Source organism: Haloarcula litorea (genome assembly GCF_029338195.1).
GTDB classification, from domain to species: Archaea; Halobacteriota; Halobacteria; order Halobacteriales; family Haloarculaceae; genus Haloarcula; species Haloarcula litorea.
On the sequence record NZ_CP119779.1, the window covers coordinates 884,883 to 938,164 of the forward strand.

Here is a 53,282-nt window from a genome sequence, read left to right on the forward strand (position 1 = left end):
GTATGGACGACGCCGCCCGCCTCCGACGGACCGTCCGCCGCTGTACCGCCCTCGTCCTGTTCGGGCTCGCGCTCGTGACCGGATCGCTGGACAACCGCACCACCGCCGCGGTCGCCGTGGCGGTGGGGTTCGGTGCCGTCCTCTACCTGGTCGCCAGCTTCGTGTTCGTCCCCACGGCCGAGACCCTCGCGGTCGGGGACGACGACGCCGACGACGGCACGAGGGCCGGCTGAGACCGTGACGCAACGCTTACCCGGCCCGACCGCCAACCCGGGTGTATGACCGACCGAGAGCCCGACGACCACGACTTCTCCGAGGGGCAGGGGTTCGACGAGCCCTACGACGGGTTCGACATCGACCCGCCGGAGTTCGAGGTCGACACCGACCGCGTCGACCCCGTCGACTCCCGCGTCGTCACCGACCTGCTCGACGACCAGCAGCTCCCCGACGACGCCGTCGACGTCGAGGAACTGCTCGACGTGGGCCTGGAGTACATGCACATCCAGCGCCACGAGCAGGCCGCCGACACGTTCCAGCGGGTCGCACAGTACACCGACGACGACCGCATCGAGCAGGAGGCCTGGACGAACAAGGGCGCGGCCCACGCCGAACTGGAGGAGTGGGACGCCGCGATCGGGGCCTACAAGGAGGCGCTGAACATCGACGGCGACTCCGACCACGCCGCCACCGCCGAGACGAACCTCGCGTACGCCCTCTGGGAGTCCGGCCGCTCCGAGCAGGCGCTGGAACACGCCGAGCGGGCCGTCGAGATCGACCCCCGCTTCGGCGAGGCGTGGTACAACCGCGGCTTCTTCCTGCTGGAGCGTGGCCTCTCCGAGGACGCGCTGGAGGCGTTCGACAACGCCATCCGGCTCGGCTTCCGCAACGCCGGCGTCCTAGAGGAGAAGGCCCGCGCGCTCGAAGAGGAGGGGAAACACGAGGAGGCCGAGGAACTGGCCGAGGAGGTCGAGGAGATGCGCGAGGAGAGCGAACAGCAGCTGCTGGAATGATCGTCAACGAACGCGACACCGACGAGGGGCTGCTCGTCTCCGTCTGTGACCCGGAGGTGGTGGGCGAGACGTTCGAGGACGGTCCCGTCTCGCTGACCGTCGACGAGGAGTTCTACGGCGGGGACGCCGCCTCCGAAGACGAGGTCGTAGACTCGCTGGCCCGGTGTAGCGTCGCCAACATCGTCGGTACCGAGAGCGTCGCCCTCGCTATCGAACACGGGTTCGTCGACGAGGAGAACGTCCTCGACGTCGACGGCACCCGCCACGCGCAACTGCTCTGGCTGTAGTCACTCGACCCGAAGCCCGCCGAGTCGCCACCCGCCCGACAGCGCCACCAGCTCCAGCGTCCCCTCGCCCCGCGCGAGGTCGACCTGACACCACAGCTCCGCCCAGCGGTCCCAGCCGCCCGTTGGCTCGACGACGGCGCGGGTCCGCGGCTCGCCGTCGACGGCGACGCCGACCGTGCCGGTGTCCTCGGCCGCGACCCGGAGACACACGAGGTGCGGGCCGGTCTCGCGGGCGTCGACGTCGTAGGCCAGCGACTCCCCGGTCGTCAGGAGGTGCGGACGGTCGCTGCGGGGCGGCGGCGGGTCGTCGGGCTCCAGTCGGCCGCCGTGGTGGTAGACGCGGTACTCCCCGACCGGGATGGCGGTCGGCAGTTCGTGGCGGACCGGCTCCGGACGCGCGTGAGCGGCGCGCCGGCGCTGGGCCGACGAGTCCCGACCCCGTTCCGGCCACTCGACGGGACCGTCGGTCCCGGGTCCCGTCTCCCCCTGCTCGTACGTCGGCATACAGACGTCACACGGTACCAAATCACGTTGTATTGGTCCGACTAACCGGCCCGTAGCGAGTGCCTACGGCCGGGACGTTTAGGCGAACCGAAGGAAAGTTCCCCGTCGAGTCCCTGTAGGGAGGTAATGGCACGGACCGACACAGAACCGCTCGACGTCGACGCCATCCGCGAGGACTTCCCGATCCTCCAGCGGGAGTTCGGCGGCGAGCAGGTCGTCTACCTCGACAACGCGGCGACGACACAGACCCCCGAGCCGGTCGTCGAGACCATCGCGGACTACTACCGGACGACCAACGCCAACGTCCACCGCGGGCTCCACCAACTGAGCCAGGAGGCCTCCGTGGCCTACGAGGAGGCCCACGACCGCGTGGCGGAGTTCATCGGGGCCTCCGGCGGCCGCGAGGAGGTCGTCTTCACCAAGAACACCACCGAGAGCGAGAACCTCGTCGCCTACGCCTGGGGCCTGAACGAGCTCGGCCCCGGGGACGAGGTGGTGCTGACCGAGATGGAGCACCACGCGTCGCTGGTGACGTGGCAACAGATCGCCAAGCGGACCGGCGCGACCTGCCGGTACATCCGGGTCCAGGACGACGGCACGCTCGACATGGACCACGCCCGCGAGCTCGTCGGCCCCGATACCGAGATGGTCTCCGTCGTCCACGTCTCGAACACCCTCGGGACCGTCAACCCCGTCTCGGAGCTGGCCGACATCGCCCACGACAACGACGCGTACGTCTTCGTCGACGGCGCGCAGTCGGTCCCCAACCGCCCGGTCGACGTGGAGGCCATCGACGCCGACTTCCTCGCGTTCTCCGGCCACAAGATGGCCGGCCCGACCGGCATCGGCGTCCTCTACGGGAAGAAGCACCTGCTGGAGGAGATGGAGCCGTACCTGTACGGCGGCGAGATGATCAAGAAGGTCACCTTCGAGGACGCCACCTGGAACGACCTCCCCTGGAAGTTCGAGGCCGGCACGCCCGTCATCTGCCAGGGCATCGCGCTGGCGGAGGCCTGTGACTACCTGGACGACCTGGGGATGGAGAACGTCAAGCGCCACGAGGACCAGCTCGCCCAGTACGCGATGGAGCAGCTGTCGGCGCTGGACGACGTCGAGACGTACGGTCCGCCCGCCGGCGAGGAACGCGGTGGCCTGGTCGCGTTCAACCTCGACTCGGTCCACGCCCACGACCTCTCCTCGATCCTCAACGACTCCGCGGTCGCCATCCGCGCCGGCGACCACTGCACCCAGCCCCTGCACGACAAGCTCGGGACGGCCGCCTCCGCGCGGGCCTCCTTCTACGTCTACAACACCCGCGAGGAGGTCGACAAGCTCGTCGACGCGATGGACGACGCGCGGCAGCTGTTCGCGTAGAGTCGGTCACGAGCGCAGCGAGTGACCGGTTTTCGCCCACGCTCTTCGTCCCTCACCGGGACCACGGGTTCGCGCGAGCGGACGGTGTCCCGCAGCTGGTCAGCCGACGGGGGTTCCGTTTCAATCTCTGAGATTCGGTCAGCATACTTATATTGTTGTCATAGTAACACTCGGTCGCGGATGGCGAACACCGTAGACGTCCCGGCGACCGTGTTCTGTCACGCGCTCGGCGAGGAACCGGTGCGGACGCAGCTGTCGCTGGGCGCGGCGGCGCTGTCGGTCGAGAGCGAAGGGTTCGCCGGCGAGATCGCCCTCGACAACGTCTTCGACGCGACGGTCGGGCCGCCGCCACAGGCGGCCGCCGGCGTCCTCAGCGGGACGGTCCTCACCGTGGGGTTCGAGCGCGACGGCGACCGGGAGGTGCTGTTCGTCAGCACCGACGAGGAGACGCTGACCACCGTCGCCGGGCTGCTGTACCGCCGGCTCCTGGACGGCAAGGAGGTCGCGGTCCGCCACCCGGCCGAGATCGGCGGCCGCGTGACGGAGGCGACCTACGACATCGGCCGGCTCCACGTCGTCCCCGAGCGGGTCGGCTGCAGCAAGATCCAACACCCCTTCGACGTCGAACTCGGCAGCATCGTCGACTTCTATCGCTCCGAGGAGGAACTGCTGGGGGACCGGCAACCCGTCATTCACATCCAGTACGTCCGCGAGGGGGTCGCGGTGTCGCTGGACCTGGCGTTGAACCCCCCGCGCCTACAGCACCTGCTCGGGCGACACCTCCAGCGGCGCTACGTCGAGACCCGGCGGGAGGTCCGCGGGCTGGACGTCCCGCCGGCCGGCGTCCGCGCGCTCGTCCGGCTGTACTCCCTGCAGGGGAGCGCCCACCCGAAGGCGGTCCTCGACGGCGGACAGGAACGGGCCGAGGCCGTCCTCCGCGGACTGCTCCGGCAGGACCTCGTCGAGGCGAGCGACGGCGAGGTGGCGCTGACCTCCCGCGGGTGGATCCTGGTCACGGAGTACGCGAACAAGGGCGGCGACCACGACCGCGAGGTCGGTGCGTCCGCGGACAGGCGGGCGGCCGGCGGGGACTGACCAGGGCGGCCGGCGGGCGGCTCCGGCCAGCACCACCGCCGCCGCTCCATTCAAACCGCGGCCGCCCGAACGCCGCGGTATGGCACTCGACGACATCGACCTCGACTACGTCCGACTCGGCGAGACCGGCCTCTCGGTGAGCGAGCTCGCGCTCGGTACGTGGCGGTTCGGCCGCGAGAGCGAGACCGGGAACCTGGAGATCGGCGAGGACCGCGCTCACGACCTGTTGGACGCCTACGAGACCGCAGGCGGGCGGTTCATCGACACCGCCGACGTCTACGGCGGCGGCGACAGCGAGGAGTGGATCGGCGACTGGCTCGCCCACCGCGACCGCGAGGAGTACGTCCTCGCCTCGAAGATCTACTGGCCGACACGTGAGGACGACCCCAACGGCCGCGGCCTCGGTCGGAAGCACATCCGGCGCAACATCGACCTGATGCTCGATCGCCTCGGCACGGACTACCTCGACGTGCTGTACATCCACCGGTGGGACGACGCCACCCCCGCCCGCGAACTGATGCACACGCTGACCGGGCTGGTCGACGACGGGAAGGTGAACTACCTCGGCGCGTCGACGTTCCAGCCCAACGCCTGGCGGGTCGCGAAGGCCAACGAACTCGCCGAGCGCGAGGGCCTGGAACCGTTCACCGTCTCCCAGCCCCGCTACAACCTCGTCAACCGCGAGGTCGAGGGGGACTACCTGGAGATGTGTGACCACTACGGCCTGGGGGTCTGTCCGTGGAGCCCGCTGGCCCAGGGGATGCTCACCGGGAAGTACAGCCGCGAGGACCGCGACGCTGACGCCTCGGCCGGCCGCGACGAGGACTGGAAGGACGCCTACCTCACCGACGAGAACTTCGCGGTGCTTGACGAGGTGCGCGCGGTCGCCGACGAGGTCGACGCCACGCCCGCGCAGGTGGCCATCGCGTGGCTCCAGCACCACGACAGCGTCACCGCGTCGCTGCTTGGCGCTCGCACGGTCGACCAGCTCGAGGAGAACCTCCGGGCCGCCGCCGTCGACCTCTCGGACGACCAGTTCGAGCGCCTCGCGGAGGCCAAGGGCGGCCCCTACGACGACATCTGAGCGGGGCGGCCGCGGAGTGCCACCGGCTCACGCGGAATGTTTTTCCGCGGGAACGGCCTAGGCGTGAGCAGTAATGGGTATCGGCGGCTCCGACATGTACCGGCAGCAGATCCTCGACCACTACAAGAACCCCCGCAACGCCGGGTCCATCGAGGACCCGACGTTCAGCCACGTCGGCGAGAACCCGATGTGTGGCGACGAGATCCGGATGGACGTCGTCCTCTCCGAGGACGAGGAGACCATCGAGCGGGTCGCCTTCGACGGGGACGGCTGTGCCATCTCGCAGGCCTCGGCGTCGATGCTCACCGAGCGCCTGCAGGGGATGACCGTCGAGGAACTGGAGGCACTGGACCGTGACGACATCACGGAGATGCTCGGCGTCGACATCTCGCCGATGCGGGTGAAGTGCGCCGTGCTGGCCGAGAAGGTCGCGCAGGACGGCGCGGAGATCTACTTCGGCGAGAAGGACCTCGACCGGACGACGACCGAGGAGTAGCTACAGCAGCGTCGAGCGCGGGAGATAGCGCGCCCGGCAGGGCTTGCAGGCGACGATGCCGTGGCGGCTCCGGCACTCGCGGTGTTCGTGACACAGTTCGCAGTCGGCGGGTTCGCCACCCTGTCCGTCCGGCCCGAACGGCGTGGTCCGGCGCTCGGCGTTCCGTCGAAGGGTTGCCAACATCTCGTGGCTCGTGCTACGGTCCAGAGACGGATAAATACAAGACCTTACCAATAATCCTCGGTATATTTTACGAACATTCAGCTACTACGGGTAAAGAGACCATATATGTCATAATCGACCACGAGGGAGTGGCCCCGGTGACCGAGCACCCCCGGCCTCGCTCTCCCCGACGGCGGCGTCCCGGCCACACCAGCCCTCCCGACGGCGGGTCTCTCGCCCGCGTCAGGCCAGGAAGACGTGTCGCGGCCGGTCGGCCAGCACGTCCCGGCCCCAGCTCACCGTGTCCGAGAACTCGTCGGAACGGAAGAAGGCCATCGCGTCCTCCTTGCTGTCCCACTGGCTAGCGATGAACATATCGTTCTCGTCCTCGCGGTTGAACAGCAGCGCCGTCTCGCGGTGGCCGTCCATATCCGCCAGCAGGCCGCCGACGGTGTCGAACTTCTCGACGAACTCCGCGCGGTGGTCGGGCTTGACGGTGTAGAACATCCCCATCGTGCCGAAGCCGTCGCCCTCGCCCTGTCGGCGGACGACCCCCGGAAGGTCCGTGAGGTACTCGCTCGCCGTCCCGGCGGCGTCCTCGGTGTCCCACAGCGATGCGACGGCGGCGGTCCCCGAGTCGGGGTCGGTGTAGACGCTCGTCCGGACGTGCGTGTCGTAGCGCTCGAACGCCGACCGGAGGTCCGCCACCTCCTCGGCCAGTTCGTCGGGGTCGGCCTCCGAGTAGACCACCAGCGCGTAGACGTCTTCGCCGTGGGGCTGGCCGGCGTAGACGCCCGCTGACTCCAGTTGCTCGCGGATCGACTGCGAGGAGGCGGCCGCGGCCGCCTCGTCGCCGTCGGCGGCCCCGTCTCCCGAGACGGCGTCCGCCTCGCCCAGCGGCCCGCCGACCCGCTCCTCGACGCCGTCGAGGTCCGAGAGGAACCCCGCGGCCGTCTCGGCGGCCTCCTTGGCGGTCCAGACGCTGACGGCGAAGGTCTCGCCGCCCTCGGCCCGCACCGTCGTCAGGACGTGGCGGTCGTAGTGGTCGAAGCTCTCGCCCAGTTCCTCGGCCTCCTCGACCAGGTCCTCGGCGTCGGCCGACGAGCGGAACACGAGCGCGTAGTCGCCCGCGTCGTAGTCCTCGCCCTCCGAGAGGCCGAGCCGGCCGACGCGCTGGGCGGCGTCGTCGACCTCCTCGAAGTCGGCGGAGACGTCCGGGCGGCCGCCGCCGTGCCCGTCGTCCGCGTCGCCGTCGTCGTCCCCGTGCTCGGCCGTCTCGCCGTGGCGCTCCGCCGCCGGGTGGTCGGCGTCGGCGGGGTCGTCGCCGTGCGGGTGGTCCCCCTGCCCGGCGCTGCCGGGGTGTGGACCGCCGCGTTCCTCCGCGTCGCCGCCGCTCGTGGGCGCGTGGCCGCCGTCGCCCTCGGCGTGGGCCGCCGCGACCGTCTCGTCGCCGCGGGGGCCGACCGACCCGGCCCCGCCGTCGGTGGGCACCCGCTGGCCGGACAGCACCGCCGGCAGGTCCGCCGGGTCGAACTTCCGCCCGACGTAGAAGGGGCCAAAGTCGGCGAACTGGGAGGTCGAGGGGTCGAACCGCATCTCCGTCAGCAGGTCCTTGATGGCGGTCATGTCCTCGCTCCAGAGGGTGATCCCCCACTCCCAGTCGTCGAAGCCGACGGAGCCACAGATCATCTGGTTCACGTCGCCGCCGTATCCGCGGCCGATGTCGCCGTGCCGTTTGATGTGGGCCGCTCGCTCCTCGAAGGAGGTGTCGTACCAGTTCTGGTCGGGCTGGCGGCGCTTGCTCATCGGGTAGAAGCAGACGAACTCCTCGTCGGGCACGTCCGGGTGGAGCCGCGCTTGGATGTACTGGGCCAGCCCCGAGTCGTCGTCGACCTCGCCCTCGAAGTACTCGCGGGACTTCTCCGTGTAGCCCGAGGCCTCCGTCACCGAGACGTAGGAGAACGACCGCTCGGTGAACCGGGCCAGTTCCGTCTGCTCGAAGTGCCGCTCGGCGGCGTCCAGATCGGCCATCGTCGGCCGCAGGTGGAGGATCAGCAGGTCGGCCTTGTGGCCGAGTACGGTGTAGACGGCCGTCTGCCCCTCCCGTGCGTCCTCGACGGCCTCGTAGGCCGAGAGGAACTCGACGCCCTCGGAGAGCGCCCGCTCCCGGACCCGCTGGGGGGCGTCGCGCCAGGCGTCCCAGTCGACGGTCCGGCAGTCGTGTAGTACGTACCACCCTTCCTCCGTCTGCGGTGGCTTGCGCTGGTCCATGTCCGGGCGTTGCGCTTCGACGGTAAGGAACCTTCCCATATCAGAGGGCGAGGCTCGTGAGCGGCACCGCGCGGGCCGGGACGCGGGTCCCGACGGCAGACCGCGCCGTCACTCCGTCTCGACGCCGAACACGCGGTGGAGCTCCGACTCGATCTCGGCGACGTACGCCTCCAGGACCGTCGAGACCTTCTCGTCGTCGGCGACGACCGCCGTCAGCCGGTCGGTGGGGTCCGCCGGGAGTTCGACGTAGAACCCCTCGCGCTCGTCGTAGAAGGGCTCGGACTCGTCGAGGATCTGCTGGTCGATGGCGTGGACCAGCTCGGAGTCGTAGGTGTCGTTCATCCGCTCGAAGGCGTTCTTGTACGCCTTCTGGAGTTCGGGGAAGTAGTTGGCGTACTTGTCCTCGAACTTCGCGGGGTCGAAGTCGGTCATACGCGGAAGTCAGCGGGCCGACGATAAAGAGTGTCCGGACTCGCGGCCTACGGTCGCGTCGTCCGGGCGTCCCGCTTCGGGAGGTAGACGACGAGGTAGGTGACGAAGGCGACGCCGAAGATGCCGCCCAGCACGAGGTAGACGCGGACGTCCAGCCCCAGCAGGATGGCCACCAGTTCCTCGATCGTGGCCCGCGGGTCGGCGAAGCCGAACGTCTCGGTGTACGCGAGCACGGCGGCGACGACGACCAGTGCGAGGTCGAACCAGCCACGCCTGTCCATTCGTCACCCCCTCGTCGGTGTGGGGGTTTAGCTCTTGTTGCCAGTCGTCAGCTGGCTTACGAGAGCTGGTCGGCCACCACGTCGTCGGCGGCCGCGACGAACGCCTCCGTCTCGCCGGCGGGGATGGTCGCCCCGGCGGCGATGTCGTGGCCGCCGCCGTCGCCGCCGACCGACTGGGCGGCCTCTCGCATCACTACCGAGAGGTCGACGCCGCGGCCGACGAGCGGGCCGGTCGCCCGCGCGGAGACCTTCCGCTCGCCGTCGGCGTCGGCGAAGGCGACGATCGGCTTGTCGGCGTCGACGCCGTCGGTCCCGAGCGCCATCCCCGCGACGATGCCGACGATGGTCTCGCGGACGGCGTCGCCGGCGTCGAAGTACTGGACGTGCTCGGCCTGGGTGACGCCCCGCTCCTTGACGAGGTCCAGCCCCTCCGAGAGGTTCCGGCGGTGGGTCGCGAGCAGTTTCCGGGCCCGTTCGAGCGGGGCCGCGCGCTCGCCGAGACAGACCGCCAGTCCCACGTCGGCGCGCTCGTAGCGGGCGGTGGCGTTCAGCAGCGTCGAGAACTCGCTCGCGTCCCGCAGTTCGGTGCCGCTTGGCTCGTCGGTCAGCGTGTAGGTCGTCCCGACCAGCGACTGGATCTTGTCGGCCGGGACCCCGCGCTGGACCGCGCGCTGGACCAGCGCGCTGGCGACGGTCTGGCGCTCGTCGTCGGTCAGGTCCGCCCACGTCCGCCACTCGCCGTCCCGTCTCAAATCTAGCCCCAGCTCCTCGAGGAATCGAGTCGCGCCGGCCTGGTCGTTCGAGATCCCGGGGATGGGGACCTCGGTGGCGTACTCCAGCAGCTTCGGGAGCGGGCGGGTCTGCTTGCCGTACAGCGTGAGGTCGGTGCCCTCCTCCAGGACGCCGGCGGCCGACCCCTCCTCGACGATGCCGGCGTTCGCGCCCACGAGTTCGCCGCCGACGGCCTGCATGTCGCCGACCGCGCCCACGACGGCCAGCGCGGCCAGGTCGCGGTTGTCGCCGTCGGCGGGTTCGAGCGCCCGCGCCAGGACGTAGGCCGCGCCCGCGCCCGACAGTTCCGACGCGCCGTCGAGGCCGACCAGGAGCGGGTTGCAGTGGTGGTCGAAGTCGGCGTAGCCGTCGGTCTCGCGGACCGCGTCCGGGTGGCAGCCGGCGGGGTCGGCCGGCTGGTGGTGGTCGGCGACGACGGCCTCGAAGTCCCCGCGAGCGACGTGCTCGGAGATGACGTCGAGTTGCCCGGAGCCGAAGTCGGTGAACAGCACCGTGTCGTACTCGCGGGCGGCGATGCTTTCGATCTCGTCGGCGTCCAGTTGCTTCTTGAACACCGTCTCGACGGGGATACCGGCCCGCGCCAGCGCCGTCGTGGCGACGGCGGCGCTGGTCAGCCCGTCGGCGTCGATGTGGGAGGCGAGCAACACGCGGTCGGCCGCCCGGAGCCGGTCGGCACAGGCTGACGCGCGGTCGGCGAGCGCCGGGACGGGGGCGGAGCCACTCATCGTCACCGGGTAGGTGCGCCCCCGGATAAAAACCCTCAGTCGCGGGGGCACCGGCCGCGCCGTTAGTGTTATCTCTCTGTCACTCGTAACGACCGTATGTTCTCCGGCACACCCGCCGCGGTCGCGTCGCCGACAACCGCTCCCGCGGAGGGCCGACGATGAGCCTCCTCGGACGGCTCGCGTACACGATCCGTGCGAAGCTGAACGCGCTGCTGAACCGGGCCTCGGACCCGAGCGCGGAGCTGGACTACTCCTACGAGGAGCTGCGCGACGAACTCCAGAACGTCACGCGCGGGGTCGCCGACGTGACCACTCAGAAGAAGCGCCTGGAGATCCACCGCCGTCGCCTCCGCGAGAACGTCGAGAAGTACGACGGCCAGGCCCGCGAGGCGATGCGGGCCGACCGGGAGGACCTCGCGCGGAAGGCGCTGGCGAAGAAACAGACCCACGTGGGCCAGATCGCAGACCTCTCGGACCAGATCGACGAGCTCCAGGCCACCCAGGACCGGCTGGTCGGCAAGCGCGCCGAGCTGGCCAGCCGCATCGAGCAGTTCCGCACGGAGAAGGAGACGATGAAGGCCCGCTACGAGGCCGCCGAGGCCTCCGCCCGCGTCGCCGAGGCGTTCACCGGCGTCGGCGACGAGATGGCCGACGTGAGCCGCGCCATCGAGCGGGTGAGCGAGCGGACCGAGCGGATGGAGGCCCGCGCCGCCGCCCTCGAGGAGCTGGAGGAGAGCGGGCAGCTGGAGTCGGTGCTCGACGAGGGCGACGACGTCGAGCGGGAGCTGGACCGCCTCTCGAACGAACGGGCCGTCGAGTACGAGCTCGAACGGCTGCGCGGCGAACTCGGGGAGGGAGCCGAGGCGGGCGAGCCGGAGCTCGAACCGACCGCGTAAGTCACGCCGTCCGGCGGGCCACGACGGCGACGAAGGCGACGCCGACGCCCACGCCGGCCGCCAGCAGCAGCCAGCCCGCGCGGTAGGAGACGGTGTCGGCCAGCCAGCCGAAGGCCGGCGGGGCCAGCAGCGCGCCGGCGTTGAGCGCGGTCTGCCCGCCGGCGGTCGCGGCTCCCACCTCGTCGGCCGGGACCAGCGCCGTCAGGCAGGCGTAGTAGAGGCCCGTGAAGCCGAGGACCGTCGCGCCGACGCCGACGACCAGCGCGAGCGCGACCGGCCGCGGGAGCTCCGGCACCGCCAGCGCGGCCAGCAGCGCGGCCCCCAGCGCGGCCTGTCCGAGCAGGACCGTCGCGTTGGCGCGGGCCTCGCCGGCCTCGCGGCGGTCGGCCAGCGCGCCGGCGGCGACGCGGCCCGCGCTGCCGGCGACCTGCATCGCGGCGAACGCGAGGCCCGCGACGGCGACGGAGACGCCGACGGCGTCGGTCAGGTACAGCGTCGCGTAGCCGACCGTCGTGAACAGCGCGGCCCCGAGGAAGAAGCCCGCGGCCGAGAGCGCGACGTACGGGCCGTTCGCACCGAGGCCGCGGACGTCGGGGAGCCGCCAGGCGTCGCCGGGCGCGCCGCGGTAGCCGGCGGCGAAGACGGCGGCCGCGACCAGGGCCGCCCCGCCGGCGACGAGGAACCCGAGGTTCCACGCGCCGACCGACGGCGCGACGCTGACGACGAGGACGGCGGCGACGCCGCTACCGCCGGTGACGCCCACCTGCTTGATCCCCATCGCCCGCCCCCGGAGCGCCGGTCCGACGCTGGTGACGATGGCGCGGTTGGTCGCCGGCATCGCGGTCGCGTAGGCGGCCCCGAGGAAGACGGCCGCGACCAGCAGCGTCGGGAGCCCGTCGGCGAGGCCGACGCCCGCGACGCCCGCGCCCAGCGCGAGGAGGCCCGCGACCATCACCGGCTTCTCGCCGACGCCGTCGACGGCCGCGCCGACGGGGAACAGCGCCACCGTGTACCCGAGCGTCGCCGCCGTGACGACGACGCCGACGAGAAAGCGCGAGAGGTCCAGGCGGGCCTGGAGCAGCGCGGTCCCAGCGAACAGCGCGTAGAAGCAGGTGCTGGCGACGACCTGCCAGGCAGTCACCAGCCCCAGCGGCCGGGCGACGCTCGCGAACCCGCTCTCCGACGGTTCGGCCGCCATCAGTCGCGGTGGGTCGGGGCCGCCGCCTCGACCACTTCGCAGGCCAGCGTCTCGAAGTCAGCGCGGTCGGGGACGACGGTGACCGCGATCCCGTGCTCCTCGGCCGTCTCCCTGGTGGGCTCGCCGATCGCGCCGACGGTCGCGTCGCTGAGGCCCTCGATCGCCGCCTCGCGGACGCCCCGCTCGTCGGCCGCCGCCAGGAAGTGCTCGACGGTCAGCGAGGAGGTGAAAAGCGCCGCGTCCAGCTCGCCGTCGGCCGCCAGCTCGGCCGACTCCCCGCTGTCTGCGGGCCGGACCAGCCGATAGAGGACGGTTTCGTGGACGTACGCGCCGGCCGCGTCGAGCCCGTCGGTCAACACGGCCGAGCCGTGGTCCGAGCGGGCCACCTCGACGCGAGCGCCGTCGACGTCACCGTCGAGCGCGTCGACCAGTCCCGCGGAGGAGAACTCCTCGGGCACCACGTCGACGGCGTAGCCGGCCTCCCGGAGCGCCGCCGCGGTGGCGTCCCCGATGGCACACACCGTCGCCGTCCCGGGGTGCCAGTCGGCCTCGGCCGCGAGTTCGACGCCGGTCTTGCTCGTCAGGACGACGTAGTCGGCGTCGGTCCGGGGGACGGCCTCGGTCGGTTCGACGGCGAGCATCGGATCGGGGACCGGGTCGGCACCGAGCGACTCCAGCAGTTCGACGGCGGCCGCGAGGCGCTCGTCGTCCGGGCGGAACGCCGCGACCCGCAGGCGCGGCTCCTCGCGCATCACGCGCCCTCCAGGAACTCGACGACGCGCTCGCGCTGGCCGGCCACGTCGCCGATGACGGTGATCGCGGGCGGTTCGATCCCCTCGCTGTCCCGCACGTCGACGATCGTCTCCAGGGTGCCGGTCGCGACCCGCTGGTCGGGCCAGGTCGCCCGCTCGACCAGGGCGACGGGCGTGTCGGGGGCCATCCCCGCCGCCCGCAGCGCGGCGGTGTAGTCGGGCAGTTTGCCGACGCCCATCAGGACGACGATGGTGCCGCCGGTGGCCGCCAGCGCCGCCCAGTCGACGGCCGATTCCTCCTTGGTCGGGTCCTCGTGGCCCGTGACGAACGAGACCGAGGAGACGTGGTCGCGGTGGGTCACGGGGATGCCGGCGACCTCCGGGCCGGCGATGGCGCTCGTGATGCCCGGCACCACCTCGAACGGGATCCCGTGCTCGGCGAGGTGGACCATCTCCTCGCCGCCGCGGCCGAAGACGGTCGGGTCCCCGCCTTTCAGCCGGACGACCGTCTCGCCCGCCTCGGCGAGTTCGACCAGCCGGGCGTTGGTGTACTCCTGTGGCGTCCACTCGCCGCCTGCCCGCTTGCCCACGTCCTCGCGTTTGGCCTCGGGGATCAGGTCCAGGATCTCCGGCCCCGGGAGCTTGTCGTGGAGCACCACGTCGGCCTCCTCCAGCAGCCGGCGGGCCTTCACCGTCAGCAGGTCCGGGTCGCCGGGGCCGGAGCCGACGAGGTACACCTTACCGGCCGCGTCCGCCGAACCGGTCGCGCCACCCTCGGCGTCGGGATCGACGGCGTCGTCGCTCACGTCTCGTCCTCCTCGCGGGCGGTCGCGGCGTCGTCGTCGGCCGCGCCCGACTCGCGTTTCGCCTCGGCGATGAGGTCGTCGGCCCCCTCCTCGGCGAGGTCGGCCGCGAGGTCCTGTGCGGCCGAGACGTGGCGTTCGACGGGGAGGTCGCGGGTCGCCTCGACGGCCTCCTCGCCGTCACGGGAGAGGACCCGGACCACCGTCCGGACGGCCCCGCCCTCCAGGGAGGCGAACACGCCGATGGGTGCGACACAGCCCCCGCCCAGCTCCGCGAGGACGGTCCGCTCGACGGTCGTCTCGACGCGGGTCCGGGCGTGGTCGATCCGCTCGTGGATGGTCTCGGCGAGGTCGCCGTCGACGACCGTCACGGCGAGCGCCCCCTGGCCCGGCGCGGGGACGAACCGCTCGGGGTCGAGTTCGACCGTCTCGACGTGGTGCGAGAGGCCCGCGCGGTCCAGGCCGGCCTTCGCGAGGACGATGGCGTCGTACTCGACGTCGGGCTCGCGCTCCAGCGCCCGCCGCTCCAGTTCCGCGAGGCCGTCGAACCACGCCTCGACGTCCCGGTCGTAGGGGAACTCGTACTCGTCGTCGTCGACGTGTTCCTTGCGCTCCTGTTCGGCCTCGTGTCGCTCCTGGTGTTCCCGCTGCATCGTCGGCGCGAGCAGCTTCTCCACGCGGGTGTCGACGTTCCCCCGGAGGGGCTCGACCTGCAGGTCCGACCGTTCGGCCAGCAGCTGGGCCTGTCGGCGGAGGCTGGAGGTGCCGACGACGGCCCCCTCCGGCAGGTCGGCCAGCGCCGTCCCCTCGGGCGTCACCAGCACGTCCGTCGCGGCCGCGCGCTCGGGGACGCCGGCGACGACGAGGTCGTCGGGCCGCTCGGTCGGCATGTCCTTCATCGAGTGGACGGCGGCGTCCAGTTCCCCCGCGAGCACCTTCTCGTCGAGGCTGCGGACGAACGCGCCGGTCTTGCCCAGCCGGTGGATCAGCTCGTCCCGGAGCTGGTCGCCGGTGGTCTCGACCTCCTCGAGTTCGACGGTCCGGCGTCGGCTCGACAGCTGGTCCCTGACCGTCGCCGCCTGCCGCAGTGCGAGGTCCGACCCCCGCGTCGCAAGTCGTAGCGTGTCCCCGCGCGTGGTCATACCCGCTCTTTCGACGGCGGGCTGTGAAAAGGGCATCACTTCCGCCGGCGGACGCTCACCACGGTTCGTCTTTCAGCCCGAGCGCGTACGCGATGGCGTTGGTCCCGACGTGCAACAGCGGGGTCACCACCAGCACCGCGGCGACGACCGGGAGCGTGAACGTCTCCCCCGCCCACCCCGGCGCGAACAGGAACGCACAGGCAAGCGCCCCGACGACGAAGTCCAGCTGGTCCAGTCCCGGGAACGCCGCACCGCGCTCGCGCCCGCTCCGGCGCTTGAGGAAGGAGGCCCCGATGTCGCCCAGCATCGCCCCCAGCGCCAGGCCGACGCCGGCCGGGAGCGGGAACGACGGCAAGGGGAGCCCCAGCAGATCGCTGACGGCCGGCGCGACCGCCGAGAGCGCCAGCGCCAGCGCCGTCCCGGCCAGCGTGCCGGCGAGCGTCCCGCGCCACGTCTTCCCGTCGCCCAGCAGCCGCGCGTCGCCGAGGGTCCGCCCGCCGTCGATGGGCCGACCGCCGCCGGCCAGCACCGCTGCGTTGTTCGGCACGTACGCGGGTAGCATCGCCCACACGCCCGTCGCGACGACCGCGAGTAGGTCCATATCGCCGGCGTCTCCCGCCGGTGGCTTAATCGGTGTGGCTCCGCGGCGTCGCCGTCCCCCGTCCACGGCCGCCGAGCGTCCGCGCGACCGCCCGGAAACACGGGCAACGTTCAAGCCCGGCGGGTGGTAAGCTAGTGGCTATGTTGCCGCCACTCGCGAGCCGGTTCGTCGCCGGAGAGTCCGCGGCCGAGGTCCTCGAACACGCCCGACGGACGAACGAGCGCGGCGTCGGGGTCATCTGCAACCGCCTGGGCGAACACTACCACGAGCGCGGCCCCGCCGACGCCGACACGGCGGCCTACGAGCGGCTCGTGGCCGACATCGGGGCCAGCGACCTCCGGGCCTGCGTGTCGGTCAAACCCTCCCAGCTCGGCCTGCAGGTCGACGAGGGGCTGTTCCGGACGAACCTCGGCCGGGTCGTCGACGCCGCGGCGAGCCACGGCGTCTTCGTCTGGATCGACATGGAGGACCACACGACGACGGACGCGACGCTCGACGCCTTCGAGGCGGAGGCCCGCGACCACGCCGGCGGCGTCGGCGTCTGCGTGCAGTCGAACCTCCGGCGGACCGCCGACGACCTCGAACGCCTGGCCGACGTGCCCGGGAAGGTCCGGCTGGTGAAGGGCGCGTACGACCCGCCGGCCGACGTCGCGTATCGGGACAAGGCCCGCGTCAACGAGGCCTACCGATCGGACCTGGAGTTCATGTTCCGGGAGTTCGACGACGGCGTCGCCGTCGGCAGCCACGACCCGGCGATGCTGACCCACGCCGCCGACCTCCACACCCGCTACGGCACCGACTACGAGGTCCAGATGCTGATGGGCGTCCGGACGGACGCCCAGTACGACCTCGCCGGCGCGGTCGACGTCTGGCAGTACGCTCCCTACGGCTCCGAGTGGCCCGCGTACTTCTGGCGACGGGTGATGGAGCGCAAGGAGAACGCGCTGTTCGCGCTCCGGGCGCTCGCCGGTGCCTGATACCGGTCGCCGGGGAGTCGAAACGAAAGCGCTCATAATCCGGGCGCGGTAGACAGAGATATGGCCTCGTCCTCGTCGTGGAAGCGTGACTTCGCCAGCGGGCTCATCATCCTCCTGCCGGTCATCGTCACGCTGTACGTCATCGTCTACCTCTACGGCATCATCGCCTCCGCGGCGTTTTTCATCCCCGCCATCGACGCCCAGCTGCTCGCCGACCTGCTGGGGATCCCGACCGGCGACGTCACCGCCCGCGCCGTCGAGTTCGCCCGCGTCGCCGTCGCGCTGGTGCTTTTCATCCTCATCGTCTTCTCTGTCGGCTACCTGATGCGGACGGCCTTCGGCGACGTGGTCGAGCGGGCCATCGACGACGTGATGAACTACGTGCCCGGCCTGCGGGTGGTGTACAACGCCTCGAAGATGGCCGTCGAGACGGCCGTCTCCGGCACCGAGGAGCTCCAAAAGCCCGTGAAACTGGAGGTGTGGGACGGGATGCGGATGACCGCGTTCAAGACCGGGCAGACGACCGACGACGGGCGGGACGTGCTCTTCCTGCCGACCGCGCCGAACATCACCACCGGGTTCGTCATCGAGGTCGAGCCCGGCGACTACGAGGAGACCGACGAGCGCGTCGAGGACGCGCTGACGCGCATCCTCAGCGCCGGCTTCGGCGACACCCACGAGGGCGACAGTCCGATCCCGATGGCGAGCAGCGACGAGGACTAGACGTAGCGGAACCACTCCTCGCGGTCGCCCGACTCCACGAGGTCGAAGAAGGCCGTCTGGATCTCGTCGGTGACGGGGCCCTTGGTCCCCTCGCCGATGACGTTGTCGTCGACGCTGCGGATCGGCGTGACCTCCGCGGCGGTGCCGGTGAAGAACAGCTCGTCGGCGGTGTACAGTTCGCCCCGCGAGATGGTCGCCTCGTCGTGGACCTCGTAGCCGCGCTCCTCGGCGAGTTCGATGGCCGTCTGACGGGTGATGCCGTCGAGGATCGACTCCGCCAGCCCCGTGGTGTAGATCTCGCCGTCCCGGACGAGGAAGATGTTCTCGCCCGGTCCCTCGGCGACGTTGCCCTCCTTGTTGAGGACGATCGCCTCCGTGTAGCCGTTGCCCTTCGCCTCCAGCGACGCGAGGACGCTGTTGACGTAGGTCCCGGTCGTCTTGGCGTTCGTGGGGATCTGACTGGAGGAGTACTTGCGCCACGAGGAGACGGCGACGTCGACGCCCTCCTCTAGGGCCTCCTCGCCCAGGTAGGCACCCCACGGCCAGACGCCGATGGCGGTCTTGATCGGTGCCTTGCTGGGGTTCAGCCCCAGCGGGCCGTAGCCGTAGAAGGCGATGGGCCGGATGTAACACGACTGCAGGCCCTCGCGACGGATGAGTTCCTCCGTGGCCGCGGTGAGCTCCGCGGGCTCGAACGGGATGTCGATGTCGTAGACCTTCCCGGAGTCGTAGAAGCGCTCGAGGTGGTCCTCCCAGCGGAAGATGGCCGGCCCCCGCTCGGTCTCGTAGCAGCGGACGCCCTCGAAGACGCCGGTCCCGTAGTGCAGCGCGTGGGTCAGCACGTGGATCCGGGCGTCCTCGAAGTCGACGAACTCCCCGTCGAGCCAGAGTTCGTCGACGCCCTCGAACATCTCGGGGCGGTCGCTCACGCCGTCTCCCCCCGCTGTGTGCGGCGACTCCGCTCGGTACCGGCCGGTGTCTCGGCTGTCATACCTACCCAATTGAATCCCTCGGTTAAGAGTGTTGACGGTCCGTGTCGGCGGCTCACACGCCGGGGCCGCTACCGCAGCGCCGCAAGCAGGCTCGCGCCCTCGACGTAGACTAGGCCCTCCCGGTCGGCGTAGGCCCGCGCGGCCGCCGGCGGGAGCGCGCCGCCGGTCTCGTCGTCGAGCATCTCACAGACCACGGCGGCGGGTGGCCGGTCGGCCGCCGCGGCGAGCGCGATCCCCAGTTCCGTGTGGCCCTCGCGGTCGGCCAGCAGGTCCGGGGCCGCCCGCAGCAGGTGGACGTGGCCGGGCGCGCGGAACCGCTCGGCGAACGCCTCGGGGTCGGGGTCGGCGGCGACCGCGGCGAGTTCGCGGATGGTCAGCGCACGGTCCTCGTCGGTGATGCCGGTGAAGGTGTCGCGGTGGTTGACCGTGATCGAGAACGAGGAGCGCTCGTCGTAGCCCAGGTCGTGATCGGCCGCCGCCGGGTGGTCCAGCGTCTCCCGGACGAACGGGAGGTCGAGCGTCCCCGCGACGCCGTCGGAGAGGGCCACACAGACCAGGCCGCCGGCGTCGTTGCGCAGCCGGGCGACGGCGTCGGGGTCGACCGCACCCGCGGGGTAGACGAGGTCCGTCTCGCCCTCCCGGTCGGCGGCGTCGTGGATCAACACGGGTTCGCCGCGGGCGAACGCCCGCACCGCGTCGGCGGCGGTCTCGGTGTCCACGGCGGGCTCACTCCGAGACATGGACGATCACCTCGTCGCCGTCGGCGAGGCCGAGCACGTCTCGGAGCTTCTCCGGAGCGATGACCTCCAGCTGCTCCTCGCCGTGGTGGGTCCGCTCGGGCGCGATGACGTGGGCGGGCTCGTACTCGCCGTCGCCGCTCTCGACGGAGGCCGGGTAGCAGTACGCCGGCCCGTAGGTCCGCTCGTCGTCCTCCCAGCCCTCGATGGTGACCGGTTCGACCGCGCCCAGACGCGCCCGCCGGCGGACGCTGTCCTCCGTGAGCTCGAGGTTCAGCGTCCCCGCGAACGGCTCGTACCCCAGCTTGTCGATGAACTGCTCCATGTACCCCGGGAGCGTGATGTAGTGGCGGCCCTCGCCCATCCCCGAGGTGACGACGCCGTTCAGGTGGACGCTGGCGTCGGTCTCGAAGATGCGGCGGTAGTCGGCGTACTCCGACTGGAGGCGGCGCTCGCCCGCGTCGGTGACGGTGACGTCCTGCCCGTCGCTGACGATGTCCCGGTCGAGCAGACCCGCGTCCTCCAGCCGCTGGAGCCGCCGTGACGCCGTCTGGTTCGACGCGTCCAGCCGCTCGGCCAGCGCCGCACAGGAGACCCGCGTCGCCCCGTCCAGCGCGCCGTCGAGCGCCAGCAGCTTCAGCGTCGCCAGCTCGTCGTGTCCGACGACCTGTCCCGTTGATTCGGCCATACGCGTCGGTTGGGGTCGCCCCCGGATAAGCGTACCGAATGTGTGATGCGCCTCAGAAATGGAAACGTAGAGAAACGGGGGAGCCGTTGTCGCCCCTCCGGCGACACGTGATCGTCCGGGCGGGAACGACGTGAGAGTTGCGCCGCACACGTTCGGTCAGCGGAGTGCGGCGAGGTGGTCGCCCCACGCGGTGTAGAGCGTCCCGTCGACCAAGACTGGGAGCGGCTCACCCGACCAGCGATCCCCGACCGTCCAGCGTTCGCTGCCGTCCGCCGTCGAGAGCGCGCGGAGGGTCCCGTCCAGCGACCCGGCGTACAGCGTCGCCCCGTCGACGACCGGGCCGTCGTAGAACCCGTCGACGTACTGCCGATCCTCCCGGCCGTGGAACGCCGTCCACCGCCGGTCGCCGCCGACGGAGAACGCCGCGACGTCGCCCCGTCCGCCGACGCCGTACACCGTCTCGCCGTCGGTCGCCAGTCGCCGGACCGAGGCGTCGGCGCGCCAGCCGCGGTCACCGTCGCGCCCCACCGCGTAGAGAGTCCCGTCGACAGTGGCGAAGGCGGCACACGGGGTCGCCAGGACACGGGCCGGAGCCGTGTCCTCGCCGTCCTGCAGGGTCCGGGTCCAGGCGACGGCCCCCGTGTCCGTGGCGACCGCGACCAGCGACCCCGACGGCGTCACGTAGTGTGCCCGGCCGTCCGCCCACGAGAGCCGCGACGCCGCCCGGGCCGGCGTCTCGACCCGCCAGCGCGTCCCGCCCGTCCGGTCCAGCGCCAGGAGCGCGTCGGGCGCGTTCACGCCGTCGACCGCGACGAGAACCCCGTCCGGCGTCGGCCGGACGGCCGAGGGCTCGCCCCGCGGCGACCGCGTCCACCGCTCGCGTCCGTCGGCGGCGTCGAGCGCGCGGACCGTCGTCTCGTCGACGACGAGGACGAGGTCGCCGGCGACCCGCGGGACCGAGGGTTCGCCCGGGACGGCCGTCCGCCACCGCTCGCGGCCGTCGGCGGCGTCGTAGGCGGCGACGTGCTGGCGCTCCGGCGTCGGCTGGCTCGCGCCCGGGCGGGCCACCTCGGCGACGTAGACGACGCCGTCGGCGACGACGGGCCGGGTGAACGCGACGGCCACCTCCCGGTCCGGACTGCGGACGTCCCAGACGGTGTCCGGGGCTTCGGTCGGGCCCGTCTCTCCGGGCGCGTAGTTCGTCCCGCCGACAGACCCGTCGGGGAGCGGCCACCCGCTCTCCGGGAGCGGACCGGGACCACAGGACAGCGCGTCCGGGTCGGCGGCGTCGGTCGGCGTCGCCGTCTCGGTGGCCGTCACCGTGTCGGTGGCCGCCTCGTCGGTCGCCGTCGCCGTGTCGCTCGGGCCGTCGCCGACGGCCCCGCACCCGGCGAGCGCGGGGACGGCGAGGGCTCCGCTGCGGAGGAGCTGGCGTCTGGAGGGCGACATATCCGACGGTGTTCGGTGGCCCCCCGAAAAGGTCTTGTGTCGCCCGTGCCGCTCGGTACGCCACCAGCGCGTCCCGCTCCCGAGACCACCTTTTTCCGCTCGGACCTCTCGCTTCGCTCGACACCACTCGCGCAAAGACGTGGGCGAAAAACCGCGCTCCCGTCGGTCCCGCCGCCCCTCAGTACTCCACCAGCGCGTCCCGCTCCCAGAACTCGCTGTCCTTCTGGAGCTTCGGGACCCACGTCTCCTCGTCCTCGGCCAGCATCGCGACGTGGGACTCCTCGACCTCCTTGCACACGTCGTGTGGCAGGTACTCGCCCACCGCCTCGGTGAACTCGCGGACCTCCTCGTGGCTGGGCATCGAGTCCCGGTCCAGCCGCCCCCGCGAGTGGCCGACGTGCATGTACGCCTTCATCTCGACGAAGTCGGCGTCGGCGCGGTCGCACATCGCCGCGTACCACTCGGGGTGGTGCATGTTGTGCCCCTTCACGAGCGTCGTGCGGATGACGGTCCGGGTGTCGTCTTTCCCCGCCAGCACGTCCAGCGTGTCGATCAGGGAGTCCCAGGCGTCGCCCTCGACGGCCTTGACCGTCTCGTCAAACGTCTTGCGGTCGGCGGCGTCGACGGAGACGTACAGCTGCGTGGGGTCACACTCCGCGAGCACCTCGGGGTTGGTGCCGTTCGAGACGAGGAACGTGGTGATGTCCCGCTCGTGGAACTCCTCGATGAGTTCCGGGAGATAGGGGTAGAGGGTCGGCTCCCCGTCCAGCGAGATGGCGACGTGGCGCGGTTCCATCGCCTGCTCGAAGACGTCGTCGGGCACCTGGTCGTTGCCGCCGAAACCGGACAGCAGGGTCCGCTGGAGGTCGACGGAGGCGTCGGCGACGGCCGCCGGGTCGTCCCACTCGACGTCGCCCAGTTCGTAGGCGTGGCCGGCGTGGTCCCGCCAGCAGAAGACACACCGCTCGTTGCACTTGACGACCGGCGTCATCTGGATGCAGCGGTGGGACTCGATGCCGTAGAAGATGTACTTGTAACACTTCCCCTCCCCGCGCATCGCGTTCTTCGTCCACCCGCAGGTCTGGGCGGCCGTGTGGTTCTCGCTGTGGTAGGCCGGGTCCGAGACCTGCTTGGGTCCGTCCGATTCGCTGTCGCTCATTACCGACCGGTTCGGCGGCGAGTGGGAAAAGCCGTGTGGAGCGGGGCTAGCCGTCGTACTCGCTGTCGGGGACGACAACCACCTTCCCGAAGCCCTCGCGGTCCTCCAGCATCTCGTGGGCGCGGGCGATCTCGCTCATCGGCAGCACCGCGCGGATGCGGGGCTGGAGGGTGCCGTCCCAGACCAGCGGGAACACCTCGTCGATCTCGCCGGGGGCTCCCATCGTCGATCCCATGACGTCCAGTTGCTTCCAGAAGATGGTCGAGATGTTCGTCTCCGGGGTCGGGCCGGCCGTCGCCCCGCAGGTGACGATGCGCCCGCCCTTCGCCGCGGCGTCCATGTTGTCGGTCCAGTTGTCCCCGCCGACGTGGTCGACCACCACGTCGACCCCGCGGCCGTCGGTCAGGTCGTCGACCGCCTCGACGAAGTCCGTCGCCTCGTAGTCGATGGTGTGGTCGGCACCGATCTCGCGGGCGTAGTCGAGTTTCTCCTCGCTGGAGGCCGTGGCGACCACGGTCGCGCCGGCGTTGGCGGCGATCTGGACCGCCGCGTGGCCCACGCCGCCGGAGGCCCCCTGGACGAGGACGGTGTCGGTCTGGCCGACGTCGGCGCGTGTCTCGAGCATCCGCCAGGCGGTCTGGAAGACCAGCGGCGTGGCCGCGGCCGTCTCCCAGTCGACGCCCTCGGGGAGGTGCACGAGGTTCTCCTCGGGGAGCGCGGTCAGTTCCGACTGGACGCCGCGGGTGTGCTCGCCGACGATGGAGAACTCCTCACAGAGGGTCTCCTCGCCCTTCCGGCAGAACTCACACTCCCCGCAGAACACCGAGGGGTAGACCACCACCCGGTCGCCGGGTTCGAAGCGCGTCACGTCCCCGCCGACCGCCTCGACGACGCCGGCCGCGTCGCTGCCGGGGACGTGAGGGAACGACGGCGGTTCGGGCAGGCCCCGGCGGGTCCAGACGTCGAGGTGGTTCAGCCCCGCGGCCTTCACGTCCACGAGCACCTCCCCCGGACCGGCCTCGGGGTCCGGTTGCTCGCCGTACTCCAGCACCTCGGTCGAACCGGTCTCCTCGTAGTAGACGGATTGCATCGCGTGACACTCAGCCACAGAGACGTATAGAAGGTGGGGGACACACCAACGGCTTTGGCGGTCGGCGGCCAAGCCCAGGTGTGACCGAGCTGCGCTACCTCCCCGACGCCGACGACGTCACCGAGTTCGCGGCGACCGCGACGGAAGCGACGCGCGACTACGTCGTCCTCGACGGCACCTACTTCTACCCCGAGGGCGGCGGCCAGCCGGCCGACCGCGGGCGGCTCTCCTGGGACGGCGGCGAGGCGACGGTCCGGGACGTGCGCAAGAACCACGGCGACGTGCGCCACTACGTCGAGGCGCTGTCGGGCGACCCGCCCGAGCCCGGGGCCACGGTCCGGGGCGAGGTCGACGCCGAGCGCCGGGAGCGGTTGCGCCGGATGCACACCGCCCAGCACGTCGTCTCGCGGGTCGTCCTCGACGAGTTCGACGCGGCGACGGCGGGCAACCAGATCCACGTCGACCGCTCCCGCATCGACTTCGAGCCGGCGGAGTTCGACGACGAGGACCTCCGGACCATCGAGGAACTGAGCAACGAGATCGTCGAGCGGGACCTGCCCGTCGAGAAGGCAGAGCGCCCGCGCGAGGTCGTCGAGGACGAGACGCCGGCCGGCCGGACGCAACTGGACCTCATCCCCGACCACGTCGACCCCCTCCGGGTCGTCGAGATCGAGGGGTTCGACCACTGTCCCTGTGGCGGGACCCACGTCGACAGCACCGGCGCGCTCGGCGGGATCCGGATCGTCGAGCGGACCTCGAAGGGGGCCGACGTCGAGCGCGTGACGGTCGAGCTGAGCGAGTGACGGCGGCGGTCAGTCCCCGGTTCGCTCGGGCCACGGCCCGACGGCGGGTGACTCGGGGTCGAGGTCGGCGACGAACCGCATCGTCGCGACGTTGGCCGCGAGGCCGGCGACGGCGGCGGCCCCGAGGCCGACGACCAGGCCGACGATCGGGACGCTGACGACGACGACCGACGCCACCGGCGAGGCGGCGAGGACGACCAGCGCGAACCCGACGACGTACCGGAGGTACGGTCCGCCGTCCGTGGCGAACCCGTAGGAGGCCCGCGCCGCGTCGACGACGCCGACGCCCCGGAGGACCACGAGATACGGCGTGGCGGCGAACAGGTACGCGGCGGCCACGGACACGGGGATCAGGAGGACGACGACGGGCGCTAGCGCCCACGGGCCGGCACCGATGCCGAGGACGGCAAACGGGAGGAACAGCAGCGCCGGCACGACGTTCAACACGAGGAACGGGCGGAAGTGCTCGCGGACGTTCGCCGCGAAGTCGTAGCTGCCGGCGACCAGCGACTGGCCGATGCTGCCGAAGTAGCCGGCCGCGAGCGCGGCGTTGACCGCCAGCGCGACCGGTACCAGCGCCAGCGAGAGCGGGGACTCGCCGACCGGGACGCCGGCGCTGACGGTCGCGCCGCGGGACGGCGGATCGACGAACGTCCAGACGTCGACGACGCCGATCGGCGAGCCGAGCGAGAAGCCGACGTGGACGCCGTCGAACGCGAGGACCGCACGGACCTTGTCGGTCTGCAACAGCGCGGTGACCACCGGGACGAACGCCAGCGCCAGGACGTCACCGACACGCTCGAAGCCGTCGACGAGCCGGGTCGTCAGCGATGGCACGACGGGTCACCACCGCCCGTCTCGGCCGGATCGACGAGGCTGGCGGGCGACGCGGCTACGACCGATGGGGCGAGTGGAGGGCATCGGTCGACACGTCGATCAGCGCTCACAAATCGTTTGTGTCTGGACGCCGGCGCGGCGGCCACGACCGCGGGCGGCGGCGTCAGGGTTTTCACCACCGACGCGTAACCGAGCGGATATGACCAAAGTGAAGGTCTCGCTGCCGGATCAGGTGGAGTCGGACATCGACCGTCTCGTCGAGCAGGGCGAGTTCCTCAACCGCGACCAGGCCGTCGAAGACCTCCTCTCGCGGGGGATCTCCGCGTACAACGCCACGGCCGAGGAGGACGAGACCGCCGTCGAGGAGGACATGTTCGGAACGACCGACGAACAGCAGGACCCCGCGATGCGGGACGACGACCTCGGGTACTGAGCCGACCGACCGTCGGCCGGGGCCCCGCCGCCGACGTGACGAGCACCTAGGGGAGTGACAGCGGGGTACGAGTGCCCCGGTCGTCGGAGAACCGGGGTGGAATAGCTGGGGCCGGAGTGGGGGGCGGGTCGCCTAGAACGAGACCTCGTCGGGACCCTCCTCGCCCATCGCGATGGGGTCGCGGTCGGAGTATCCCTTGCGGCCGATTGCCTTGCTCGACAGCCCGGCACACGTCGTGAGCATCGCGTCCTCGGCCGTCTCGAACGTCTCCGGGGCCGAGCGGCCGAGCGCGTCGCCGACCGTCTCCGTGCCGTTGGGCAGTTCCAGTGTGGTGTCGCCCTCGGCCTCGATGAGCTCCTCCGTCGTCATCGGGTAGTCGTGCGCCTCGAACGCCTCCGTCGCGTCGGTTAGCATCCGCATATCTCCCGAAAGTGGATGGTCGATAATAAACCTTCACTATTTATAATGTTAATACTCCCTAGTGAGTTTAAGGACCACGGGAGACGCCGTGACACGGACGGCGAGGGGAAGATGCTTGCCGCTGGCCCCGAACGCCTCGGTATGGTTGTCGCGGACCTCCACGTCCACACGACGCGCTCCGACGGGTCGCTCGAACTCGCCGACGTTCCGGCCGCCGCCCGGACGGCCGGCGTCGAGGCCGTCGCGATCACCGACCACGACCGGATCAACCCCCACCTCGACGGGCCGCTGACCACTCGGGACGGCGTCGAGGTGGTCCACGGGATCGAACTGCGGGTCGAGACCGACACACAGCGGCTGGATCTGCTGGGCTACGGCGTCGACCCGACGGAGGAGCTGGTCGCCGAGTGCGAGCGCATCCAGCGGGACCGCCGCGAGCGGGGCCGCCGGATCATCGAGTGCGTCGAGGAACGGCTGGACGCCTCGCTCCCGGTCGAACCCCGAGAGGGGCTGGGTCGGCCACACATCGCGCGGGCGATCGCCGAGGTGTCCGACTACTCCTACGAGGGGGCCTTCGAGCACCTCATCGGCGCGGACTGTCCCTGCTACGTCGCCCGGGACGTGCCCTCCTTCGAGCGGGGCCGGGCGCTGCTGGCCGACGCCTGCGGGCTGGTCGGGCTCGCCCACCCCTGTCGGTACGACGACACCGAGGCCGCGCTGGCCCGCTGCGCGCAACTGGACGCCGTCGAACTGTGCTACCCCTACGGGTTCGCGGCCGACACCGACCCCGTCGCGGACGCCGTCGAGGCCCACGACCTCCTCCCGACCGGCGGCAGCGACGCCCACGACGACCGGCTGGGACGGGCGGGCCTGGACGCCGCCGGGTGGCACCGCGTCCGGGACGCCGTCGTCTGACGGCCGGCAGACGCAATCCGAGGGTTCAATGCGCTCGGGCACCAACCGTCGCGTATGCAGTGTCACTACTGCGACCGGGACGCGGACATCGCCGTCGAGAGCGACGGCGTGAAAGTCGGGGTCTGCAAGACGCACTTCCGCGAACAGATGGCGGAGCTCGAGGACGCCGACTGGCTCGAGGACCTCGACGAGGAACTCGACATCGACCGGCGAGAGTAGTCCCGTCGCCCCCGCACGGTCTGCCCTCCCCCGCACAACGTTTTACCGCCGCCACTCCACAGCCCCCGTATGGAGCACGTCAGCCTCGACGACGTCGACTCGCGGATGGGACCGGCCGACGTGAAGCGGTCGCTGTCGAACGCGCTCGACACCACTGACCTGGCGGCCAACTACTACGAGCTCGCGCCGGGCGAGACGTTCGGCCTGGGCTACCACCGCCACCCCGCCCAGGAGGAGGTGTTCTACGTCCAGGCCGGCACCGCCACCTTCGAGACCGAGGACGGCGACGTGACCGTCGACGCGGGCGAGGCCGTCCGGTTCGCCCCCGGCGAGTGGCAGCTGGGGCGCAACGACGGCGACGAGCGCGTGGTCGCGCTGGCGCTGGGCGCGCCCAAGGACGCCCGCGAGACGGAGATGGTCCGCCGCTGCGAGGACTGTGGCGGCCGCACCGAACAGCGCGTCGAACTCACCGACGACCGGGACGCGCTGGTGACGCTGTGTACCGCCTGCGGGGCCGAGACCGGGCGATTCACCTGACACTTTAGGTACCCGGCCGCCGACGGCCCGGTATGCTCTCGCTCGGACAGAAGCTGATCGCGATGGTCACCCTCCTCGTCCTGGTCGCCGTCGTCGCGGTGTTGTCACCCATCTACGGGGTCGTCGTCCTGCTTGTCGCCGCGCCGCTCGCGGTCGCGATCCTCCGCCGGTGACTACCCGTCGGCGGTCGCGTCGACACCACACGTCGTCTGGAAGGCGACGGCACCGTCGGGCGTGATCGTCAGATCGCCCCGGACGGACTCGGTCCCGCGCCGGCAACTGAACTGCGCCCACGCGCGGACGCGGCTGTCGCCGGTCGTCGTCCGTACCACGACCCAGACCGACGCGCCGGGTTCGACGTCGTCGACCGTGGTCCCGATGCCGCTGTCGGCCGGGACGCGGAACGTCTCGGTCGTGACGTTCGCCCCGAGCAGTCGGACGTCCGTGACGTTCGTCAGCGCCGCCGGCGACACGCCAGTCAGGTCCCCGATCGGGCGCTGGCGGGTCGTCCCGTTGGCGTAGGTGAACGCGACGCCGGTGGGCTCGTCCGGGACGACCGAGAGTCCCACGTCGTACGGCCGGTCGTCGCCGTTGGTCACCGAGAACTGGAGCGTCCCCGTGGGGTCGGCCGGTCCACCGCCCAGACCGAGACAGCCGGCGGTCAGACAGCACACCGCGAGGGCGAGGGCGAGGCGCATACCCTCCTTTTCGGCTGCCTGACACGAAAGGGTTGGCGGTCGACGCGTCGGCCCCGCCGGCGACGGGACCGACCCGCCGACGGGCGATCAGTCGTCGTCCGCGGCGGTCGACGCGTCGGCCCCGAGCCCGTCGCCGCCGGCCGTCGCCGACGCGTCCCGGCCCCGCTCGCGCACGTAGTCGGTGAAGTTCTCGAAGAGCTGCTTGGCCTCGCAGGCCGCGGCGTAGTTCTCCTCGGTGATGCCGTCGAGCACCCGTTCGATGCGCGCCTCGGGCAGGTCCTTGCCCGCGGTGACCCGCTCGGCCGTCTCGGGGTCGTACTCGGGGTGGAACTGGACCGCGAACACGTCGCCCTGGCGGAAGCCGTGGACGCCGTAGTCGTTCTGTGCGAACTGCGTCGCGCCCGGCGGCACCTCCGCGACGGTGTCGGAGTGGGTGGTGAACACGGTGAACGACTCGGAGACGCCGTCAAGCAGCGGCGTCGAGCCGTCGTGTTCGACGGTGCGGTAGCCGATCTCGTAGTCGTCCATCGGCGCGACCCGGCCGCCCAGCGCGCGGGCCAGCAGCTGGTGGCCGAAACAGACGCCCAGGAACGGCAGCCCGCGGTCGACGGCCTCGCGGACCCACGACTCCAGCTCGCGGATCCACGGCTCGTCCCAGTACGCGGAGGCGCGAGAGCCCGTGAGCAGACAGGCGTCGAACGCGAAGTCGTCGGGCAGTTCGCGTTCGGTGACGTCGTACTCCACGAGGTCGGCGTCGAGTTCGCGCCGGAAGTTCCGACGGTTGTCCGCGCCGTCGTGGGCCGCGTTCAGCAGGGCGATGCGCAGCGTCATCTGTCGGTACCTATCCGTTCGGCCACAAAAAGACCACGCATCGCCGGAAACGTTGCCGCTCACTCGGACAGCCACAGGCCGGCCGCCGCGAGCGCGCCGTACCAGACCGCGACCGCCAGCAGTGCGGGCGCGAGCGTCGTCAGGAACCACGGGACCGCGACGCCGTATGCCGCCCCCAGCAGGAGTCCGGTGGCCGTCCGGACGGCGTTGTGGCCCCGCCGGTCGGTGAACGTCGTCGCGGTCCAGTCGACCAGCGCCGGCAGCGGGCCGACGGCGACCAGCGGGAACCACGCCCCCCGTCCGACCCCGAGCAGGAACGCCGTCACGCCCAGCGCGATCCCGGGGTAGACGCCCGAACACCGCGCACAGAGCCGGACGGTGCGGCCGGCGACCGAGAGCCGGTGACAGCGGTGGTACTCCGCGGGCGTGTGGTGCGAGAGGAGGTAGGGTGCCGTCGCGGCCAGCCCGCGACGGAGTTCGCGGCGCAGTTCGGTCCGGTCTGTGGGCATCGCTCAGTCGTCGACGTACCGCCGCTGGAACTCCTCGTCGGTCTTGGTCAGGTAGATGATCCCCTCGATGATGCCGGCCAGGCCCGGCAGCCCGGTCCAGAAGAAACAGAGGTAGAGGACGCCGATGCCGGTGTTGCCGAGGTAGAAGTGGTGGGCTCCGAAGCTCCCGAGGATCAGCGCGAAGACCCCCGCCGTCACTCGGTCCTTCTTGCTCCCACCGCCCGACCCGCCGTCGCTCCCGGCCTCGCTCTGGTCGGCCCCGCACTCGGGGCAGAACTTCGTGTCCGGGTCCAGTGCCGTGCCACAGGAGTGACAGTACTTCTCGTCGGCGTCTGTGTCCGCGTCGGACTCGCCGGCGTCTGTGTCCGCGTCGGACTCGTCGGCGTCTGTGTCCGCGTCGAACTCCGCGGCGCTGGGCGTCCACTCGTCGTCGGCATCGTCGCCCCCGGTCGACTCCGTCTCGTCGTCGGCATCGTCGCCTCCGGTCGACCCCGCGTCGTCGTCCTCGTCGGCGTCGTCCGTCGGGTCTGCGTCGCCGTCGTCGGCGGCCTCCGCGTCCGGGTCGGAAGCGGCCCTGCTCGCGTCCGCCTCGTCCGCCGTCGCCGTGTCGGCCGCCTCGTCGGCCTCGTCGGCCGGCGCGTCGTCGGGCTCCGGCTCGCTCTCGGTGTCCTCGGCCGCCTCGGCGTCGGGATCGGAAGCGGCCCTGCTCGCCGCCTCGTCGTCGGCCGCGTCGGCGTTCTCGTCGGGTGGCGACTCGTCCGCCTCGTCGTGATCGTCGTCCTGCGGGGACATACCAGCCGACTCGACGGGCCGGGAATTAAAGCCCGGGGTCGGCGTGCTCGTCGAGGAACGCGGTCAGCCGGTCCGTGACCGCGGGCGCGTGCTCGACGTACGAGCAGTGGCGGCCCTCGACGGCGGTCGCCTCGCCCCGGGGGAGGTCGGCGGCCAGCGACTCGGCGGCGGCCGTCGGCACCACCGGGTCGTCGACGCCGTAGTACACCGCGGTCGGCAGCGTCACCTCGTACAGCGGCGGCGCGTCGAAGGCCAGCGCCGCGGCGACCTGCGCCTCGAAGGCGTCGCCGGTCGCGTCCTCCGCGCGCCGCCACTCGGTGATGCGCTCGACGAGGGCCGTCTCCTCGCGGAACGCCGGTGAGAACGCGCCCGACAGCGACGCCTCGGCCCCGGCGTCCAGCGAGAGGTCCCGCAGCGCCGCCGCGTCCAGCGCCTCGCCGGCAGCGGCGGTGTTGTACAGCGTCAGCGTCCGCGCCCGGTTGTACCGGTGGGCGTACGCAAGCGCGACCATCCCGCCCAACCCGGCACCGACGAGGTGGGCGCTCCCGACCCCGTGAGCCGAGAGGACGGCTTCGAGATCGCTCGCCAGTGTGTTCACGTCGTACGGGCCCGCGGGCGCGTCCGACTCGCCGGTCCCGCGGAGGTCCCACACCAGCGCCTCGTAGGGGCCGGCGACGGCGTCGACGTGCCACCCCCAGAGCCACGCGCCGTAGCCGGCGTCGGTGACGAACACGACGGTCGGCCCGTCCCCGCTGGTCTCGTAGTGCAGCGTCACGCCGTCGGTGGTCGCGGTCGGCATCGATCGCCCGTTCGCCCCGCCTCGGCCTGTCGCTTTCGGTCGCCCGCTCCGCGGCGATCCATCGGCCGTCCCGGCGATCGACCGGGCCGCCGTCGAGCGGTGTCGGCGCGACCGAGACGGACCGTCCCGACGGCTACCGGTGCTCGCCGGCCTCGGCGACCTCCGGGACCGACCGCCGGGAGCCCGCGTCGGCGACCGACGACGCGGGATCGGCCGCGGTCGCCGGGACGACGCCGTCGGCGGCCGCCGCCCGGTACTGGTACCCCCAGAACGCCGCCGAGGCGTAGGCCGCGTACGTCGAGACGAACGGCGACGCCAGGAGCGTCAGCAGCGCCGCCACCCAGAGCGTCGCGGCCGCGAACGCGAAGGCGGCCCAGCCGGCGAACGCCCGGACGTACCGGGGCGAGCCGGCGAACGCGCCGGCGTCCCGCCCCGTGAACGCCCGCGTGACCCGGCCGGTCGCGGCGTAGGTCGTCAGCACCGCGGGCGTGACGTACAGCCCCGCGCCGGCGACCACCACCAGCGCGAGGTTCGACAGGCCCCGCGAGAGGCCGAGCGCAACGGTCAGATCCGCCACTGCCACGCCCACGGCGAGGGTCGCGCCGGCGACGAGCGCGAGCGCGAGGACGACCCGCAGACCGTCGACGAACAGCCGGCCGAAGTCGTCGAAGGAGGGCGGCGTCTCGCCGCGGGCGGCCGTCGCGGTCAGTCGGAACCCGTAGCCGTACGCGAACAGTTTCAGCGGCGGCAGTAGCGTGCCGAGGAGGCTGACGACGGCCCCCAGGAGGAACGGTTCGTACCCGTCGCTGGTCGGATACGCGAACGAGAACGAGAGGCTCCCCCGCTCGAAGAGGGCGTCGCCGTCGGCCGACGCCGTCGTCGCGTTCGTCTCCTGTTCGGTGCCGGGGTCGCCCCGCCGCTGGCCGCACTCGCGGCAGAACGAGTCGCTCGCGCCGACCTCGGCCCCACACGCCGTACAGTACGGCATACGGTGACACGTTCGTCCGGCCGGGGCTTCGGTCTTTCCCCGGTTCCCCCTCGCTCGCCCTGTGGTTCGTCGGCCTGACCACCGTCGGTGGGGTCCACGTCGGGACCGGCCGGGATACGACAGTCGGCCGAATACGTTCGCACAAAGAGTGAGTGTTTGACCTCCGCCGGACAGAACTGGCTGATCGTCCACTTCGACGAGGGTCGACAGTCGGCTGAGGCACCCGGAAAGAAAATGCTTTTCCCGGCAGGTTGGGTACGATGCGGGTATGTCCGACGACCTCAAGAAGGGGCTGGAGGGTGTCCTCGTCGCTGAGTCCGACCTGAGCTATATCGACGGCGACGCGGGCAACCTCGTCTACCGGGGCTACACGATCGAGGACCTCGCCAACGGTGCCAGCTACGAGGAGGTGCTGTACCTCCTCTGGTACGGCCACCTCCCCGACGCCGAGGAACTCGACGAGTTCAAGTCGGAGATGGTCAGCGAGCGGACCGTCGACGACGGGGTGCTGGCGACGGTCCGGGAACTCGCCGAGAGCGACGAGAACCCGATGGCCGCGCTCCGGACGGCGGTCTCGATGCTGTCGGCGTTCGACCCCGCGAAGGGTGGCGACCCCACCGACGAGGACGTCAACCTCGCGGTCGGCCGCCGCATCACCGCGAAGATCCCGACCGTCATCGCGGCGTTCACCCGCATCCGCAACGGCGAGGAGCCGGTCGAGCCCCGCGAGGACCTCGACCACGCCGCGAACTTCCTCTACATGCTCAACGGCGAGGAGCCCGACGAGGTCAGCGCCGACGTCTTCGACCAGGCCCTGGTGCTCCACGCCGACCACGGGATCAACGCCTCGACGTTCTCGGCGATGGTCACCGCCTCCACCCTCTCGGACCTCCACAGCGCCGTCACCTCCGCCATCGGCACCCTGAAGGGCCCGCTCCACGGCGGCGCGAACCAGGACGTGATGGAGATGCTCAAGGAGGTCGACGACGCCGAGATGGACCCCCTGGAGTGGGTCAAGACCGCCCTCGACGAGGGGCGGCGCGTCTCCGGGTTCGGCCACCGCGTCTACAACGTCAAGGACCCCCGCGCGAAGATCCTCGGCGAGCGCTCGAAGGAACTCGGCGAGGCCGCCGGCTCCCTGAAGTGGTACGAGATGTCCACGACGATCGAGGAGTACCTCCAGGAGGAGAAGGGCCTGGCCCCGAACGTCGACTTCTACTCCGCCTCCACCTACTACCAGATGGGCATCCCCATCGACATCTACACCCCCATCTTCGCGATGTCCCGCGTCGGCGGCTGGGTCGCCCACGTCGTCGAGTACATCGACGACAACCGGCTCATCCGGCCCCGCGCCCGCTACACCGGCCCCCAGCCCGAGGACACCGAGTTCGTCCCCCTCGACGAGCGGTAGTCACCGTTTGCTGTCTGTACCGCGCCGGAGGCGCGGTTTCACGCGAATCGCGGAGCGATTCGCGCTTTTTCGCCCACGTTTTTCGAGGAGCGGTGCGCGAACGTAGTGGGCGCACCCGACGACGAAAAAGGTGGTCGGCGACCGGCTCATCCGGCCCCGCGCCCGCTACACCGGTCCCCAGCCCGAGGACACCGAGTTCGTCCCCCTCGACGAGCGGTAGCCGACACCCGTTTTCAGCCGACGAGCAGGCTCACGACGACCGCGACCCCCATCAGTACGAACAGGAGCACCAGCCCGAGGAGCATAAACCGGTCCGCGCCGTCCATACCCGTTCGTAGGGACTGATACCCTATCAGCGAACTGCCGTAGTGTGAGCGTCACCGACACGGGCGGACGTCCCGGCGGTGCGTGGCCGGGAGTCGCCTCCGTGCGACGACCCGGGGAAAGGCAGGCCACAGCGAGCACACGGCGAGTGAAGCGAGCCGTTTCACCGGTCGCGCGGAGCGCGACCGGCCGTTTTTCCCCAAGTTTTTGCGAGGAGCCCTCTCCGCAGCGAGCCTTCGGCTCGCGAGGAAGGGCGACGAAGTAAAAAGTGGGTCTACAGAAAATCGCGGACGTCCGAGTACCACATGTCGTGGTCGTCGACGGCGTCGATGGCCTCGGCGACCCGGACGGCGATGGCGTGCCAGCACAGCTCGTCGGGGTCGTCGGTGTCGAGGTTGTACTCGGCGTCGGCACAGCCGCAGTCGCCGTCCTCGACGATGTACTCGTCCTCGAACCCGACGACGACGGTGAAATCGCGGTAGCGCTTGACGCGGCTCTCGCCGACGGCCTCGATGGCCTTCCGGCCGCGGTCGCCGTGGGCGTCGACGATGGCCGACACTGCCTCGGGGGAGAGCTCCCCGGCCTCAGACAGCGTCGTCGCCCAGTCGTCGACGGCGGTCACGGGCGTGCTACGGCGAGCCGCGACAAAACAGCGTCGCCTCGCGTCGTCGCGCGCGCGCGGCGGGCGACCTCGTGCGGGCCGACCGGCGCTGGCCCGCGTTCGCGGCCGGTAGCGTCGGCTTACCGGCGGCCCCGTCGCGCTCGACCTGTCGGCCGGACAGACGGAAGCGTAAACAGGCTCGCGGTCCACTGACGACTATGACGGTCCCCTGGGTCACCGTCGGGTCGTTCGCCTCGGGGCTGGGGTCGCTGTACCTCCTGTCCCGGCTGCGGCGGCACTGGGGCAAGCCGGGGGCGAAGTGGTTCGTCGCCACCATCGCGACCGTCGGCGTCTGGTGTTTCACCTACGGCGTCGCGCTGCTGGTGTCGACACCGATGCTCCGGCGGGGCCTGGAGGCGGTGACGTGGCTCTGTCTGGTGTGGGTCGGGTTCTTCTTCCTGGCGTTCGCGCTGGGGTACACCGGGCGGACGCACATCGTCGGGAGCCGGGTGTTCGCGGTGCTGGGGTTGTTCCCCGTCGTCGCGTCGGGCCTGGTGCTGACGAACCCCCTGCACGCGCTGCTGTGGGACCGGTTTCGCATCGCCTCCGTCTGGGGCGTGACCGCGGTCGAGTACGCCTTCGAGCCGCTGGGGTACACGGTGATCCTCGTCTCGATGGTGTTCGTCAGCCTGGGGACGGGGCTGGTGCTCGATACGGTGGTGAGCTACGGCTCGCTGTACCGCCGGGAGGCCATCGCCGTCGCCGTGAGCCCGGTCCCGCCCGGCATCGGCGTCCTGGTGTGGGCGCTGGGTGCCGGCCCGGTGGTCAACCTGACGACGCTCCTCTTTCTCCCGCACGTCGCGCTTGACACCTACGCGTTCGTCCGGAGCGACATGTACGAGTTCCACCCCGCGACCCGGCGCGCGGGCGAGCGGGCCGCCATCGACGACATCGCGACGCCGGTGGCCATCGTCGACACCGACGGGCGCATCGTCACGCTCAACGCCGCCGCAGAGCGGATGTTCGACGCCGACAAGCGGGCGCTGCAGACGGAGACGCTGGACGACGCGCTGGTCGGCGACAGCTTCGCCGCCGGGGAGACGGACGGGCGGCTCTCGGTCGAGAACGGCGACCGCCGGCACACGTACAAGGTCAGGCAGACGGACCTGCGGGACGCGCGGGGCGTCCACCTCGGGTACACCGTTCTCTTCCAGGACATCACCGAGGAGATCCGCCGCGAGCGACGGCTGGCGGTCCTCAACCGCTTTCTCAGGCACAACGTCCGCAACGAGGGCGTGGTCATCCGCGGCCGGGCGGAGCTGCTCGCGGCGGAACTGGACGGGGAGCTGGCCGGGTTCGCGGAGACGATCGGGGACGCGATCGACCGACTGGTCGAGTCCGGCGACAAGGCCCGGACCCTCTCCGAGGCCGGCGGTCGGGAGGACCGGCAGACGGTGGCCGTCCGTGACCTCGTCGAGAGCGCGGTCGCGTCCCTGACCGACGAGTACGGCGGGGCCGTCACGGTCGACGTGCCCGCGGACTGTACCGTCGAGACGCGCCCGGTGTTGCTGGACGTGGTCGTGACCAACCTCGTCGAGAACGCGCTGGAACACGTCCCGGACCCGACCGTGACCGTCGCGGCCGCCGTCGACGGAGACGAGGTGGTCCTGACCGTGACCGACGACGGTCCCGGCGTCCCGGACCACGAACTCGCCGTGCTGGAGCGGGGCGAGGAGACGGACCTCGACCACGGCAGCGGCGTCGGCCTCTGGCTGGTCCGGTGGGCGGTGACGACGCTTGAGGGGACGCTCGACTTCGACGCCGGCGACGGGACCCGCGTGACCGTCCGGCTCCCGCGGCGGACGGCCGACGCCGGGGCGGCAGCCGACGAACTCGCCGAGGGTCGAACGACTTAACGGGACCGGCGCGGAGAGGGTGGTATGCGCGTCAGCGAGGGGCAGGTCACGGTCGAGGTGCCCGAGCAGGCCGACGCCGGCAAGGGCGAGAACGTCTTCTTCAACCCCGTCCAGGAGCTGAACCGCGACATCACCGTCGCGGCCCTGCGGGCCTACCGCGAGCGGTCGGGCGGCGAGACGTATCTCGACGCGACCGCCGCAAGCGGAATCAGGGGCGTGCGGGCCGCCGCCGACGGCTGGGAGACGACGCTCTGTGACGTCGATCCGGACGCGGTCGCCCTCTGCGAGCGGAACCTCGAACGGAACGACCTCGCGGGGGCGGTCCGCCACGAGGACGCGAACGTCCTCATGCACGCCGAGGCGTTCGACGTGGTCGACGTCGACCCGTTCGGGACGCCGATCCCCTTCGCCGACGCCGCCGTCCAGGGGACGAAGGGGCTGCTCTGCGTGACGGCGACCGACACCGCGCCGCTGTGTGGCGCACACTTCGAGAGCGGCGTCCGCAGTTACGGCGCGGTCCCGCGCAACACGGAGTTCCACGCCGAGATGGGGATGCGGGTGCTGCTGTCGGCGATGGTCCGGACCGCCGCCCGCTACGACATCGCGGCCCGGCCCGTCCTCAGCCACGCGACGAAACACTACGCCCGCACGTACCTCGACTTCGAGCACGGGGCGACTGTCGCCAACGACTGCATCGACGACCTGGGCCACGTCCACCACTGCCAGCGCTGTCTCTGGCGCGCCCACGAGCGGGGGCTCATCGCCGACCCGCCGGCGGAGTGTCCGAACTGCGGCGAACACCTCCGGACCGCCGGCCCGATCTGGCTCGCCCGGACCTGCGACCCCGCGTTCGCCGACGCCGTCGCCGACCAGGTGACCGACGAACTGGGTACCGCCGAGGAGGCGCGGGAACTGCTGGCCACGCTCGCGGCGGAGCTGGACACCCCCACCCACTACGATCAGCACCGGCTCTGCAAGCGGTGGGGCCGGGGGGCGGAGGCGATGGACGCGTTCCTGGCGAAGCTGCGGGCCGCGGGTCACGCCGCGTCCCGGACCCACTACGGCGGCACGACGTTCAAGACCGACGCCGACGTGGCCGAGATCCGGGACGCGACCGCGGAGTGACTACCGCACCGTCTCGTGTTCGTTCCCGTCGGTCGCCGACCGGACGAGCCCGTAGCCGATGAGGTACAGCGGCCGCAGGAAGTAGTTCGCCATCCCGGTGAGCCCGAGGAGCCCGCCCAGTGCCTGGACCTCCTCGGGGGTCGCACCCAGCTCCAGCACGACCGGTACGGCCGCGACCGCGGGGGCGAGCCACAGCGACGCGAGCAGGCCGTCCAGGTCGACGCCGGCGACGGACCCGAGACGGGACTCGTCCGGGCGCGTGAGGTAGAGCCCGGCCGCCAGCCCGCCAAGCAGTGCGACGAGCGCCAGCGACCCGGCGAGGCCGGCCAGCCCCAGCGCGAGCAGTAGCCCGGCCGAGACGAGCAACAGCAGCGTCACCTGCGTCGACCCGGACCGGATGGCTTGCTCCGTCTCCATACCGCCGACTGGGTCGGGCGGCGCATAAACCCTGCGCGCTGGCGCGGTTCCGAGCCGTATTTGCGTGTCCGCCAAGTAGGGCGGCCGCGTGTCGACCCGCTACAACCCCGTCCGCGCCCTCCTCCTCGGCGTCGGCGGCCTGCTCGCGCGTGCCGGCCTCGTCGAGCGCGAGCGGGTCGCGCGGGCGACGGACCTCTCGTGGCCCCGCATCGTCACCGGCCTCGCGCGGATGTCGAAGTCGACGGCCGACCTGGCGATGGTCGGGGCCGCGCTGGGGGAGTTGGCCATCGCCGGCGTCGGCTTCGCCGCCCCGTTCTGGGGACTGGTCTTCGCCGTCGGCGGCGGGATCGCCGGCGGGACCATCGGGATGGTCTCACAGCGCTACGGGGCCGACGCCCGCGAGGAGCTGTCGGTGACGGTGACGACGAGCGCCGCCGTCGCCGTCGCCGCGACGCTCCCGCTGGCGGCGCTGTTCTGGACGGTCCCGGACCTGCTCGTGGGCCTCGTCGGGTCGGGCGAGCGGTCGGTCGGCTACGGGACCCGCTACCTGCGGACCCTCGCCGTCGGCGCTCCCTTCGCCGCGCTGAACCTCGTCGGCAGCCGCACGCTCGTCGGTGCCGACGACGCCCACGCGCCGATGGTCCTGCGAGCGGGCGGGGCGGCGGTCAACGTCGCGCTCAACGCGGTCCTGATCTTCGGACTGGGGACGGGCGTGGTCGGTGCCGCCGTCGGCACCGTGGTCGCGAACGTCCTCGTCACCGTCGCGTTCGTCGTCGGCTTCGCCCGCGGCGGCCTGCCCGGGGTCGACTTCCCGATCCGGGTTCGGCTCGCCCGGCCCGTACTGGACGCCTCGCTGGCCCGCGACCTCGCCGAGGTCGGGTCCCCGCTGGTCGGAACGAACCTCGCCCGGACCGGCGCGCAGTTCCCGCGGCTGTTCGTCGTCGGCCTGTTCGGGCCGACGGTGGTCTCGGCGTACGTCGTCGCGCTCCGGGTCCGCGCGCTGCTCGACACCCCCAACTGGGGGCTGAGCCTCGCCTCCAGTAGCCTCGTGGGCCAGGCGCTGGGCGAGGACGACGAGCCCGCGGCGACGGCGTGGGCCCGGACGGTCCTCCGGCTCGGCGTCGGCGTCTACCTCGCGGTCGCCGCCGCGCTGCTCCCGTTCTCCCGGCAGGTCGGGCGGCTGTTCGCCGACGGCGAGGTGCTGGGACTGGTGACGGCGTTCGTCGCGGTCGCCTGTGCCAGCGTCGTCTTCCGGGGGATCGACGGCGGCGCGACCGGGCCGCTCCGTGCCAGCGGCGACACCCGCTGGCCGCTGTACTCCCAGCTGGCCGGGATGTACGTGTTCGCGCTGCCCGTCGCCGCCGTCGGCGTCCTCGTCCCCGAGATCGGGGTGCTCGCGCTGTACGCCTCGCTGTTCGCCGAGACGGCCGTCCCGGCCGCGATCACGTACTACCGGTACCACTCCGGCGCGTGGCGGGTCGTAAGCCGTTCCTACCGGCCCGACACCGCGCTCGACGACTGAGGCCGAGCCGTCCGTGGTGCGGACCCACACGGTCACAGCCACACCCTACCGAGACCGGTCGGCGACCCACGCAAAAGGGTTATGTTGCCGCTTGAGAGAGGGTCGTACGAACGGTATCGGCACCCAATCATGGCACCCGACTCTACCCACGACGACCGTATCACGAGCGCGATTCTCTCCGACGACACGTACGAACGCCTCCGCTACGAGCGACACGCCTTCCTCGGCCAGCCCGTTCACAAGACGTTGCTCCTCCAGAGCGCCGTCCTGGGATCGCTGGCCCTGATCCTGCCGATGTACGGGCTGTTCCCGGAGGGGACCGCGTCCTACCTCCCGGCGACGGACCCGACGACGGCGTCGCCGAAGGTCCTCCTGCTCGGCGTCTTCGGCGGCGTGCTGGAGGTGCTGGGCGCTGGCCTGCTCGTGGTCGCCGCGGCGTACCGCGTCCGCCACGCGCCGCTGACGGAGGCACAGGCCCACGCGGCCCTGGACGCGGAGGAGTTCGCCCGCGGTGTCGGCCTGGTCACCGGCGGCCTCGCGATCCTGCTCACCGTCTGCCTGTTCGCCGTCGGCCTCGGCGGCGAGTCGGCGACGGCGTCCTACGTCGCCACGATGGGCGCGAACCCCTTCGCCCCCTCCGGGTTCGGCCTCTCGGTCAGCACCGTCTCGATCTGGGCCTTCGCCGCGAGCGTCCTGGTGTTCTACGCCGGCAGCTACACCCAGGTCCGCGTCCTGTTGGAACGGCTCCGGAACCGCCGATCGTGATCGTTGTACGTCTGTTCCGCATCGACCGCCCGACGACGGGCGGTCGTAGCGGGAAATCGGTACAGCGCTCACTATAACCCACCCGGCCCCATTTCAGGCTGGCCCGCGAACCCGGCGTCGATGGTCGAGAACCAGAGCGACACCTTCGACATCGGCGGCGACCTGACGGTGAACCGGCTCGGCTTCGGCGCGATGCGGATCACCGGCGAGGGGATCATCGGCGAACCGGACGACGTCGGGAACGCCCGTGCCGTGCTGGAGCGGGCGGTCGAGCTCGGCGTCGACTTCGTCGACACCGCCGACTCCTACGGGCCCGGCGTCTCCGAGCGACTGATCGGCGAGACGTTGGACACGGCGTCGGAAGACCTCGTCGTCGCGACCAAGGGCGGACTGCTGCGCAACACCGACGCCGACTGGCTCCCCCACGGCGACCCCGACTACCTCCGGAACGCCCAGCTGTGTTCCCGGGACCGCCTGCGGACCGAGCAGATCGACCTCTACCAGTTCCACCGCCCGGACCCCGACACCGACTTCGAGGACTCCGTCCACGCGCTGGCGGAGCTGAAAGACGAGGGGCTGGTCCGCCACGTCGGCCTCTCGAACGTCAGCGTCGACCAGCTGGACCGGGCACGGGATATCGTCGAGATCGCCACCGTCCAGAACGAGTACAACGTCGCGAACCGCGAGGACGAGGACGTGCTCGCGGCCTGCGAGAACTACGGGATCGGCTTCATCCCGTGGTTCCCGCTGGCGGCGGGGGAGCTCGACGACGTCGACGGCATCGACCGCATCGCCAGCCGCCACGACGCCTCGCGGTACCAGATCGCGCTGGCGTGGCTGCTGGCCCACTCCGACGTGACCCTCCCGATCCCCGGGACGGCCAACGTCGCCCACCTGGAGGAGAACGTGGCCGCGACGGCAATCGACCTCCGGGACGAGGAGATCGACCGGCTCGCCTGACCCGACGGCCGCGGCGACGCAGTCACGCGCGGCGACCGGGCCGTTTTTGTCGTCGTCCGGAGTACGGGCGGGTATGACGACCATCACGCTGGGGCCAGCCGGGACCTACTCCCACCGGGCCGCGCAGGCGGTCGAGGGGGGCGACATCTCCTTCTCGGAGTCCGTCACCGGCATCGTCGAGAGCGTCGCCGACGGGGCGGCCGACCGGGGGGTCGTCCCCGTCGAGAACAGCATCGAGGGGTCGGTCACGGAGTCGCTGGACGCCTTCGCCGAGCACGACGTGGCCGTCGTCAGGGAGATCATCACCCCCATCCGCCACGCCCTGCTGGCACAGGGGGAGAGCTTCGACCTCGTGGCCAGCCACGCGCAGGCGCTGGCCCAGTGCCGGGGCTGGCTGGAGGAACACTACCCGGACGTGGAGCTGGAGGCCGTCGCCTCCACCGCCCGCGGCGTCGAGCGCGCCCGCGAGGACCCGAGCGTGGCCGCCATCGGCCACCCGGAGAACGCCACGAACGGCACCGACCTCGACGTCCTGGCCGAGGACATCCAGGACCAGTCCTCGAACGCCACCCGCTTCGTCGTCGTCGCGCCCGCCAGCGAGCGCTCCGACGCCGGCGGCAAGTCCTCCTTCATCGTCTACCCCAACGCCGACTACCCCGGCCTCCTGCTGGAGCTGCTGGAACCGTTCGCCGACCGGGACATCAACCTCACGCGCGTCGAGTCCCGCCCCAGCGGGGAGCGGCTGGGCGACTACGTCTTCCACATCGACGTCGCCGCCGGCCTCTACGAGGAGCGCACCCAGGCGGCGCTTGCCGACATCGAGGCCATCGCGGAGGACGGCTGGGTCCGGCGGCTGGGGTCCTACGACTCCGAGACGGTGCTGAACTGACGCGCCGCTTAAGTTCTCGCCGAGTGTACCGCCGTCTATGACCGACCGCGATCCCTTCGACGAACTGGAGCGGGCCTTCGACGTGCTCGGCGAGCAGTTCGGCGTCGACGCCGACACGGTCCCGACCGACGTCGTCGACGAGGGCGACGCCTTCGTCGTCCGCGCCGACCTGCCGGGGTTCGACACCGACGACCTGGACGTCCAGCTGGCCGAGGACCGCAAACTGACCGTCAGCGCCGAGCACAGCGAGACGAGCAGTCACGAGGACGGCCGCTACGTCCAGCGCGAGCGCCGCCGCCGGTCGGCCAGCCGCACCGTCGTCCTCCCCGAGCCCGTCGACGAGACGGGGACGGAGGCGACCTACGACAGCGGCGTCCTGACCGTCCGGCTCCCGAAGGTCGGGCCAGCGGACGACGACGAGGGGACGGACATCCCGGTGAACTGACGATGGTGCTCTCGCCCGGGACGGCGGTCCCGACGGTCCGCGCCGACAACCAGGCCGGCGACCGGCTCGAACTCGCCTTCGAGACGCCGACGGTGCTGTACTTCTACCCCGAGGACGGGACCCCGGGGTGTACTTCGGAGGCCGAGGCCTTCGAGGCCCGGTACGACGCGTTCGCCGACGGCGGGGCCGAGATATACGGCGTCTCGCCGGACAGCGTCGACAGCCACGCCGCGTTCGCCGACGAGCACGACCTCTCCTTCGACCTGCTGTCGGACCCCGAGGGCAACGTCGCCGAGGCGTTCGGCGTCGACCTCGTGAACGGCCGCCCCAAGCGGACGACGTTCGTCCTCGCGCGCGGGCAGGTCGTCGGCGTCTACGAGGGCGTCCGGCCCTCGGGCCACGCCACCGACGTGCTGCGTGACCTCGCGGAGTCGGGGCTCGTCGAACCGGTAGAGGCGAGCGAAGGGAGCTGAGAGCGAGCCGCTACGCCTCGATGTCGATGGCGGGCCGGCCGGGTTCGGCCTTCGCCGCCAGGTCGTCGGCCGCCTCCTCTGCCGACTGGACGACCACGTCGGCACCGAACTCCCGCTCGACCAGCCACGCCGCCCGCTCCAGGGCCGCCCGCTCGCGTTCGGGCGGGAGGTGCTCGTCGTAGTTGGCCCGCCCCGCCAGTTCCTTCGCGAAGTCGGCGGCGGCCTCGCCGTACTGCTGGAGGTCCGCGTTGCCCATCACTTCTGGGACGACCCGGTCGGCAGTCCGGGCGATGTCGACCACGCGGTGTTTCCACGCCGGCGCGACCGCGAGCGTGATGGTCTCGGGGTCCTCGATGCCGACGGTGTCGACGATGTCCCGGACGTCCTCGCGGGTGTTCTCGACGAGGCGGCGCTCGACCTCGTAGTCGGCGGGGGCCGCCGCGTCGGGCCAGTCGGCCTCCGCCAGCAGGCCGTCGTTGCCGAACTCGGCCCAGATCTCCTCGGCGACGTGGGGCGCGACTGGGGCCAGCAGTTTCGTCGCGGTCACCAGCCCCCGCTCGAAGGTGTCGGCGTCGGGGTCGGTCGCCTCCTGGTAGCGCCGCAGCAGCGACACCAGTTCCCGGACCGCCTGCAGGGCGTGGTTGAACCGGAAGTCCTCGTACTCCGCGGTCGCCGCCGCGGCGGTGGCCTCGATCTCGCGGGCCACGTAGTCGGCGACGTTCGCGTCGTCGCCGCCGGTCTCGATCTCGCCGTCGGCGTAACTCTCGGCCAGCGTGTAGAGGTTCTGCAGGAACGAGTGGGCCGACTGGACGCCCTCCGGGCTCCAGGCGAACTCCTTCTCGGGCTGGGCGGCCTCCATGATGAACAGCCGGGCGGTGTCGGCACCGTACTCCTCGATGATCCGCTGGGGCGAGACGCCGTTGCCGCGGCTCTTGGACATCTTGTTGCCGTCCTCGCCCAGCACCATCCCCTGATTGGTCAGGTTCGTGAACGGCTCCCGGACCCCGTCGAGCAGGTCGATGTCGTCCAGGACCTTCGTGAAGAACCGCGCGTACAGCAGGTGCATCACGGCGTGTTCGATGCCGCCGACGTACTGGTCGACCGGCATCCAGTCGCTGGCCCGGTCGGCGTCGAACGGGGCGTCGGTCAGGTCCGGCGAGGTGTACCGCAGGAAGTACCACGAGGAGTCGACGAAGGTGTCCATCGTGTCGGTCTCCCGGACGGCGTCGGCCCCGCAGTCGGGACAGTCGACGTGTTTCCACTCCTCGGCCGCATCGAGGGGGTTCCCGGTCGTGTGGACGAACTCCGGCAGCTCGACGGGCAGGTCCTCGTCGGGCACCTCGACGAACCCGCAGTCGTCGCAGCGGATCATCGGGATGGGGGTCCCCCAGTAGCGCTGGCGGGAGATGCCCCAGTCCCGGAGGTTGTACTCCGTGCGGTGTTCGCCGTCGAAGGCCTCGACGAACTCCTCGCGGGCTTCCTCGCTGGTCAGGCCGTCGTACTCGCCGCTGTCGACGAGGACGCCGTCCTCGGTGTACGCTTCCTCCTGGACGTCGATCGCCTCGGGATCGGCGTCGGCCCCGGGGGCCGGCTCGACGACCTGCCTGATCTCGACGCCGTGGTGAGTGGCGAACTCGTGGTCCCGCTCGTCGTGGGCCGGCACCGCGTACAGCGCGCCGGTGCCGACGTCGGTCAGCACGTAGTCGGCGACGTAGACCGGGATCTCCTCGCCGGTGGCGGGGTTGGTCGCGTACTCGCCGGTGAAGACGCCGGAGGTCACGTCCAGCTCGTCCTCGTCGGCGGCCTCGGCCATCTCGACGTACTCCGCCACGTCCTCGTTGTCCGCGGCGATCTCCTGGGCGACGGGGTGGCCCGGGGCCAGCGAGAAGTAGGTCGCCCCGTAGATGGTGTCCAGCCGCGTCGTGAAGATGTCGACGTCGCCGTAGTCGCCGACCTCGAAGGCGACGCTCGCGCCCTCCTGCTTGCCGATCCAGTTGCGCTGCATCTCCCGGACGTTGTTCGGCCAGCCGTCCAGGTCGTCCAGCGCGTCGAGCAGCTCCTCGGCGTAGTCGGTGATGGTGAGGAACCACTGGTCCATCTCGCGGTGCTCGATGGGCGTGTCACACCGCCAGCAGAGCTCGGCCTCGCCCTCGACCTGCTCGTCCGCGAGGACGGTCTCGCAGGAGGGACACCAGTTCAGTTCGGCGGCCTGGCGTTCCACGAGGCCGGCCTCGCGGAACCGCTTGAACAGCCACTGGTTCCAGCGGTAGTAGTCGGGCTCGCAGGTGGTGACCTCACGCTCCCAGTCGTAGCCAAAGCCCATCTCCGTGAGCTGTTCTTTCATCGAGTCGATGCACTGCATCGTCCAGTCGCGGGGGTTGGTGTCGCGCTCCTCGGCGGCGTTCTCGGCGGGCAGACCGAACGAGTCCCACCCCATCGGGTGCAGCACCGCCTCCCCGCGCATCCGCTCGAAGCGGGCGAAGGCGTCGGTGATGGTGTAGTTCCGGACGTGGCCCATGTGCAGCGAGCCGGAGGTGTACGGGAACATCGCCAGCACGTACTCCGGGTCCGCGGCGTCGTCGTCGATGCGGAACACGTCGGCGTCGTCCCACGCCGCCTGCCAGTGTGGCTCGACCTCCCGGTGGTCGAAGCCACGCTCGCGCTCCTCGCCAGTCGTGGTCATGATACCGTGATTTCGGGCACCGACGATGCTATACCTTTCCCTTCGGGTGGCCGTGGCGCGTCGCAGATCAGGGGGTCACTCCCCGCGCATCGACTCGGGGAACCGCACGTCTGCCCACCAGTCCGCGCCGCCGTCCCGGAGCAGCCACTCCCCGCCGAAGTACGGGTCCAGCTCGACGGCGTCGTGGGCGCGGAACCGCTCGACGAGGGCGACGAACGCCTCCGAGGGCGGGTCCTCGGACTCGACCTCATCGCCCTTCGCCTCGTCGAGGAGCGCCCGCTGGTCGGACGGCAGGCCGTCGAAGGAAAACTGGAACCGCTCGCGGGCGACGGCGGCCACCCCGGCCGCGTCCGCGGCCAGCAGGTCGGCGCGGTAGCGGTAGTCGGCGACGGTCACCTCGCGGCTGTCGCGGACGGCGATGCCGAACGTCGCGCCCTCCCGCGTGACGCCGTCGTACTCGGGTTCGGGGACGACGACGGATTCGCCGGCCTCGGCGTCCGTGTAGCGCACGCCGATCCCGAACGCCTCCCCGGAGTCCCGCGCCGTGTCGGGGTCGAGGATCCGATCGAGTTTCGCCCGGTCGACGGCGGGGAGGTCGGCGTAGGCGACCGTCCGCTCGGGCGGGGGGTCCGGGTCGAACGTCGACTCGACGCCGTACTGCGTCTGCGTGCGCTCGTTCGTGACCTCGTAGCCGACGTCGTAGTAGGACCGCTCGTACTCGATCGGGTTCGGCGGCTCGAACGGCGGGTTCGTGTCCGTCACCGTCGCGCGCTCGGCGTCGTCCTCGACGGCACCGACGACGAGGTCGCGATAGGAGTCCGAGAGGGCGTCGATCGGGGTCGCCCACTGCTTCGCGAGGGCGGTGTCGTCGCTCACGTCGGTCAGGCGCACGGACCCGCGCGGGTCCGAACAGCCGGCCAGCGGGAGGGTCGCGGCGACGGCGACGGAGGCGAGGAATCGGCGGCGGCGCATATCCGGACACTGTCACAGAGCAAGTGAGTAGTTTGTGGTCGCTCAGTCCGCGTTGTAGCGTCCGAGCCGGGGACGCCGCGGCCCCGCTACTCCACTCGCGCGTCGACGACGACGTGGGCGACGCCCTCGCTGTACCCCTTGACGCGGCGGGTGTCGAGCACCTCGACGGCGCGGTCCGCGTCCGCCGCAGCCGATTCGAGGCGCTCGATCGGGCGGTCGAACACCAGCGCCTCGGGCGTGGCCTCGTGCAGGTGGACGACGCCGCCCGCGGCGACGGCGTCCAGCGCCGCGTCGAGGTACTCGTGGGCCTCGTAGTAGCCCATCACGACCCGGTCGGCGGGTGCCTCCTCGGCGAATCCCGGGACGACCTCCCGGCAGTCCGCCCGGTAGGGCTGGACCCGCTCGTCGACGCCGTTGCGCATCGCGTTCTCGACGAGGTAGCGGAAGGCGGTGGGGTTGCGCTCGACGGCCGTGACCTGCGCGCCGGCGCGGGCCATCGGCAGCGTGAAGTAGCCGACCCCGGCGAACATATCCAGCACCCGTTCGCCCTCGCTGCTCGCGGCTCCACCGCTCGCACTCTCCGAGGGCTCACTCCGTTCGCCCTCGCTCCCGCGGACCACCTCGCCCATCCGCGCCCGTTCGGCCTTGTTGCCCGGCGAGAACATCACCTCGGCGAGGTCCAGCGCGTACTCCGTGCCGTGTTCCGTGTGGACCGTCTCCGTGTCGCCCTCGCCGGCGATCACCTCGACGTCCGGTTCGCGGTGCGGGCCGTCGATGCCGCCGCGGGCCAGCACCGTGTCGGCCTCGCCGTGGATCGCCAGCAGCGCCTGGCCGACCTCGCCGGGCCGGGGGGCGTCGCCGACGTCCACGAGGACGACGCTGCCGACGACGGCCCACGAGGCGGGCGCGGCGGCGAGTTCCCGGTCGTCCCACCCCATCTCGCGGAGGTGGTCCTCGATCCCCCGCAGTCGGGGCTCGCCGACCTGCCGGACCACCTCGCGGACGTCGCCGGAGGACGGCGGGTCCGTCACCGGCACCGCGACGCTGTCGGCGTCCCACGCCCGGACGCTCCGGTCGGGGTCGTAGACCCCCTCCTCGCGGAAGGCGTCGATGGCGGCCTGCGCGCGCGGTTTCGCGACGACGGCGGCGAGGCGGTCGGGACTCATCGACCGGAGACTGCCCCTCGACGGCCGAAACCGTTTCGGCTCCTCACCCGCGCTCGGCCACCGGGTCGCGTTCGGCCTCGTCGGTCGCGTCTTCGTCCGCCTCGCCGAGGGCGTCCTCCGTCGCCAGCAGGTCGTCGAGGCGCTCCTCGAAGGTCTCGCGGTCGATCTCGCCGCGGGCGTAGCGGTCCCGCAGCGCCGCGACGGGGCCGTCGGCGTCGTCGGACGCCGGCTGGCCGCTGCCGAGCGAGAGGTCGGGGACGGCCGCCGGGGTCGGCCACACGAGCAGCGCCGTCACCGGCGTCGCCAGCAGCAGTCCGACGGCGAGGGTCTCGGCGACGCTCTCGGCCGGCAGGCCGTTGATGACCTGCAACACCGCGACGAACAGCGTCGAGAGGGCGACGAACACCGGGAGGAGCGCGACGGCTTCGCGGAGGCGCGCCCGGACCGGTGACGGGAGCGAGGGGAACCAGTTTTCGGACATCGGGGGCGGGTTCGCCCGAGACGGTGTAAAAGGTTCGCCTACGTCCCCTCGCCGGGCAGGACGTGGAGGCCGGCGCGGCTCTTGAACACGGGCACCTCGTCGGCGTCGGTGTCGAGGTAGTCGGGTCGGGGGACCGTCTCGCTCGCGAACGTCTCGGGGTCTAACACCTGCACGGCGTTGGCGTCCTCGACGGCGACCAGCGTCGTCGGCTGGCCGTCCGCGCGAAAGCCAAGGCGCTCGGCGTCGGGGGCCTGGCCGTCCTCGAAGCGGGCCTCGTAGGCGTCGCCGGTCGCCAGCCGGACCCCCTTGAGGTTCCCCTGGACCGAGCGCACCAGCACCGGCCCGTCGCCGTCCTCGGGGTCGATGATCTCGCCGGGCCGGTAGCGGGGCAGGCGGACGGCGTAGGTCATCCGGTAGAGCTTCTGGCCGTCCTCGTCCTCGCTGACCAGTCGCTTCGAGTCGGAGTACGAGCCGCCCAGCTGGGCGGTGATGCGCTTGGCGATGCCCTGTCCCATCTGGGTCGTCGAGATCTTCATGTTCAGCCCGTCGTCGACCTGCTTGGCCTCGGTGATGAAGGCGTTGCGGTCGCCGGTGGCCTCCCGGTCGGCGACGTACTCGCGGGCGATCTCCTCGGCCCGCTCCAGTTCCTCGTCGGTCGGGACGCGGTCGTCGGCCCGCACCTGGACGATGCTGGCGAAGGAGCCGCCGGCGATCTTCCCGCAGCGCTTGCAGGTCTCCCGGGAGATCTTCACCGGCACGGTCACCTGCTCGGTGACGGGTGTCTCCCGGACGACGCCGGAGAACTCCGCGTGCATCCGGATGGTGTTGGGGTCGACCTGCTCGGGGGCGACCTGCCAGGCGACCGACTGGGCGTCGACGTGGACCCCCAGGGCGTCGCTGACCTGGTCGACGGCCACGTCGGTGTAGTCTTCCGCGCCGACGTCGACCCAGCGGTTCCCCTCGTGGACCGCGCCACACCGCGAGCAGACCCGCACCTGCACGCGGTCGGGGGCGTCCACGAGGTCGAACCGCTCGAAGTAACAGGCGTCACACAGCACCCGCTGGGAGTCCCGCGCGCCGGGCAGGTCCGGCCGGTCCTCGGGTGGCTCGGCGATCTCGTCGCCACACTCGGGGCAGAACGCGCCGGAGCGACTCATTACCGGGGGTAGACGGCTCGCGTGGTTAAACGTCGCGCTCCGCCACGGGCCACCTCACCGCACCGGGGCTCGCTCACTCCGCCAGCAGCGAGGGCGGCTCCACGTCGGCGTCGGCGGCCTCGCGCCAGGAGTGGCGCGGTTCCCACTCCAGCAGGCCCCGCGCTTTCGCCGTCGAGAGCGCCGACTGGTCGCCGTCGAGCTCGCACTCCGCCGGCAGCTCGCCCCAGAACTCCTCGACGGCCGCGGCCGTGGGACGGTCGAGGTAGTTGTCGGCGGCCGCGACGTGGAACGCCTCGTGGCCGTCCACGTCGGCGGCCAGCGCCGCCGCCACGAAGTCGGCCACGTCCCGGACGTCGACGTACGACCAGCAGTTGCCCGCGCCGCCGGCGAGGTCCCCGTCGGCGACGGCCCGACAGTTGTACTCCCCGGGGTACTGGATCCAGGAGGGGCGGGCCGACACCACGGAGACGCCGTCGCGGCGCGCGACCGTCTTCGCCACCTCCTCGCCGGCCACCTTCGAGACGCCGTAGGGGTCCTCGGGGGCCATCGGGTGGGCCTCGTCGACGGGGAGATAGGCCGGCAGCGGCGTCTCCTCGGCGAAGGCCATCCCGTAGGCGCTCTCCGAGGAGGCCCACACCACGTCCGCGTCCGCTCGCCCGGCGGCGTCAAGGACGTTGTAGACGCCGGTGACGTTCGTCTCGAACACGCGGGAGCCGGCGTGGCGCTCCGGCGCTGGGAGGGCCGCCCAGTGGACGACCGCGTCCGGGTCGAACTCGCTCACGAGGTCACGGACCTCCGCGCCGTCGGTCACGTCCGCCGCCCGGAAGGTGACGTGCTCGCGCTCGGCGACCTCCCAGCCGGGGTGGTCGAGGTCGACACAGACGACGTCGTAGTCGCCGGCGAGGCGGTCGCAGATCCACCGCCCGGAGCGGCCGCGCCCGCCCGTGACGAGAGCTGTCTCTGACATACCCCGGGTTGTCGCCGGGGACGGAAATGCACGGCGGCGCGGTCCGCGAGTGCGAACTCGTACCACGAGGGCTTTTACCCCGTCGGCGGCGTACACTCTCGTATGCAGTGGCAAACCGACTGGGGACTCCGGGGCCGGATGGCCCTGACGATGTTCCTCCTGTTCGGCCTGTATATCGTCTTCCTGGGCTTCATCGCGCTGTACTTCAGGGGTCGGCTGCTGCCGGTCCTCCTCGTGATGGGCGTGTTCCTCGGCGCGCAGTTCTTCTTCAGCGACAAGCTCGCGCTGTACTCGATGGGAGCCAGCGAGGTCTCCCCCGAGGAGTACCCGGACCTCCACCGGAAGGTCGAACGGCTCGCCCAGCAGGCCGACCTCCCGAAGCCGACGGTCGCGGTCGCTGACTCCCGCGTGCCCAACGCCTTCGCCACCGGCCGCTCGAAGAAGTCGGCGGCGGTCTGCGTGACGACGGGCATCGTGAACACGCTCGACGACGACGAGCTGGAGGGGGTCATCGCCCACGAACTCGCCCACATCAAGAACCGCGACGTGATGGTGATGACCATCGCCTCGTTCCTCTCGACGATCGCCTTCCTGATCGTCCGCTGGGGGTGGCTGTTCGCCGGCGGCCGGGACCGCGGCGGCGGTAACCAGGCCCCGGTCATCGTCGCCATCCTCGCCTCGCTGGTGGTGTGGATCGTCTCGTTCCTGCTCATCCGCGCGCTCTCCCGGTACCGGGAGTTCGCGGCCGACCGCGGCGGGGCAGCCATCACCGGCCAGCCCTCGGCGCTGGCCTCGGCCCTGATGAAGCTGGACAGCCGGATGGACAAGGTCCCCAAGGAGGACCTCCGTAGCCAGTCCGAGATGAACGCGTTCTTCATCGTCCCCATCGACGTGGGCTGGATCGGCCGGCTGTTCCGGACCCACCCGACCACCGAGAAGCGCGTCGAGCGGCTCCGGAACCTCGACCGGGACCTGGAGAGCCGGTAGGGGCCACGGGATCGCGGCGTCCGTCGACCGCCCTGCTCGCGGGACGGACGAAAACGACCTTACCGACGGCCCGCGTTGGGACGGTATGGGACTGCTGGACGGACTCAAGAGCGTCCTCGGGGTGAAGGCAGAGGCCGACGCCACCCGCGAGGCCGACCCGGAGGACCTGTTCGGGATGTCGACGGCCTACGTGACGATGGAGGCCGACCTCGGCTACGTCCCGACGGGCGACGCGGCCCTCTGTTTCGGCGACGTAGACAGCACGGACTTCCGGGACGCCAGAGACGAGGTCGAGACCATCCTCGAGGCCGGCGCGGAGGAGACCGGGACGACGGCCGAGTTCACCGAGGACGACCACGGCTACCGCTGGGTCGTCCTCCACGACGAGGACTTCGAGGACCTCGTGACCTCCATCCACTTCGCCGCCGACACGCTCATCGAGCGCCGCTACGGCTCGCGCCTGCTGGCGGCGCTGTTCGCCTTCGAGGACGAGCGGACCGGCGATCTGGTCTACTGGGTGTACTCCTTCCGCCGGGGGGCGTACTACCCCTTCGCCCCCCACCCCGACGAGGACCACGAACGGGACTCGACGGCGGAGATGAAACTGGAGAACATGCTCGACGGCGAACTCAGCGTCGAGGGCGACAAGGAGTACTGGTACCCGCTGTGGCCCGACCGCGCGGGCGACCACCCGTGGGAGTGACCGACGGATGAGCGACGGCGCGGTGACCGATCCGGACGTGGGCGACCACCTCCGTCTGGACGACGACAGCGGCGACGACCACGCGGCGGGGATCTACCGCGTCGTCGGCACGCCGGACGACAGCGTGACCCTCCTGCGGGTGAGCGACGCCGACGGCCGCCGGGCACACACTGGGGACCTCGTCGCCGTCCCGGCGACGGACCTCGACCGGTTCGCGGCGGCCGACGAACCCGCGGCGACCGTCTCACTCGCCGGGGCCGCCCGGAACGTCTACTGGTCGTTCCGGGCCTTCGGCACCTCGCTCGCGGCCAATCCGCTCCCGTCGGCGGTCTTCGGGGGACTGGTGCTGGCGGGCGCGCTCGGCCCGCGGCTGTTCTCGACGACCGGGCCGCTGTTCGACGGGCTGGTCCTGGCCGGCGCGTTCGGACTGGCCTACGTCGGCAGCGGCCGGCTCTGACCCCTCACCCCTCCTGAACCTTCGCACCGACTGGTCCCTCGGCCCCCCGCCGCCGCCCAGTTTCACTTTCACTCTCCTGTTAACGGGGGTTTATGTACCACCGGGCGTAAGCCACGTCTATGTCCGCAAGCGAGGACCTCGAAGACCTGCCGGGCGTCGGCCCGGCGACAGCGGAGAAGCTCAAAGACAACGGGTTCGACTCCTACCAGGGGATCGCCGTCGCCTCCCCCGGCGAGCTGTCGAACACGGCCGACATCGGCGAGTCCTCGGCCGCCGACATCATCAACGCCGCCCGCGAGGCCGCCGACATCGGCGGCTTCGAGACCGGGTCGACGGTCCTGGAGCGGCGCGAACAGATCG

62 protein-coding genes (1 of these 62 only partly in view) are annotated in these 53,282 nt (G+C 71.4%); 29 read left to right on the plus strand and 33 right to left on the minus strand.

Annotated features, from left to right (window positions below):
- The first annotated feature begins 2 nt into the window (after positions 1-2).
- The 3 genes from P0592_RS04685 to P0592_RS04695 are packed head-to-tail and all read left to right on the plus strand — an operon-like array spanning position 3 to position 1,297.
- Positions 3-233, plus strand: a complete 231-nt coding sequence (locus P0592_RS04685) for a hypothetical protein (protein WP_276273112.1) — start codon at positions 3-5, stop codon at positions 231-233.
- A gap of 45 nt (positions 234-278) precedes the next feature.
- Positions 279-1,010: a tetratricopeptide repeat protein gene (locus P0592_RS04690; protein WP_276273113.1), complete on the plus strand. Its 732-nt coding sequence runs from the start codon at positions 279-281 to the stop codon at positions 1,008-1,010.
- Positions 1,007-1,297 (plus strand): DUF424 domain-containing protein, encoded by a 291-nt coding sequence (locus tag P0592_RS04695; RefSeq protein ID WP_276273114.1) that lies wholly within the window; start codon positions 1,007-1,009, stop codon positions 1,295-1,297. The genes P0592_RS04690 and P0592_RS04695 overlap by 4 nt, the downstream gene beginning before the upstream one ends.
- Here the strand turns inward: P0592_RS04695 and P0592_RS04700 are convergent, their stop codons facing one another.
- Positions 1,298-1,801, minus strand: coding sequence for a carbohydrate-binding protein (locus P0592_RS04700; protein WP_276273115.1), 504 nt, complete (start codon positions 1,799-1,801; stop codon positions 1,298-1,300).
- Between the two features lie 126 nt (positions 1,802-1,927).
- Between P0592_RS04700 and P0592_RS04705 the strand changes: the two genes are divergently transcribed.
- From P0592_RS04705 to sufU, 4 genes are all read left to right on the plus strand, one after another.
- On the plus strand, positions 1,928-3,175 hold the full coding sequence (locus P0592_RS04705) for an aminotransferase class V-fold PLP-dependent enzyme (RefSeq protein ID WP_276273116.1): 1,248 nt from the start codon (positions 1,928-1,930) through the stop codon (positions 3,173-3,175).
- Between the two features lie 180 nt (positions 3,176-3,355).
- A complete protein-coding gene (locus tag P0592_RS04710) occupies positions 3,356-4,270 on the plus strand; it encodes a CheF family chemotaxis protein (RefSeq protein WP_276273117.1) in 915 nt (304 codons plus the stop codon).
- Positions 4,271-4,349: 79 nt separating this feature from the next.
- Positions 4,350-5,354, plus strand: a complete 1,005-nt coding sequence (locus tag P0592_RS04715; protein ID WP_276273118.1) for an aldo/keto reductase — start codon at positions 4,350-4,352, stop codon at positions 5,352-5,354.
- A gap of 73 nt (positions 5,355-5,427) precedes the next feature.
- A complete protein-coding gene (sufU, locus tag P0592_RS04720) occupies positions 5,428-5,850 on the plus strand; it encodes a Fe-S cluster assembly sulfur transfer protein SufU (RefSeq protein ID WP_276273119.1) in 423 nt (140 codons plus the stop codon).
- Here the strand turns inward: sufU and P0592_RS04725 are convergent, their stop codons facing one another.
- The 5 genes from P0592_RS04725 to P0592_RS04745 form a co-directional block, all read right to left on the minus strand.
- Complete coding sequence (locus P0592_RS04725) at positions 5,851-6,033, minus strand: hypothetical protein (protein ID WP_276273120.1); 183 nt, start codon at positions 6,031-6,033, stop codon at positions 5,851-5,853. It lies immediately after the preceding gene.
- A gap of 222 nt (positions 6,034-6,255) precedes the next feature.
- Positions 6,256-8,283 (minus strand): heme-binding protein, encoded by a 2,028-nt coding sequence (locus P0592_RS04730; RefSeq protein ID WP_276273121.1) that lies wholly within the window; start codon positions 8,281-8,283, stop codon positions 6,256-6,258.
- A gap of 108 nt (positions 8,284-8,391) precedes the next feature.
- Positions 8,392-8,715 (minus strand): DUF5783 family protein, encoded by a 324-nt coding sequence (locus P0592_RS04735; RefSeq protein WP_276273122.1) that lies wholly within the window; start codon positions 8,713-8,715, stop codon positions 8,392-8,394.
- 47 nt (positions 8,716-8,762) lie between these two features.
- Positions 8,763-8,996, minus strand: coding sequence for a hypothetical protein (locus tag P0592_RS04740; protein ID WP_276273123.1), 234 nt, complete (start codon positions 8,994-8,996; stop codon positions 8,763-8,765).
- Positions 8,997-9,052: 56 nt separating this feature from the next.
- Complete coding sequence (locus P0592_RS04745) at positions 9,053-10,513, minus strand: RecJ family nuclease (RefSeq protein WP_276273124.1); 1,461 nt, start codon at positions 10,511-10,513, stop codon at positions 9,053-9,055.
- Positions 10,514-10,671: 158 nt separating this feature from the next.
- On the opposite strand from P0592_RS04745, the gene P0592_RS04750 reads away from it, so the two are divergent.
- Positions 10,672-11,409, plus strand: coding sequence for a PspA/IM30 family protein (locus P0592_RS04750; protein ID WP_276273125.1), 738 nt, complete (start codon positions 10,672-10,674; stop codon positions 11,407-11,409).
- Position 11,410: 1 nt separating this feature from the next.
- On the opposite strand, the gene P0592_RS04755 is transcribed toward P0592_RS04750, so the two are convergent.
- The 5 genes from P0592_RS04755 to P0592_RS04775 are packed head-to-tail and all read right to left on the minus strand — an operon-like array spanning position 11,411 to position 15,905.
- Complete coding sequence (locus tag P0592_RS04755; protein WP_276273126.1) at positions 11,411-12,607, minus strand: MFS transporter; 1,197 nt, start codon at positions 12,605-12,607, stop codon at positions 11,411-11,413.
- Complete coding sequence (locus P0592_RS04760) at positions 12,607-13,359, minus strand: uroporphyrinogen-III synthase (RefSeq protein WP_276273127.1); 753 nt, start codon at positions 13,357-13,359, stop codon at positions 12,607-12,609. Before P0592_RS04760 ends, P0592_RS04755 begins: the two co-directional genes overlap by 1 nt.
- Positions 13,359-14,165, minus strand: a complete 807-nt coding sequence (cobA, locus tag P0592_RS04765) for a uroporphyrinogen-III C-methyltransferase (protein ID WP_419181115.1) — start codon at positions 14,163-14,165, stop codon at positions 13,359-13,361. The genes P0592_RS04760 and cobA overlap by 1 nt, the downstream gene beginning before the upstream one ends.
- On the minus strand, positions 14,162-15,304 hold the full coding sequence (gene hemC / locus P0592_RS04770; protein ID WP_276273128.1) for a hydroxymethylbilane synthase: 1,143 nt from the start codon (positions 15,302-15,304) through the stop codon (positions 14,162-14,164). The genes cobA and hemC overlap by 4 nt, the downstream gene beginning before the upstream one ends.
- Before the next feature lie 55 nt (positions 15,305-15,359).
- Positions 15,360-15,905 carry a CDP-2,3-bis-(O-geranylgeranyl)-sn-glycerol synthase gene (locus P0592_RS04775; protein WP_276273129.1) on the minus strand — a complete coding sequence of 182 codons (546 nt, stop codon included), beginning with the start codon at positions 15,903-15,905 and terminating at the stop codon, positions 15,360-15,362.
- Between the two features lie 140 nt (positions 15,906-16,045).
- Between P0592_RS04775 and P0592_RS04780 the strand changes: the two genes are divergently transcribed.
- Positions 16,046-16,882 (plus strand): proline dehydrogenase family protein, encoded by an 837-nt coding sequence (locus tag P0592_RS04780; protein WP_276273130.1) that lies wholly within the window; start codon positions 16,046-16,048, stop codon positions 16,880-16,882.
- 60 nt (positions 16,883-16,942) lie between these two features.
- Positions 16,943-17,605, plus strand: a complete 663-nt coding sequence (locus tag P0592_RS04785) for a DUF502 domain-containing protein (protein ID WP_276273131.1) — start codon at positions 16,943-16,945, stop codon at positions 17,603-17,605.
- On the opposite strand, the gene P0592_RS04790 is transcribed toward P0592_RS04785, so the two are convergent.
- The 6 genes from P0592_RS04790 to P0592_RS04815 form a co-directional block, all read right to left on the minus strand.
- A complete protein-coding gene (locus P0592_RS04790; protein ID WP_276273132.1) occupies positions 17,602-18,534 on the minus strand; it encodes a branched-chain amino acid transaminase in 933 nt (310 codons plus the stop codon). The two genes, P0592_RS04785 and P0592_RS04790, sit on opposite strands and share 4 nt — an antisense overlap.
- A 131-nt stretch (positions 18,535-18,665) precedes the next feature.
- Entirely contained in the window at positions 18,666-19,337 is a 672-nt protein-coding gene (gene ribB, locus P0592_RS04795) for a 3,4-dihydroxy-2-butanone-4-phosphate synthase (protein WP_276273133.1), read from the minus strand.
- Entirely contained in the window at positions 19,324-20,022 is a 699-nt protein-coding gene (locus tag P0592_RS04800; protein ID WP_276273134.1) for a CTP-dependent riboflavin kinase, read from the minus strand. The genes ribB and P0592_RS04800 overlap by 14 nt, the downstream gene beginning before the upstream one ends.
- A gap of 156 nt (positions 20,023-20,178) precedes the next feature.
- A complete protein-coding gene (locus tag P0592_RS04805) occupies positions 20,179-21,471 on the minus strand; it encodes an outer membrane protein assembly factor BamB family protein (protein WP_276273135.1) in 1,293 nt (430 codons plus the stop codon).
- Positions 21,472-21,649: 178 nt separating this feature from the next.
- Positions 21,650-22,630, minus strand: coding sequence for a 4-demethylwyosine synthase TYW1 (gene twy1, locus P0592_RS04810; protein WP_276273136.1), 981 nt, complete (start codon positions 22,628-22,630; stop codon positions 21,650-21,652).
- Between the two features lie 46 nt (positions 22,631-22,676).
- Complete coding sequence (locus P0592_RS04815) at positions 22,677-23,720, minus strand: zinc-binding dehydrogenase (protein WP_276273137.1); 1,044 nt, start codon at positions 23,718-23,720, stop codon at positions 22,677-22,679.
- 80 nt (positions 23,721-23,800) lie between these two features.
- Between P0592_RS04815 and P0592_RS04820 the strand changes: the two genes are divergently transcribed.
- Complete coding sequence (locus P0592_RS04820) at positions 23,801-24,523, plus strand: alanyl-tRNA editing protein (RefSeq protein ID WP_276273138.1); 723 nt, start codon at positions 23,801-23,803, stop codon at positions 24,521-24,523.
- Between the two features lie 9 nt (positions 24,524-24,532).
- Here P0592_RS04820 and P0592_RS04825 read toward each other — a convergent pair whose 3' ends face one another.
- A complete protein-coding gene (locus tag P0592_RS04825; protein WP_276273139.1) occupies positions 24,533-25,360 on the minus strand; it encodes a hypothetical protein in 828 nt (275 codons plus the stop codon).
- Between the two features lie 199 nt (positions 25,361-25,559).
- Here P0592_RS04825 and P0592_RS04830 point away from each other — a divergent pair, with 199 nt between their 5' ends.
- A complete protein-coding gene (locus tag P0592_RS04830; RefSeq protein ID WP_276273140.1) occupies positions 25,560-25,793 on the plus strand; it encodes a ribbon-helix-helix domain-containing protein in 234 nt (77 codons plus the stop codon).
- 132 nt (positions 25,794-25,925) lie between these two features.
- On the opposite strand, the gene P0592_RS04835 is transcribed toward P0592_RS04830, so the two are convergent.
- Positions 25,926-26,213 carry a DUF5789 family protein gene (locus P0592_RS04835; protein ID WP_276273141.1) on the minus strand — a complete coding sequence of 96 codons (288 nt, stop codon included), beginning with the start codon at positions 26,211-26,213 and terminating at the stop codon, positions 25,926-25,928.
- A 141-nt stretch (positions 26,214-26,354) separates the two neighbouring features.
- On the opposite strand from P0592_RS04835, the gene P0592_RS04840 reads away from it, so the two are divergent.
- The 4 genes from P0592_RS04840 to P0592_RS04855 all read left to right on the plus strand — a co-directional run bounded on the left by P0592_RS04840 (position 26,355) and on the right by P0592_RS04855 (position 28,057).
- Positions 26,355-27,128, plus strand: coding sequence for a PHP domain-containing protein (locus P0592_RS04840; RefSeq protein ID WP_276273142.1), 774 nt, complete (start codon positions 26,355-26,357; stop codon positions 27,126-27,128).
- A gap of 54 nt (positions 27,129-27,182) precedes the next feature.
- Positions 27,183-27,347, plus strand: a complete 165-nt coding sequence (locus P0592_RS04845) for a DUF6757 family protein (protein WP_276273143.1) — start codon at positions 27,183-27,185, stop codon at positions 27,345-27,347.
- A 69-nt stretch (positions 27,348-27,416) separates the two neighbouring features.
- A complete protein-coding gene (locus tag P0592_RS04850) occupies positions 27,417-27,884 on the plus strand; it encodes a cupin domain-containing protein (protein WP_276273144.1) in 468 nt (155 codons plus the stop codon).
- A 32-nt stretch (positions 27,885-27,916) separates the two neighbouring features.
- Complete coding sequence (locus P0592_RS04855) at positions 27,917-28,057, plus strand: hypothetical protein (RefSeq protein ID WP_276273145.1); 141 nt, start codon at positions 27,917-27,919, stop codon at positions 28,055-28,057.
- On the opposite strand, the gene P0592_RS04860 is transcribed toward P0592_RS04855, so the two are convergent.
- The 6 genes from P0592_RS04860 to P0592_RS04885 form a co-directional block, all read right to left on the minus strand.
- Positions 28,058-28,582: a hypothetical protein gene (locus tag P0592_RS04860; protein ID WP_276273146.1), complete on the minus strand. Its 525-nt coding sequence runs from the start codon at positions 28,580-28,582 to the stop codon at positions 28,058-28,060.
- Between the two features lie 87 nt (positions 28,583-28,669).
- The gene (locus P0592_RS04865) at positions 28,670-29,413 is read right to left on the minus strand and encodes a type 1 glutamine amidotransferase (RefSeq protein WP_276273147.1); all 744 of its coding nucleotides are present in this window, start codon (positions 29,411-29,413) and stop codon (positions 28,670-28,672) included.
- 59 nt (positions 29,414-29,472) lie between these two features.
- Positions 29,473-29,922: a DUF2085 domain-containing protein gene (locus P0592_RS04870; RefSeq protein WP_276273148.1), complete on the minus strand. Its 450-nt coding sequence runs from the start codon at positions 29,920-29,922 to the stop codon at positions 29,473-29,475.
- Positions 29,923-29,925: 3 nt separating this feature from the next.
- Positions 29,926-30,714 carry an NINE protein gene (locus tag P0592_RS04875; RefSeq protein ID WP_276273149.1) on the minus strand — a complete coding sequence of 263 codons (789 nt, stop codon included), beginning with the start codon at positions 30,712-30,714 and terminating at the stop codon, positions 29,926-29,928.
- Positions 30,715-30,739: 25 nt separating this feature from the next.
- Positions 30,740-31,513: an alpha/beta fold hydrolase gene (locus tag P0592_RS04880; protein WP_276273150.1), complete on the minus strand. Its 774-nt coding sequence runs from the start codon at positions 31,511-31,513 to the stop codon at positions 30,740-30,742.
- A 133-nt stretch (positions 31,514-31,646) separates the two neighbouring features.
- On the minus strand, positions 31,647-32,501 hold the full coding sequence (locus P0592_RS04885) for a DUF4013 domain-containing protein (RefSeq protein WP_276273151.1): 855 nt from the start codon (positions 32,499-32,501) through the stop codon (positions 31,647-31,649).
- A gap of 268 nt (positions 32,502-32,769) precedes the next feature.
- On the opposite strand from P0592_RS04885, the gene citZ reads away from it, so the two are divergent.
- Positions 32,770-33,912: a citrate synthase gene (gene citZ, locus P0592_RS04890; RefSeq protein WP_276273152.1), complete on the plus strand. Its 1,143-nt coding sequence runs from the start codon at positions 32,770-32,772 to the stop codon at positions 33,910-33,912.
- A 598-nt stretch (positions 33,913-34,510) separates the two neighbouring features.
- Here the strand turns inward: citZ and P0592_RS04895 are convergent.
- Positions 34,511-34,858: a hypothetical protein gene (locus P0592_RS04895; protein ID WP_276273153.1), complete on the minus strand. Its 348-nt coding sequence runs from the start codon at positions 34,856-34,858 to the stop codon at positions 34,511-34,513.
- A gap of 197 nt (positions 34,859-35,055) precedes the next feature.
- Here P0592_RS04895 and P0592_RS04900 point away from each other — a divergent pair, with 197 nt between their 5' ends.
- Both P0592_RS04900 and P0592_RS04905 read left to right on the plus strand, forming a co-directional pair.
- Positions 35,056-36,753 carry a sensor histidine kinase gene (locus tag P0592_RS04900; protein WP_276273154.1) on the plus strand — a complete coding sequence of 566 codons (1,698 nt, stop codon included), beginning with the start codon at positions 35,056-35,058 and terminating at the stop codon, positions 36,751-36,753.
- A 24-nt stretch (positions 36,754-36,777) separates the two neighbouring features.
- On the plus strand, positions 36,778-37,878 hold the full coding sequence (locus tag P0592_RS04905) for a tRNA (guanine(26)-N(2))-dimethyltransferase (RefSeq protein WP_276273155.1): 1,101 nt from the start codon (positions 36,778-36,780) through the stop codon (positions 37,876-37,878).
- Here the strand turns inward: P0592_RS04905 and P0592_RS04910 are convergent, their stop codons facing one another.
- On the minus strand, positions 37,879-38,295 hold the full coding sequence (locus tag P0592_RS04910) for a hypothetical protein (protein WP_276273156.1): 417 nt from the start codon (positions 38,293-38,295) through the stop codon (positions 37,879-37,881).
- Between the two features lie 88 nt (positions 38,296-38,383).
- Between P0592_RS04910 and P0592_RS04915 the strand changes: the two genes are divergently transcribed.
- The 6 genes from P0592_RS04915 (at position 38,384) to P0592_RS04940 (ending at position 43,349) form a co-directional block, all read left to right on the plus strand.
- Positions 38,384-39,817, plus strand: coding sequence for an MATE family efflux transporter (locus tag P0592_RS04915; protein ID WP_276273157.1), 1,434 nt, complete (start codon positions 38,384-38,386; stop codon positions 39,815-39,817).
- A gap of 129 nt (positions 39,818-39,946) precedes the next feature.
- Complete coding sequence (locus tag P0592_RS04920; RefSeq protein ID WP_276273158.1) at positions 39,947-40,582, plus strand: hypothetical protein; 636 nt, start codon at positions 39,947-39,949, stop codon at positions 40,580-40,582.
- Between the two features lie 120 nt (positions 40,583-40,702).
- Positions 40,703-41,542 carry an aldo/keto reductase gene (locus tag P0592_RS04925; RefSeq protein ID WP_276273159.1) on the plus strand — a complete coding sequence of 280 codons (840 nt, stop codon included), beginning with the start codon at positions 40,703-40,705 and terminating at the stop codon, positions 41,540-41,542.
- Between the two features lie 73 nt (positions 41,543-41,615).
- Positions 41,616-42,431, plus strand: a complete 816-nt coding sequence (gene pheA, locus P0592_RS04930; RefSeq protein ID WP_276273160.1) for a prephenate dehydratase — start codon at positions 41,616-41,618, stop codon at positions 42,429-42,431.
- Positions 42,432-42,468: 37 nt separating this feature from the next.
- Positions 42,469-42,876, plus strand: a complete 408-nt coding sequence (locus P0592_RS04935; protein WP_276273161.1) for an Hsp20/alpha crystallin family protein — start codon at positions 42,469-42,471, stop codon at positions 42,874-42,876.
- Positions 42,877-42,878: 2 nt separating this feature from the next.
- Positions 42,879-43,349 carry a peroxiredoxin gene (locus P0592_RS04940; RefSeq protein ID WP_276273162.1) on the plus strand — a complete coding sequence of 157 codons (471 nt, stop codon included), beginning with the start codon at positions 42,879-42,881 and terminating at the stop codon, positions 43,347-43,349.
- A 10-nt stretch (positions 43,350-43,359) separates the two neighbouring features.
- Here the strand turns inward: P0592_RS04940 and leuS are convergent, their stop codons facing one another.
- From leuS to P0592_RS04970, 6 genes are all read right to left on the minus strand, one after another.
- Positions 43,360-46,032 carry a leucine--tRNA ligase gene (leuS, locus tag P0592_RS04945; protein ID WP_276273163.1) on the minus strand — a complete coding sequence of 891 codons (2,673 nt, stop codon included), beginning with the start codon at positions 46,030-46,032 and terminating at the stop codon, positions 43,360-43,362.
- A gap of 75 nt (positions 46,033-46,107) precedes the next feature.
- Positions 46,108-47,004, minus strand: a complete 897-nt coding sequence (locus P0592_RS04950) for a hypothetical protein (protein ID WP_276273164.1) — start codon at positions 47,002-47,004, stop codon at positions 46,108-46,110.
- Between the two features lie 86 nt (positions 47,005-47,090).
- On the minus strand, positions 47,091-48,170 hold the full coding sequence (locus P0592_RS04955; protein WP_276273165.1) for a class I SAM-dependent methyltransferase: 1,080 nt from the start codon (positions 48,168-48,170) through the stop codon (positions 47,091-47,093).
- Positions 48,171-48,213: 43 nt separating this feature from the next.
- The gene (locus tag P0592_RS04960) at positions 48,214-48,651 is read right to left on the minus strand and encodes an SHOCT domain-containing protein (protein ID WP_276273166.1); all 438 of its coding nucleotides are present in this window, start codon (positions 48,649-48,651) and stop codon (positions 48,214-48,216) included.
- Between the two features lie 38 nt (positions 48,652-48,689).
- Positions 48,690-49,808 (minus strand): 60S ribosomal export protein NMD3, encoded by a 1,119-nt coding sequence (locus P0592_RS04965; RefSeq protein WP_276273167.1) that lies wholly within the window; start codon positions 49,806-49,808, stop codon positions 48,690-48,692.
- 73 nt (positions 49,809-49,881) lie between these two features.
- Positions 49,882-50,775, minus strand: coding sequence for an NAD-dependent epimerase/dehydratase family protein (locus tag P0592_RS04970; protein ID WP_276273168.1), 894 nt, complete (start codon positions 50,773-50,775; stop codon positions 49,882-49,884).
- 102 nt (positions 50,776-50,877) lie between these two features.
- Between P0592_RS04970 and htpX the strand changes: the two genes are divergently transcribed.
- The 4 genes from htpX to radA all read left to right on the plus strand — a co-directional run.
- On the plus strand, positions 50,878-51,762 hold the full coding sequence (htpX, locus tag P0592_RS04975) for a zinc metalloprotease HtpX (protein WP_276273169.1): 885 nt from the start codon (positions 50,878-50,880) through the stop codon (positions 51,760-51,762).
- Positions 51,763-51,847: 85 nt separating this feature from the next.
- Positions 51,848-52,465 carry a PspA-associated protein PspAB gene (pspAB, locus tag P0592_RS04980; RefSeq protein WP_276273170.1) on the plus strand — a complete coding sequence of 206 codons (618 nt, stop codon included), beginning with the start codon at positions 51,848-51,850 and terminating at the stop codon, positions 52,463-52,465.
- A gap of 7 nt (positions 52,466-52,472) precedes the next feature.
- Positions 52,473-52,922, plus strand: coding sequence for a hypothetical protein (locus tag P0592_RS04985; protein WP_276273171.1), 450 nt, complete (start codon positions 52,473-52,475; stop codon positions 52,920-52,922).
- Between the two features lie 119 nt (positions 52,923-53,041).
- On the plus strand, positions 53,042-53,282 hold the 5' portion of the coding sequence (radA, locus tag P0592_RS04990; protein WP_276273172.1) for a DNA repair and recombination protein RadA. 806 nt of this gene lie beyond the right edge of the window; 241 of the gene's 1,047 nt are visible here — the first part of the coding sequence; it begins with the start codon at positions 53,042-53,044; its stop codon lies off the right edge, out of view.

What these genes read in the sequence shown, in the direction of transcription:
- P0592_RS04685 (WP_276273112.1), top strand. Translation starts at nt 3, where the DNA reads ATGGACGACGCCGCCCGCCTCCGACGGACCGTCCGCCGCTGTACCGCC.
- P0592_RS04690 (WP_276273113.1), top strand. Translation starts at nt 279, where the DNA reads ATGACCGACCGAGAGCCCGACGACCACGACTTCTCCGAGGGGCAGGGG.
- P0592_RS04695 (WP_276273114.1), top strand. Translation starts at nt 1,007, where the DNA reads ATGATCGTCAACGAACGCGACACCGACGAGGGGCTGCTCGTCTCCGTC.
- P0592_RS04700 (WP_276273115.1), bottom strand. Translation starts at nt 1,801, where the DNA reads ATGCCGACGTACGAGCAGGGGGAGACGGGACCCGGGACCGACGGTCCC.
- P0592_RS04705 (WP_276273116.1), top strand. Translation starts at nt 1,928, where the DNA reads ATGGCACGGACCGACACAGAACCGCTCGACGTCGACGCCATCCGCGAG.
- P0592_RS04710 (WP_276273117.1), top strand. Translation starts at nt 3,356, where the DNA reads ATGGCGAACACCGTAGACGTCCCGGCGACCGTGTTCTGTCACGCGCTC.
- P0592_RS04715 (WP_276273118.1), top strand. Translation starts at nt 4,350, where the DNA reads ATGGCACTCGACGACATCGACCTCGACTACGTCCGACTCGGCGAGACC.
- sufU (WP_276273119.1), top strand. Translation starts at nt 5,428, where the DNA reads ATGGGTATCGGCGGCTCCGACATGTACCGGCAGCAGATCCTCGACCAC.
- P0592_RS04725 (WP_276273120.1), bottom strand. Translation starts at nt 6,033, where the DNA reads ATGTTGGCAACCCTTCGACGGAACGCCGAGCGCCGGACCACGCCGTTC.
- P0592_RS04730 (WP_276273121.1), bottom strand. Translation starts at nt 8,283, where the DNA reads ATGGACCAGCGCAAGCCACCGCAGACGGAGGAAGGGTGGTACGTACTA.
- P0592_RS04735 (WP_276273122.1), bottom strand. Translation starts at nt 8,715, where the DNA reads ATGACCGACTTCGACCCCGCGAAGTTCGAGGACAAGTACGCCAACTAC.
- P0592_RS04740 (WP_276273123.1), bottom strand. Translation starts at nt 8,996, where the DNA reads ATGGACAGGCGTGGCTGGTTCGACCTCGCACTGGTCGTCGTCGCCGCC.
- P0592_RS04745 (WP_276273124.1), bottom strand. Translation starts at nt 10,513, where the DNA reads ATGAGTGGCTCCGCCCCCGTCCCGGCGCTCGCCGACCGCGCGTCAGCC.
- P0592_RS04750 (WP_276273125.1), top strand. Translation starts at nt 10,672, where the DNA reads ATGAGCCTCCTCGGACGGCTCGCGTACACGATCCGTGCGAAGCTGAAC.
- P0592_RS04755 (WP_276273126.1), bottom strand. Translation starts at nt 12,607, where the DNA reads ATGGCGGCCGAACCGTCGGAGAGCGGGTTCGCGAGCGTCGCCCGGCCG.
- P0592_RS04760 (WP_276273127.1), bottom strand. Translation starts at nt 13,359, where the DNA reads ATGCGCGAGGAGCCGCGCCTGCGGGTCGCGGCGTTCCGCCCGGACGAC.
- hemC (WP_276273128.1), bottom strand. Translation starts at nt 15,304, where the DNA reads ATGACCACGCGCGGGGACACGCTACGACTTGCGACGCGGGGGTCGGAC.
- P0592_RS04775 (WP_276273129.1), bottom strand. Translation starts at nt 15,905, where the DNA reads ATGGACCTACTCGCGGTCGTCGCGACGGGCGTGTGGGCGATGCTACCC.
- P0592_RS04780 (WP_276273130.1), top strand. Translation starts at nt 16,046, where the DNA reads ATGTTGCCGCCACTCGCGAGCCGGTTCGTCGCCGGAGAGTCCGCGGCC.
- P0592_RS04785 (WP_276273131.1), top strand. Translation starts at nt 16,943, where the DNA reads ATGGCCTCGTCCTCGTCGTGGAAGCGTGACTTCGCCAGCGGGCTCATC.
- ribB (WP_276273133.1), bottom strand. Translation starts at nt 19,337, where the DNA reads ATGTCTCGGAGTGAGCCCGCCGTGGACACCGAGACCGCCGCCGACGCG.
- P0592_RS04800 (WP_276273134.1), bottom strand. Translation starts at nt 20,022, where the DNA reads ATGGCCGAATCAACGGGACAGGTCGTCGGACACGACGAGCTGGCGACG.
- P0592_RS04805 (WP_276273135.1), bottom strand. Translation starts at nt 21,471, where the DNA reads ATGTCGCCCTCCAGACGCCAGCTCCTCCGCAGCGGAGCCCTCGCCGTC.
- twy1 (WP_276273136.1), bottom strand. Translation starts at nt 22,630, where the DNA reads ATGAGCGACAGCGAATCGGACGGACCCAAGCAGGTCTCGGACCCGGCC.
- P0592_RS04815 (WP_276273137.1), bottom strand. Translation starts at nt 23,720, where the DNA reads ATGCAATCCGTCTACTACGAGGAGACCGGTTCGACCGAGGTGCTGGAG.
- P0592_RS04830 (WP_276273140.1), top strand. Translation starts at nt 25,560, where the DNA reads ATGACCAAAGTGAAGGTCTCGCTGCCGGATCAGGTGGAGTCGGACATC.
- P0592_RS04835 (WP_276273141.1), bottom strand. Translation starts at nt 26,213, where the DNA reads ATGCGGATGCTAACCGACGCGACGGAGGCGTTCGAGGCGCACGACTAC.
- P0592_RS04840 (WP_276273142.1), top strand. Translation starts at nt 26,355, where the DNA reads ATGGTTGTCGCGGACCTCCACGTCCACACGACGCGCTCCGACGGGTCG.
- P0592_RS04845 (WP_276273143.1), top strand. Translation starts at nt 27,183, where the DNA reads ATGCAGTGTCACTACTGCGACCGGGACGCGGACATCGCCGTCGAGAGC.
- P0592_RS04850 (WP_276273144.1), top strand. Translation starts at nt 27,417, where the DNA reads ATGGAGCACGTCAGCCTCGACGACGTCGACTCGCGGATGGGACCGGCC.
- P0592_RS04855 (WP_276273145.1), top strand. Translation starts at nt 27,917, where the DNA reads ATGCTCTCGCTCGGACAGAAGCTGATCGCGATGGTCACCCTCCTCGTC.
- P0592_RS04860 (WP_276273146.1), bottom strand. Translation starts at nt 28,582, where the DNA reads ATGCGCCTCGCCCTCGCCCTCGCGGTGTGCTGTCTGACCGCCGGCTGT.
- P0592_RS04865 (WP_276273147.1), bottom strand. Translation starts at nt 29,413, where the DNA reads ATGACGCTGCGCATCGCCCTGCTGAACGCGGCCCACGACGGCGCGGAC.
- P0592_RS04870 (WP_276273148.1), bottom strand. Translation starts at nt 29,922, where the DNA reads ATGCCCACAGACCGGACCGAACTGCGCCGCGAACTCCGTCGCGGGCTG.
- P0592_RS04875 (WP_276273149.1), bottom strand. Translation starts at nt 30,714, where the DNA reads ATGTCCCCGCAGGACGACGATCACGACGAGGCGGACGAGTCGCCACCC.
- P0592_RS04880 (WP_276273150.1), bottom strand. Translation starts at nt 31,513, where the DNA reads ATGCCGACCGCGACCACCGACGGCGTGACGCTGCACTACGAGACCAGC.
- P0592_RS04885 (WP_276273151.1), bottom strand. Translation starts at nt 32,501, where the DNA reads ATGCCGTACTGTACGGCGTGTGGGGCCGAGGTCGGCGCGAGCGACTCG.
- citZ (WP_276273152.1), top strand. Translation starts at nt 32,770, where the DNA reads ATGTCCGACGACCTCAAGAAGGGGCTGGAGGGTGTCCTCGTCGCTGAG.
- P0592_RS04900 (WP_276273154.1), top strand. Translation starts at nt 35,056, where the DNA reads ATGACGGTCCCCTGGGTCACCGTCGGGTCGTTCGCCTCGGGGCTGGGG.
- P0592_RS04905 (WP_276273155.1), top strand. Translation starts at nt 36,778, where the DNA reads ATGCGCGTCAGCGAGGGGCAGGTCACGGTCGAGGTGCCCGAGCAGGCC.
- P0592_RS04910 (WP_276273156.1), bottom strand. Translation starts at nt 38,295, where the DNA reads ATGGAGACGGAGCAAGCCATCCGGTCCGGGTCGACGCAGGTGACGCTG.
- P0592_RS04920 (WP_276273158.1), top strand. Translation starts at nt 39,947, where the DNA reads ATGGCACCCGACTCTACCCACGACGACCGTATCACGAGCGCGATTCTC.
- P0592_RS04925 (WP_276273159.1), top strand. Translation starts at nt 40,703, where the DNA reads ATGGTCGAGAACCAGAGCGACACCTTCGACATCGGCGGCGACCTGACG.
- pheA (WP_276273160.1), top strand. Translation starts at nt 41,616, where the DNA reads ATGACGACCATCACGCTGGGGCCAGCCGGGACCTACTCCCACCGGGCC.
- P0592_RS04935 (WP_276273161.1), top strand. Translation starts at nt 42,469, where the DNA reads ATGACCGACCGCGATCCCTTCGACGAACTGGAGCGGGCCTTCGACGTG.
- P0592_RS04940 (WP_276273162.1), top strand. Translation starts at nt 42,879, where the DNA reads ATGGTGCTCTCGCCCGGGACGGCGGTCCCGACGGTCCGCGCCGACAAC.
- leuS (WP_276273163.1), bottom strand. Translation starts at nt 46,032, where the DNA reads ATGACCACGACTGGCGAGGAGCGCGAGCGTGGCTTCGACCACCGGGAG.
- P0592_RS04950 (WP_276273164.1), bottom strand. Translation starts at nt 47,004, where the DNA reads ATGCGCCGCCGCCGATTCCTCGCCTCCGTCGCCGTCGCCGCGACCCTC.
- P0592_RS04955 (WP_276273165.1), bottom strand. Translation starts at nt 48,170, where the DNA reads ATGAGTCCCGACCGCCTCGCCGCCGTCGTCGCGAAACCGCGCGCGCAG.
- P0592_RS04960 (WP_276273166.1), bottom strand. Translation starts at nt 48,651, where the DNA reads ATGTCCGAAAACTGGTTCCCCTCGCTCCCGTCACCGGTCCGGGCGCGC.
- P0592_RS04965 (WP_276273167.1), bottom strand. Translation starts at nt 49,808, where the DNA reads ATGAGTCGCTCCGGCGCGTTCTGCCCCGAGTGTGGCGACGAGATCGCC.
- P0592_RS04970 (WP_276273168.1), bottom strand. Translation starts at nt 50,775, where the DNA reads ATGTCAGAGACAGCTCTCGTCACGGGCGGGCGCGGCCGCTCCGGGCGG.
- htpX (WP_276273169.1), top strand. Translation starts at nt 50,878, where the DNA reads ATGCAGTGGCAAACCGACTGGGGACTCCGGGGCCGGATGGCCCTGACG.
- pspAB (WP_276273170.1), top strand. Translation starts at nt 51,848, where the DNA reads ATGGGACTGCTGGACGGACTCAAGAGCGTCCTCGGGGTGAAGGCAGAG.
- P0592_RS04985 (WP_276273171.1), top strand. Translation starts at nt 52,473, where the DNA reads ATGAGCGACGGCGCGGTGACCGATCCGGACGTGGGCGACCACCTCCGT.